Below are 57671 nucleotides of genomic sequence, written 5' to 3'. Positions count from 1 at the left end.
TAAATTTTATTAATTATTAGATAATGAGGATAAAAGTACAAAATAGCTATGCGAAAAGGATTTTCTATTAAAAGAAAATCAACACATCACATAAATAGCTATTTTTGTACCATGGAAACAAACAGACAGAAAAAAATAGGAGGCGTATTGCAACGTGATGTGGCAGATGTAATACAGCTTGCTTTGCGTGAAGCTGGAGTACAAGGGATTTTGGTTTCTGTTACTAAGGTAAGTGTTACTACAGATCTATCCATTGCTAAAGTATATATGAGTGTATTCCCTCATAATGAAGGAGAAAAAGTATTACAAGAAGTAAATGCGGTAAAATCTCAAATTAAACATCAGGTGGCGCAGCGTACAAAAAATCAATTACGTCGTATGCCCGAGTTATCCTATTTTATTGATGATTCATTGGAGTATATAGATAATATCGAGAAAGCAATTAAGGGAGAAGACAATCCTTTAGAGAATCCTGATTTATTGCCAAAACGCAAGAAAAAGTAATTATTTAAGTTAATTTAAATAAAATCGGTCATAACAACATATTCTATTATCTTTATTAAAAAATAGTTGATTAAGATTTTGTACTAAAAATTTGAAGTTTCCTTTTTACATAGCAAAACGTTATTTGTTTTCTCCTGGTAGTAGTAATGCAATTAATATTATTACTGGGATTGCAGCAGCGGGTGTGGTTATAGGAGCTATGTCGTTGTTTCTGGTATTGTGCGGCTTTGCTGGGCTTAAGGATTTTAGCTTGCAATTTTCTTCTTATTTTGATCCAGATTTGAAGTTGTTTCCTTCTAATGGAAAGACATTTACATTTACAGAAGATCACAAAAAGAAATTATCTGATCTAGAAGGTGTTCTAAGTTTTTCGGAAGTTATAGAAGAGCGTGTTCTCTTAGAATTTAAAGACAAACAAAAAACAGGTTTTATAAAAGGTGTAGATGCTAATTATAAAGAAGTCATTGCGACAGATAGTATTATGGCATACGGCGAATGGTTAAGTGGAAACGATGCTCAAGTAGTTTCAGGCTATGGAATAGGAAAAGAGCTAGGAATGGGAGTGGAGCAGATTTATACAAACTTTCTAAACATATATGTTCCTAAACCGGGAAAAGGTATTCCGAAAGATCCTTCTAAAGCGTTTAGAAAAAAAGCTGTAGTAAATACTGGAATTTATACGGTAAATGAAGACCTCGATAAGAAGTATGTTTTTGCTACTATTGGTCTAACAAGAGAGTTGCTAAACTTGCCAAAAGATCGAGTGACTAATATAGAATTGAAATTATCTCCGGAAGCTGATGAAGATACCGTTCGGGAACAAATGATTGCACTTTTTGAAGATAAGGTTGTCGTAAAAAACCGGATTCAATTAAACGACACTTTATACAGAATGCTAAATACGGAGAATTTAGCGTCTTATTTAGTAATCACCTTAATAGCAATCATAGCTTTATTTAATGTAGCAGGAGCGATTATTATGATGATCATCGATAAGAAGATGAATATACAAACCTTATATAATTTAGGAGCAACTTTACCTAAAATCCGACAAGTATTTCTGTTTCAAGGTTCTTTAATGACAATTTTAGGAGCATTATTGGGTCTGCTTTTAGGCTTTATCATTATTATTTGTCAACAGCAGTTTGGGTTATTGATGATTACTCCTTCTCTTCCGTATCCTACTAAAATTACAGTTATGAGCTTTATTATAGTCTTTCTTACCATTACTGTAATAGGTATAGTAGCATCGTTATTAGCTTCTAGTAGAATCAACCAACGTTTAGTGAGTTTCTAATAAGAATTTCATTTACGCAAACTGGAATCCTGCAAATTTTTCCTGTACTTCATCAAAAGCAGCAAATACATCTTTGGAATCATCGCTGGTTACCATTTTAGTGCGATATTCTTTGAAATGTGGAATGCCTTTAAAGTAATTGGTGTAATGTCTTCTTGTTTCAAAAACTCCAAGTTTTTCACCTTTCCAATCGATCGACATTTGCAAGTGTCTGCGTGCTGCAATTACACGTTCTTCTATAGTCGGAGGTGGCAGATGTTCTCCTGTTTTGAAGTAATGTTTTACTTCTTTGAAGAACCATGGATATCCGATACTGGCACGACCAATCATTGCGCCATCCAGTCCATATTGATCACGCATTTCTACTGCTCTTTCAGGGCTATCTACATCTCCATTTCCGAAAACAGGAATATGCATTCTAGGATTGTTCTTTACTTCGGCGATAGGTTTCCAATCTGCATTTCCTTTATACATCTGCGCTCTTGTACGTCCGTGAATGGAAATGGCCTTACAGCCTACGTCTTGCAAGCGTTCGGCTACTTCGACAATTTTTATCGAGTTATGATCCCAACCTAATCTCGTTTTTACGGTTACAGGCAGTTTGGTATGCTCAACCATGGCCTTGGTTAGAGAAACCATTAGATCGATATCTTTTAAGATACCAGCGCCAGCTCCTTTGCTTACCACTTTTTTTACAGGACATCCAAAGTTAATATCTATGATATCTGGTCCTGATGCTTCTACAATCTCAACGGATTTAAGCATAGAATCTAAGTTGGCTCCAAAAATTTGAATACCAACCGGACGTTCTTTTTCATATATATCCAACTTCATTACACTCTTTGCTGCATCTCGAATTAATCCTTCACTAGATATAAATTCGGTATATACAACATCTGCTCCTTGTTCTTTACATAACGCTCTAAATGGTGGATCACTCACGTCCTCCATCGGTGCTAATAGTAAAGGAAATTCTCCTACATCAATGTCCCCTATCTTTGCCAAAACCTTTGTTTGATAAATATTAAACGTAATTCTTTGCAAAAGTACGAATTCTAACGAATCTTCATTGTAAGATTGAATCTGAGGTTAGAATCATTTAAAAATCAAGTATTGATGACATAAACCTTCTAAAATCGATTATATTTGCAAACTCAATGATTTATTCACATTATGGAGTTTAATTTTCTGTAAATTGAACGGATATTGTACTTATAAAGCATTGAATGTATTCGGGCAGGGATAGAAGTGACATCCTTTTTTGTTTTGAAGAGAAATAAGTGATGGGAAACAAAAAAGATATAACGGATAGCCCGTTTTAGCCCGCCAAAAAAAAGAATGATGAAGAACATAAGAAATTTTTGCATTATTGCGCATATTGATCATGGTAAGAGTACGCTTGCTGATCGATTGTTGGATTATACAGGTTCTGTTACCGCTAGAGAAGCTCAGAATCAGTTGTTGGACAATATGGATTTGGAACGTGAGCGTGGAATTACGATTAAGAGTCATGCAATTCAGATGGAGTATACCTACAAAGGTGAACAGTATATTCTAAACCTCATTGATACTCCTGGACACGTAGATTTTTCTTATGAAGTTTCTAGGTCTATCGCGGCCTGCGAAGGTGCTTTGCTTATTGTAGATGCTGCGCAAAGTATACAAGCACAAACGATATCCAATTTGTACCTTGCACTGGATAATGATTTAGAAATTATTCCTGTTTTAAATAAAATTGATTTACCAAGTGCAAATCCAGAAGAAGTTACTGATGATATTGTAGATCTATTGGGTTGTGATCCTGAGGAGGTGATACCTGCCAGTGCTAAAACTGGAATTGGAATCGAAGAAATTCTAGAAGCCATTATCGAGCGTGTTCCAGCACCAGAAGGAAATCCAAATGAACCATTACAAGCATTGATTTTCGATTCTGTATATAATCCTTTTAGAGGAGTAGAAACATACTTTAGAGTAGTTAATGGTGAAATTAAGAAAGGGCAACAGATTAAGTTTGTAGCTACTAATAAAAACTATTTTGCGGACGAAATAGGAACTTTGAAATTAAATCAAGTTCCAAAACAAATTATTAAAACAGGAGATGTTGGATATCTGATCACAGGTATTAAAGATGCTCGTGAAGTGAAGGTAGGAGATACGGTTACGGATGCTAAAACTCCTACTCAGAATGCGATTGAAGGTTTTGAGGATGTAAAACCAATGGTATTTGCGGGTATTTATCCAGTAGACACAGAGGACTATGAAGAACTTCGTGCGTCTATGGAAAAATTACAGTTAAATGATGCTTCTTTGGTGTTTACACCAGAAAGTTCTGCTGCATTAGGTTTTGGATTTAGATGTGGATTCTTGGGAATGTTACATATGGAGATTATTCAGGAACGTTTGGAGAGAGAGTTTAATATGACTGTAATTACTACAGTACCTAACGTATCTTACCACGCGTTTACCAATAAAGAACCTGATGAGGTTATTATTGTAAATAATCCTTCGGATCTTCCTGATCCTTCAAAAATGAATAGGGTGGAAGAACCTTATATCAAAGCATCGATTATCACCAAAGCTGATTTTGTAGGACCTGTGATGTCTTTATGTATAGAAAAACGAGGTGAAATCACAAATCAAACCTATTTAACCACAGAGAGAGTAGAGCTTACTTTTGACATGCCACTTGCCGAGATTGTATTTGATTTTTATGATCGATTAAAAACAGTGTCTAAAGGATATGCTTCTTTTGATTATGCGCCTATTGGAATGCGAGCTTCTAAACTAGTAAAAGTAGATGTGTTATTAAATGCGAATACGGTTGATGCTTTATCTGCTTTATTACATCAGGATAATGCATATGATATTGGTAAAAAGATGTGCGAGAAATTAAAAGAATTAATACCGAGACAGCAATTTGATATACCAATTCAGGCTGCTATAGGTGCTAAAATTATTGCTAGAGAAACGGTAAAAGCCCTTCGTAAAGATGTAACAGCAAAATGTTATGGAGGTGATATTTCTCGTAAGCGTAAGTTATTAGAAAAGCAGAAAAAAGGTAAGAAGCGTATGAGAGCTGTAGGTAACGTGGAAATACCGCAAGAAGCGTTCATGGCAGTTTTAAAACTGAACGATTAAATCAGGAAAAGTAAGAAAAAGACTTCTTTTTAAGAATAAAAAATATCGACAAAACGCATTTTTTTAAGCCAAAATGCGTTTTTTTGTTTTCTTTTTATATCTTTGTCGACGAATATGGATTACTAATATGTCTCTATATTCATTAAAACTTAATTAATATAACCCCTATTATTATGCAGAAGTTTTTAGCAAAACAACCGATATACGTCTACTTCTTTATTATATCTATTGTATTAGCTTGCATATCCTAAGATCGATTATACCAGATAATCTTATCAAAATCTATTTTGTAGTGTAGTTTATTTTTTAGCTTCTATCATTTTAGAGAGCATATATTCTACGCCGTTCTCATCGTTACTTTTAGTCATGTAATTCGCCACTTCCTTTACATTTGGATGAGCATTTTGCATAGCGAAACTATATTTGGCTCTAGACATCATTTCTAAGTCGTTATTGTAATCTCCAAAAACCATAGTTTCATCTGTAGAGATGTCTAAGCTTTTTTGAACATTCTTTAATGCGTGTCCCTTATTCGCGTCGTTATGGGATAAGTCCAGCCATACTTTACCAGATACTTTTACTTTTAATCTGTTTTCTAGATGTTTTAAAGCAGGATATAAATATTGTTCAGAACCTTTTTCATTACAAATGGCAATTTTTAAGTATTGATCATCAATAACTTCAGACAGATCTTTTACAATCTCATATTTGCCGTAAAATTCATTGAGCATATTTTCAAAAGGTTTTCCATAATCTTCGATATAAGCTTTTTTACGACCACATAATATTACCTGTGATCCTTCTAGTTTTTGGGTGATTTCTAATAGTTCTAAATAGGTGTCTCTATCAATTTCGGTTGTTTGTAATTCCTGATCTCTATGCATTGTCAAAGCACCATTTTCTGCAATAACAATCATGTCATCTTTGATTGCGTTTAATTTATGCAGAATACTATAATATTGTCTCCCGCTGGCAGCAACGAAGGTAACACCTAGTTCTTTTAATTCATCAAATAGATAAAAGAAAGATTGGCTTACTTCTCCTCTTGAGTTAAGAAGCGTACCATCCATATCTGTAGCTACTAATTTTATTTTAGATAAGTCCATACAAGATTTTTAAACTACGTAAAGGTATTAGAGTTTGCAATAAGGCGTTCGATTATTACTGTAAAATTTGTATTAAATTGCTTTTTTAATGATTAACCTATGAAATTCTTTCAAAAAGAAATTAGTCTGAAGCCTTATCCAAGAGGTTTTCATTTAATTACAGAAAAAGTGCTTTCGGAAATTCCTGAGATTCGTAAAATAGCTATTGGACAATTACAGGTTTTTATTAAACATACTTCTGCTAGTCTTACCATTAATGAAAATGCAGACCCAACAGTTCGACAGGATTTTGAAAGTCATATGAATAAAATGGTTCCAGAAAATGCACCCTACTATATACACACCTATGAGGGAGCAGATGATATGCCTGCACATATCAAAGCCTCGTTAATGGGAACTTCTGTACAGTTACCAATAACGGCAGGCAAACCAAATCTAGGAATATGGCAAGGAATCTACCTTTGCGAACACAGAGATTATGGTGGCTCCAGAAAATTAGTGCTTACCGCTTTTGGTTCTTAGAACCAATTTGCCCAAGGAATTCTTGATAGCATTAATATCCAGGCTATTGTGTAGAAAATAGCTAACATTTTAAGCTTTGGCGTAGAGGTTAGTTTCTTTTTATGTTTGGAATAACCAACCGTAATAAATACAACTGTTAAAATCATTACCGTAGGATGTTCTACATTATACAAACGAACCAAAGGGTCTTCCATAATATCTTTTACAGGAACATCTTTAAACCACATAATAGTAGGAGAAACAAAAAATATAACAATTCCTATTAATAACTGTATGTGTGTAACGATTAAAGCAAAAAGAGATATTCTAAAGTCTTTTGGTGCATATTCTCTTTTGGTAAAAAAACCAACTAAGGCATTAAAAGTTGCTAAGGTTACAACAAGAACGACTAGATAAGCCCAATAGGAGTGAACGATTTGTATTGCTTCGTACATAATGATATGTTTAGTTTATCCAAAGGTAAACATTATGTATAAAAAAACCTCGCTCAATTCGAGCGAGGTTTTTATTATGGTATTTAAAAATTAGTTAAAGATATATCTTAAACCAACTTGCATTTGCCATCTTGATGATTGTAATCCACTATCATCTAATTGTTCAATTCCATCTTCGAAAGAAGCAGGGTTGAAACTAAACTCAGGATTTGGTCCTGCTTGCTCAGTTTCGATCAATCCAATATTACTTGGAATGAATTTTCTTTGACCCCAATCTTTGTTAAGAAGATTTGTAAAATTGAAAATATCAAGAGAAAGCTGAAGCGTGTTCTTATGATCTCCAGTATTGATGTAAAAATCCTGTAAGAATTTTAAATCCACTGTGTGACTCCAAGGACCTCTATCTCCATTTCTTTCTGCATACTGTCCTCTTCTGCTTCTTAAGTAATCGTTTCCTTCGATAAAAGCATCTAAAGCATCCCACTGTTGCTGAGAGCTAAGTCCGTTTTCTCCATCAACTAATACAATTTCGCTTTGGTTTGCAGGAATATAAATTAACGCGTTGTCTCTAGAATCATCATTAAGAAGATCCGCTCCCTCTCTATATACGAAAGAGTGAGGAGCTCCTTGATTACCTTCGTAGAAAAGAGCAATAGTAGATTTCATAAATCCTAAATACTCTTTTTCATAGCTTACATTAGCAGTAAAACGAGATCCCTGAGAGAAATCAGATCTTCCTAAAGGTATATCTGAATTTTTACCGTTTACTGTTTGTATATTTCTCCATTGAGAACTATTCTGAGAAGAGGTTCCGTCAAAAATTGATTCAGCTTCTCCATAAGAATAAGAAACACTTCCTTGGAAACCGTTAGAAAATGGCTTTCTTAAGGTAACAGAAGCGTTATATGAAAAACCTTCACCTGTATTAGTTCCTAATGTAATTCTTCCGTAAGTGTTGTCAATAAGATCACCAAAGCTATCACTATAGAAAGGTCTGTTGTCAGCACCGTTTAAGAAACCTTCTGCTTCTGCAATGTTTAAGTTTTCATAATAGATATTAGTAATTACATCAGTATATAAGAAATCTGCACTTGCAATTAATCCCCAGAAAGGAAGTTTTTGGTCAATTGCAATGTTGTACTTCATGAACTGAGGTAATCGAAGATCTGGTGTAAAGATATCAATATTACCAGCTAAACCACCAGTTCCAGGCTCAACAGCTACTGGTTGTTGATTAATATCAGGATTAAAAGTAATTGTAGAGGGATCTAAATTAAATCCAGCTGTAAAACCACCAGTAATACCATTATTGTTATAAGATCCTCCAGGCCATACTAATGGAATTCTTGAGGTAAACATTCCTAAACCACCACGTACTTGAGTAGACCTATTGTTTTTAACATCCCAGTTAAAACCAATTCTTGGAGATAGATGTGCTTTAGGATTAATCGCTTTACCAACTCTAGCACCTTGAAGATCTTTTCCTGCAGCTTCTAAGATTGGAATTGTTCTATTATTAAAGTCATCATTAACAGGTCCATCTTCGAAAATAGGAACATCTACTCTTAAACCAGCTGTGAATTTAAAGTTTTCAGCAATACTCACTTCATCTTGTATATATACACTTGGTTGGTATAATTTAAATTCTGAAGCTCCATCAGATTCATCACCTACAGCAGTACCACCTACTAGAGAGTAACCTCTTTGGTATTCATCAATAATTCCAGCATAGAAATCATTAACACTATTGAAAGTGTAATCTCCATAGTTAAATGCAAAAAATAGGTTCTTGATTTTAGAAAATTCATGTTGCGTACCAATCGTTATAGTGTGTTTACCACTATAGATTTCAAAATTGTCTGCAATATTTAAAATATCTTGATCTAATAAGTTAGCAGTAGAAAAAGGTTCTGCACCAAAAGTAATTGTACCGTTACCATCTCTAATATCTACAGAAGGAAATGGATCACCAGATGGATCTCTATCATCTCTTACTGTTTTATAACCTACTAAAAGGCTATTTGATGCCCAGCTACCAAAAGAAGAGTTAAGCTCTAAAGTCGTTTCGTTCTTTACACTTTCAAACAGCTCTGAACCATTGATAAAACCAATTCTAGTATTGCTACTATTTCTTGCTTCTAGATTATCCGCGCTAACATAATTATGTTTTACACTTAATTGGTTATTTTCATTAATATTCCAATCTAATCTTACAGTAAATTTGTTACTTTCTAATGTTCTTGTATTGTTGTCAAAGCCACCTGGATTAAATCCGTAAGTAGTTTGTAAGAAGTTCGAAAGATCTTGAATTTCAGTTAAATTAGAATCTCCTTGGTAATTACTAAAATTAAATGGTTGAGGAGTTTCAGTTTCTTCTCTTTCGTAATTTACAAAGTAAAATAATTTGTCTTTTACAATTGGACCACCAACTCTAACCCCATAGATATTAGATGAAAAATCTGCTAGTTTTTCTCTAGACTCTCCATCACCTACAAGACTAGGAGGAGTTTTTCCAGCTAGATCTTGATTTCGGAAATATGTGTAAGCCGATCCTTCAATCTTGTTTGTCCCTGATCTGGTAATAGCGTTAATTGCACCTCCCGCAAAACCAGATTGTCTTACATCAAAAGGAGCAATGTTAATCTGGAACGTTTCGATTGCATCGATAGAGAAAGGATTTACTCCTGTTTGTCCACCATCAGTACCAGAACCAGCTAAACCAAATACATCATTACTTACACCACCATCGATGTATAATGCATTATATCTGTTGTTTTGTCCAGCTAAAGAAACTGAGAATCCGTCATCTCCTTCAGAAATCTGTGCCTGTGGTGTAATTCTTACGAAATCTGCAACGGATCTTGAAACCGATGGTAAAGAGTTAATCTGTCTTTCTGTTACTGTAGTTTCGGTTCCCGTTTTTCCAGAATCAAATACACCGTTATTGGTAGCGGTAATTACAACTTCTTCAAGAGCATTAGCTTCTTCTTTCATTTGAGTGTTAATGCTTTTAGAATCTCCTAACTGAAGGTATACATCGTCTTTAACGAAACCTAGAAATCCTACATAAGAGATTGTTACTCTATAAGGACCTCCGGTTCTCATGTTAGCAATCCTGTAATAACCGTCGAAATCAGTAATTGCTCCATACTTTGTCCCCGATGGTGTATGAATTGCAACTACATTGGCACCCGGCAGTGGTGCCCCAGTATTATCTGTCACTTTTCCATTCATGGAAGATTTTGTAACCCCTTGTGCAAAAGTTTCTGCAACTGTTGCCAAAAGAATTACAACAAATAAAAATGTAATCTTTTTCATTATAATGAATTAAGTTAATTGTTGGCGCAAAAGAACGAATCTTTGTGCAATCTAAGTTTATCTAAACGTTAAAATTTTTACATAAAGTTTTAACGGTTTTAAGGTAACTCAAATTTTTACATCATTGGTTTTCAAGTGGTTGAAAATATTAAAAAGTTGTTAACCGGAAAATATCTAGCTTAGGTACTTTTTAATTAACATTTTCGTAGACGAATCATGGTCAGAAATCTGCGAATTATCGATTTCATCTAAAATTTTTGTAGCTAATTGCTTACCTAATTCTACACCCCATTGATCATAACTAAAAATATTCCAAACAACTCCCTGAACAAAAATTCGCTGTTCATACATAGAAATAAGAGCTCCCAAACTTTTTGGAGTAAGTTTGTCAATTAGAACTGTAGTTGTAGGTTTGTTCCCAGAGAAAACTTTGAATGTAACAAGTTGTCTTAATTTTTCTTCAGTAAGATTTTTAGATTGTAGCTCTTCTAAGACTTCTTCTTTACTTTTTCCGTTCATAAGAGCTTCTGTTTGAGCAAAGAAATTGGCCATTAATTTATCCTGATGACTTTTGTCACCAAACAGAGGGTTTTTAAACCCGATAAACTCAGCAGGAATCAATTTAGTACCTTGATGAATAAGTTGGAAAAATGCGTGTTGGGCATTGGTTCCCGGTTCTCCCCAAATAATGGTTCCTGTTTGGTAATTGATAGGGTTTCCTGCACGATCCACACTTTTACCATTACTTTCCATGATTCCTTGTTGCAGATACGCTGGTAATCTATGAAGATATTGAGAATAAGGGATTATTGCTTCGCTTTCTGCTTCAAAGAAATTGTTGTACCATATACTTAATAGTCCTAGAATAACAGGAATGTTTTCTTCGAAATTTGTTGTTCTGAAGTGTTCGTCCATTTGGTGAGCACCTTCTAGTAAGGAGTCGAAATTTTCATATCCTATGGATAAACTTATAGATAGTCCAACGGCACTCCATAAAGAGAAACGACCACCTACCCAATCCCAAAGAGGAAAAATGTTAGTTTCCTCTATTCCAAAATCTACAACTTTTTGCACATTACTAGAAACAGCGACAAAGTGCTTACCAACCGCAGATGAAGAAGCCTGGTTTATAAACCAGTTTCTTGCTGTAATGGCATTCGATAATGTTTCCTGCGTTCCAAAACTTTTAGATACTACAACAAACAAAGTGGTTTCTGGATCTAATCCTTTTAGTCTCTGATGTACATGATCACCATCTACATTAGAGATAAAATGTAGGTTTAAATGGTTTTTATAGTATTCTAAAGACTCTGTAATCATAGCAGGGCCAAGATCGGATCCTCCAATACCTATATTAACAATATCTGTAAAAGGTTTATCGGTATATCCTTTTAGATCTCCGCTTATAACTTGATCACAAAATTCTTTGATTTTGTTCTTTACTTCTGATACTTCGTTTACAACGTTTTTGCCAGCTACTTCAACAACTTGATCAGAAGGAACGCGAAGTGCAGTATGTAGAACGGCTCTTTCTTCGGTTTCGTTAATAATTTCACCTCCAAAATAACTTTGTATAGCTTTGTCAAGTTGTACTTCTTTTGCAAGATCTATTAATAATTTTTTAGTTGTTTCATCCATTCGATTTTTAGAATAATCTATATAAAAATCATTCCATTCTATCGAAAGCACATCAGCTCTATTAGGAGCTTTTTCAAAAAGATCTTTTAGATGAGTGTCTTTAATTGTCTCATAATGGTTTTTAAGTGCTTCCCAGGCTTTTGTGGTGGTGGGATTAATAGTTGGTAATGCCATGTGGTTACAATATTTCTTGTTTTGGTTTAAAAATGATACTATCTAATTTTGTTTTCATCGGTTCTATATGCTTAAAAAAAGCAGGTTTTAGACTGTCTTGTAGGGGTTTAGAAGCTGGTAGATCCTCTCTAAACGGATCTACTTCTCTACCATTTTTCCAGAAACGATAACATACGTGAGGACCACTGGTATTACCTGTCATACCTATAAACCCAATCACTTCTCCTTGTCGGACAAATTCACCTACTTTTACAGCTCTTTTGCTCATATGAAGGTATTGTGTTTCATAAGTAGCGTTATGTCTTATTTTTACATATTTACCATTTCCTCCTCTACGTTCAGATTTAGTAACAGTCCCATCAGCAGTGGCCAAAATCGGTGTTCCTATAGGCGCGGCAAAGTCAGTTCCTCTGTGTGGTCTAATCTTATTTCCGTAATATTTTATTCTACGCTTAAGGTTGTATCTAGAAGAGATTCTACTAAATTGAACGGGTGCTCTTAAAAAAGCTCTTCTTAAGTTATTAGCTTCCTGATCAAAATAATCCGATGAGTTATTGATGGTATCATCTTTAAATCGAAATGCATAAAGGGGTTTGCTCCGATGCTCAAAGTAAGAAGCTTTGATCTCTCCAATTCCTGCAGGGATGGTGTCATTGATATACTTTTCTGTATAGATAACTTTAAATCGATCTCCTGCTTGTAATCTGGTAAAATCTATGGTCCAGGCATAAATGTCAGCCATTTTATAGGCAACGAGAAAGCTTAAATCCATATCATCAAAAGTTTGAGAGAGGTTGCTCTCAATAGTCCCAGAGGCTATTCTTTCAACGATTTTAACAGGTTTGGCACTTTTCCTAGCAATAATACTATCTCTAAAATCTACAACCGTATAATCTATTAACCCATTTTGATACACAAATACTTGTGCTTGTTCTGCGGTATCTTTTGATTTTAGAACGGTATAGGCTTTACCTGCGGTAATTCTTGCAACGTTAAAAGTATCTTTTATTTTATTTGAAATTTCAAAAACCTTAGCTCTAGAAATTCCATGACTGTCTAAAATAGCTCCAAAACTATCTCCTGGGCGAACGGTATCTCTAACAACGGTAAAGTCGTTTAGATTATATCCAAATTCTTTGATGATAGGAGGTTCTACTATTTCTTTACTTGTTTCTGGAACAACAACTACGGGTTCTTTCTTTTCTTTTTGGCATGAAATAAATACTACCAAAATAAGTAGTATACAACCTAAATTCTTCAACTCTGACTTTATTTTGTGGTATTAAATTGATGGGTAACCCATTGCTGACCCCAATTTTCTTTTTCCTCTGTACTCCATAGATTAGGAAAAAACATAATTCTTTGAAAACTTGGGGGTAGAAACTTTTTCCAGTTAGTTCCTCCTGTAGCCAATACCTCACCTTTATCTCTGTTAAGATACCTGTAGGCGGCTCCCATATGCATCAATAACCAATTAATATTTACATTGGTGTCAAAAGTACGCAATGCATTAATAAGGTGCACATTATTTTGCTCTTTTTCTGGAAGTTCCAGATATCTATGATAAATTGTACTCTGTTTTACTTGATGCGCTATTCGCATCATTCTTGGAGTATAACGATATTCAAATTGTTTGAGCGTTAAGGTCTTTTCGCCTGTTTTTATGTCTGTTGCTCCGGATTTCCAATATAAATGTTCGTAAACATCTTCTAAGGGATCGTCTTCAGAAAACTGTGCTCTTTCTTTGGCATTTACAAGATTTACCAAAGGAGTTGCGTATATTTCAATCATTCTAAATTGAACCGACTGAAATCCACTAGCTGGTAATAAAGACATTCGATACTTTAGGAATTGATCCTTATCCATTCCTTTAATCATCACATCAAAAGAGTCGATCAATACTCTAAAATACCTGTTGATTCGGTCTAATTTCTTGGTAAAAAACTCAGCTGTTTGTAATTTGTCATCAATGATCTGTTTTAGTTCATGTATAATCAACTTAAAATACAATTCAGTGATCTGATGATACATGATGAAGATTTCTTCATCAGGAAAGTGAGTTCGAGGTATTTGTAAACTTAGTAAGGTATCTAAATGGATATAATCCCAATACGTGAGGTATCGATCATGTAAAAGACCATCTAGATAAGATCCTAAATCTTGACCAGAGTTTTTAAATTTCTTTTCGAGTTGCTTTATTTTTTCAGCAATTTCTGGTTGTATGGATTCGTCCATTAATCTATAACAATTTTAAGAGGATGTTTCAATCCTTTATACGCTATCAAATCTGCATTAATAGATCCTACCAGAATGTCTGCTTTTATTCGAATTGGCATACGATTATCGTCATCACTTACCCATACCGTTAGACTTTCTTCTTCTTTAAAAACTCGTTCTGCCTGAACTATTGGACGAAATTTTAAACAGCGTATTTTGTTACCATTCATTTTTACTGTTTCTCTTCCTAAAAAGCGTAGCTTGAACAAGTAGTTTTCATTATCGAAAAACATATTTACAAATTGTTCATCGCCAACTTTAAGCGAAGATACGTCAATATTATTTCTTAAGTAATAAAAGGAAGACATCATATCCTGTATGTTGTCTTTAATGGTAAACGTATTTTTGGTATTATACTTTTTGTTAAAAACTAAAGCTTTTTTGCTTTCGTGATCAAAGTCAATTTCTATGTCTTTGATATGTCCTCCCTCATTTATTTTACGAATAAAACGATAAGGTTTTACTTCATTTCTGTCTATATAAGTTTCATAGTAATCTTCTACTTTAAAAAACACACTTAAAAGTCCAGATGATTTTCCGGTACCAACAATATGATGTACTGGCTTTCCTTTAAACATTTCATTCTTTACTTCTAAGGTTGCATAGCTGGCTGTAAAGACTCCATATCTGATTTTAAATTTAAACCATTCTCCATCATCAAAAGACTTATGACTATCCTGAGCGTTTAAGATACATGTCGATAAGACAACCAATAAAAGAATATATCTTTTCATAACTAATTTTTGGGTGTTGTTTAATTGCATATAGGCACTACTAATGAGACTTTTACAATATCCGTTCCAAAAGTACTACATAATATAAACAGATAAAAGCAAGGAGTATTACTAAATATTGAAAAAAAAGTAATAAAAAAGAGAGCCACCACAGCTCTCTTTTACTTTTATTAACCAACTAAAAACTTAAATTATGAGAATAATTATTGTTTTTGGTATAAGCGGTAACCACTCCGCTTATGATACAAACATCCGCTTTTTTTGCATAATTATCAAACGAAAACGTTTTTTTATTATGATATTTAACAAAAATTTAGGCAGAAATCCATTATTTTTCAATAATCTCAATTTATTAACATAGCTTAACTAAAATGTTCAAAGGAAATTGACGAAAAATCTGAATTTATAAAGTACCTCTTTGTTCTTGCTCTCTTTCGATAGCCTCGAACAATGCTTTAAAGTTTCCTTTTCCAAAAGATTGAGCTCCTTTTCGTTGAATAATTTCGAAAAACATTGTTGGACGATCAAGAACAGGTTTGGTAAAAATCTGTAATAAATACCCTTCATCATCACGGTCTATTAAAATACCTAGTTCCTTTAAAGGTTCTAGATCTTCATCAATTTCGCCAACTCTATCCAAAACGGTCTCATAATAGGTAGCAGGTACTGTTAAAAACTCTACACCTCTATCCCGAAGAGAAGATACTGTTTCAATGATGTTATCAGTGGCCAAAGCCATATGTTGTACACCTGCACCGTTATAGAAATCGATATATTCTTCTATCTGAGATTTTTTTCTTCCTTCAGCGGGTTCGTTAATCGGAAATTTAATTCTTCCATTTCCATTACTCATTACTTTACTCATCAAAGCTGTGTATTCTGTAGAAATATCTTTATCATCAAAAGATACTAATTGTGCAAACCCCATAACTTTTGCATAAAACTCACACCACTTATTCATTTCGTTCCATCCTACATTTCCAACCATATGGTCAATATATTTCAGACCAGTATCTTTGGTATTGTAAGGTTTGTCCCAAGCTTTATATCCTGGAAGAAAAGCTCCGTTGTAATTTTTGCGTTCCACAAATATGTGAACAGTTTCTCCATAAGTGTGTATACCAGAAAAGACAACAGTACCATCTTTATCTTCTTTAGTAGTAGGTTTCATGTAAGATTCTGCTCCTCTTTTGGTGGTTTCTTCGTAGCTTTTTGTAGCATCATCAACCCAAAGTGCAACTACTTTTACACCATCTCCATGAGCATTGATATGTTTGTTGATTTCTCCATCTGGTTGTAATGGTGAAGTGAGAACAAGGGTGATTTTATCTTGTCTTAGAACATATGAAACGCGATCCTTTAAACCTGTTTCCAATCCTGCATATGCAATAGGTTGAAAACCCCAAGCAGTTTGATAGTAATAAGCAGCTTGCTTGGCATTACCTACATAAAGCTCTACATAATCAGTACCTAAAAGTGGTAAGAAGTCTTCTGCGTCTGGGATTATTTTTTCTAAATTTTGTGAGGTTATATTTGTTGACATAATATTGTTTTAAATTTTAATTAGAAATTTTTGGGTGTACCTTCTTTGATTCAGATTTTTTGATTTCCAAATACTTTTTACACTACCACATTGCCCTTAGATGGGCAGAAATATCTATTCTATAATTCAACATAAAGACCTAAACATAAATTATTCTAACCAAGATTTATGATAATCTTCGTCGGCTATTTTCATTGCTTCTTTAGTAACCATAAGAGGTTTAAAAGTGTCTACCATAACAGCTAGTTCATCTGTTTTGGTTTTTCCAATACTTCTTTCTACCGCTCCAGGATGTGGTCCGTGCGGAATTCCTGCAGGATGTAAAGAAATATGTCCTGCTGCAATATCGTTTCTACTCATAAAATCACCATCTACATAGTATAAAACTTCATCACTATCTATGTTACTATGGTTATAGGGGGCAGGAATACTTTCTGGATGGTAATCGTACAATCTCGGAACAAACGAACACACTACAAAGGCATCTGTTTCGAACGTTTGGTGTACTGGTGGTGGTTGATGAATTCTTCCGGTAATTGGTTCGAAATCATGAATAGAAAATGCATACGGGAAATTAAATCCGTCATATCCTACGACATCAAAAGGATGTGTAGCATAAATCATATCAAAAATTTCGTCTTGCTTTTTTACTTTGATCAGAAAATCACCTTTTTCATCATTACTTTCTAGTTCATAAGGAGCACGAAGATCACGCTCGCAAAAAGGAGAATGTTCTAATAATTGCCCAAACCAATTTCTATATCTCTTTGGAGTGTAAATAGGTCTTCTGGATTCAACAATAAATAAACGATTGTCCGAGGTGTCAAAATCTAATTTGTAAATCGTTCCTCTCGGTATTAGGATATAATCTCCATACTTAAAATCAATATTTCCAAGATGACTTCTAAATTTACCAGTTCCTCTATGAACAAAAATTAATTCATCTGCATCCGTGTTTTTATAAAAGTACTCAGAGGTAGATTCTTGTGGAGAAGACAGAATAATACTTACATCGCTATTAGTAAGTACATTTTTTCTACTTTCTAAATAATCTTTTTCTGGATGTACTTTAAACCCGTGTAATCGATATGATTTGATGTTATTCCGAATAGCAATTTCGGGAGCTACGCTATAGCTTCCTTTAATTTCTTTTACTTGAGTAGGTCGATGATGATGATATAGATTGGTAGACATTCCATCAAATCCAATAGTTCCGAATAATTGTTCGTAATAAAGATTTCCATCTGGTTTTCTAAAGATGGTATGTCTTTTAGGTGGTATAGTACCCAAAGAGTGATAAAAAGGCATGATTTTTAAGATTATATTGTTAACTAATAAGTTTGAAAAAGTAATGCAATAGTAATCTGATACCTTATTCCGGATTACGTTTAATAAGGTAGTGTAAAAGCAATAATAAATCCTGCCAATACAAAGTCATAGTATTACAAATATCGTAAATATTTATTTTCTTTTATGGTAATTCTTACTAAAACCAGAAACCAATACTAAAATACCATTCTCCTTCTTTTTGTTCTGGAGAATATGAATATTTAACTTGGATAGGACCTGCAAAAGTTTCTAAGCCATAGCCTAAGGCATATCCAGAATATTCTGGAGATTCAAACCAACCTCCATTATCAAATAACCTTGTCCCCACATTGGCATAATTTGCTGCTATATTGAGATGATTTTTTGGAAATATTTCATAATCCAGGGACATATTTGCTTTAATAAAGCTATCTCCAACAATACTTAAGAAATCATAACCATAAAATGGGATATTATTGTTAATCATTCTTGCACCAAAACCTCCAACAAAAAAGTTAAGACTTCTGATGTTTTGTTCCTCCCAGCGATTACCAGCACTTAACCCAAGGTTAACCGAAGTTTTATTAAGAAGTTTAAAGGCATAACCAAAATCAGCTTTGGCAATTACAAAATTACTATCCTGACTATTTGGGTTATCATCAATCAAATAATAATTAATATTTCCATCAAAGAAAAAACCCGAAGAAGGAAAATACTTGTTGTCGTAACTGTCAAATTTTAAATAGGACAAAACACTCCAATAATTACTATTGTCAAAAACGACTCGTGGTAGTTGATCTTCATCCTCTCCAATAGTTTCTGAAATAAGCCTAAACCTTCTATATTCTGCACCAAGACCTAAAGAAAAGGTCTGGTTTAGAAGTGTTTCAGCATAAACTTGTGTTTTGAAATCTAAATAATCTAAGTTGATTTTATTTACTTCGATATCTGGTAAATTAAAATCTTCTCTTACCAATTCGTATGCTACGTTTCTATTAAACCTATTGAGACTGTTTTTGACACCAATACTCCAATAAAAACCTTTGTCTATATAATAATCTAGGTTGTATCTTATATTGTCTCCTAATGCAACATCTAATGAAAGAACATCATTGTTAAATAGTAGACTTTTTTTAGTAAAGTTTACCAAGGCTGCGGTTTGATATAAATCATCATAATGTAGCGCGAACCTCAATAGCATAGTGTTATCTGATTCTTTCACGTTAAGAACTAGTTCTTTACCGTCTTCTTTGTCTATTAAACGATGACTGACTCTATCAAAATTTCCTGTAGCAGATAGGTTATTGATGCCTTCATACAACTTTTGATAAGTGGTAAGTTTGGGGTTTTTTAGTTTTAGTTTAAGCTTCCCTTTTATATAGGATCTGGTATAGCGTTCGTTTCCATAAATTACCAAGCTATTTATAAGAAGTGTGTCTGAGTTTTTAGGAATTACAGTTCTGGGTTTTGATGATTTCTGCAGTCTTTTTATAGCTCTTAATTTTTCGTAATTCTCAAATGCCGCTTTTTCTCCATTGGCAATAATTTTATCAGCTTGGTCAAATGATATTAAGTTAAAATCTGTAATAGAAGGTTTTACATACACATCCGTTTCGGGTTTTTTAGTTTTCATGGCATTGATCGTCCTGAAATTACTGATTTGTAACATGATGTTCGTAACCGAGGTAAGTTGATTACGTGGGATAAGACTATCCTGTACATCTATACCAATTACAATATCAGCTCCTTTTGCGCGGATTTCTTTAATAGGATAGTTATTAGAAACTCCACCATCGGTCATTAAAACTCCATCTAATTCTATGGGACTAAAAATAGAAGGTAATGCGCCACTTGCTGAAACTGCTTCGGGTAGATAACCTTTGTCTAATAAAATTTGCTCTCCAGTAGCAATATTTGTAGACATACAGAAAAAAGGAATAGGAAGTTTACTAAAGTCATCTATTTCATGGACATGAGATGTTAATCGAGCAAATTCATTAAAAAAATTCTGTCCTTTGGATAACCCTTGCGGCAATCCAATTTTAAAATCATCAAATGGTAATGTTAATGCATATTTTTCAGAATCTTCGCGTTCATAGAAGGTTTTTGCTTTTCTTGGTAAATCATCCTGAATTAATACATTAAAATCAACTGTTTTAAAAATAGAGTCTAATTCTTTGGCATTATATCCAGAGGCGTATAAAGACCCTATAATGGCACCCATGCTTGTTCCTCCGATATAATCTATTCTTATTCCGGCTTCTTCGATTACTTTTAAAGCTCCGATATGAGCAAGTCCTTTGGCACCACCTCCACTTAGTACTAATCCAACTTTAACATCTTGATCTTCCTTAATATTAGAAACAATAGAATCATTTACTTCTTGCGAGGATATATTTTTGGAAGCAAAAAGTAGAGTAATCAGCAATGATATGTTTAGGATCTTATTTGAGGTACTCCAGATCAAAGGTTTATTCTTTTTTAGAAAGATAGTAATTATACACTTTGGTTGCGCGAGAATTACCAACTACTTCTACAAGTTCTTTTTTTGTGGCTTCGCGTATTCGTTTTACTGATCTAAAATGTTTCAGTAATTCTACAACAGTTTTTTCTCCAATTCCTGGGATGGTATCAAGTTCTGTGTCTAAAGCAGCTTTACTTCTTTTTTGTCTGTGAAAAGTAATTCCAAAACGGTGCGCCTCATTTCTGAGATGCTGAATAATTTTTAAAGATTCTGATTTCTTATCTAGATATAATGGTATCGAATCACCAGGATAATAGATCTCTTCTAATCTTTTAGCAATTCCAATAATGGTTATTTTTCCTCTTAGATCTAAACTTTCCAAAGCTTTTAATCCAGAAGACAATTGCCCTTTTCCACCATCTACAATCACAAGTTGTGGTAATGGTTGCTCTTCATCTAGCAGTCTTTTATATCTTCGGTAAACTACTTCTTCCATAGAAGCAAAATCATTAGGTCCTTCTACTGTTTTGATATTAAATTTTCGATATTCTTTTTTGCTAGGCTTCCCATTTTTAAAGACTACACAAGCTGCGACTGGATTGGTTCCTTGGATGTTAGAATTGTCAAAACATTCGATATGTACTGGTTCTTCGGGTAATCGAAGATCTTTTTTCATTTGAGCCATTAATCGTTTTACATGTCGATCTGGATCTATGATTTTAATTTGTTTAAATCGCTCTTGTCTATAATATTTGGCATTACGTAATGATAAGTCTACAATTTTCTTTTTATCTCCAAGCTGAGGAATTGTAATTTTTAGATCTTCGCCCAAATCCACATCAATGGGTACAAATATTTCTTTAGATCTCGAATTAAATCGTTGTCTTAATTCGATGATAGCAAGTTCTAGTAGTTCTTTGTCAGTTTCTTCTAACTTCTTCTTAATTTCGGTAGTATGAGATCTTATGATAGAACCATAGGATAATTGAAGAAAATTGACATAGCCGTAGGATTCGTCAGAAATAATAGAAAACACATCTACATTGCTAATTTTTGGATTCACCACAGTAGATTTCGCTTGGTATTTTTCTAAAACTTCAATTTTTTCTTTTATCCGTTGTGCATCTTCAAACTCCATTTTTTCGGCATGCATCACCATTTGTTTACGAAACCTATTCAGTGAATCTTTAAAATTACCTTTTACAATTTGTCTGATGGCCTCAATATTTTCATGATACTCTTTTTCATCTTGTAATCCTTCACAAGGTCCTTTACAATTTCCTAAATGATATTCGAGACATACTTTATATTTACCATTTTCAATTTTTTGCTGTGATAGATCATAATTACAAGTTCTTAGTTGATAGAGCCCTTTTATAAGATCTAATAAGGTGTTTACTGTTTTAAAATTTGTGTAAGGTCCAAAATACTCAGAACCATCTTTTATAAGGGTTCGAGTAGGAAATACTCTTGGAAAACGTTCTTTTTTAATGCAAATCCAAGGATACGTTTTGTCATCTTTGAGCATTACATTAAAACGAGGTTGATGTTTTTTAATGAGATTGTTTTCTAAGAGTAACGCATCAGTCTCCGTTTCTACAACAATATGACGTATGGTACAGATCTTTTTAACCAATACCTTTGTCTTATAATTATCGTGATTTTTGGTAAAGTAAGAGGTAACTCTTTTTTTAAGATTTTTTGCTTTTCCAACATATAATAAGGTGTCATCTTTATCATAATATTGATAAACTCCTGGTCCTGTTGGTAAAGTTTTAAGTTGTATTTCTAATGAAGGTAGTTGCATATTCCAAATGTAAATTTAATGCTTTGTTAGCATTAATAAATACGGTTCATAATATTATTATGTTAAAAACAAGAAATGAATTTAAGTATTAAAAGTGTTATCCTATAAAATGAATCTGGTTTTTTATTACTTTAGTATTTATATTGTTTTAAAGATACTTTTTTGAAAGATCAGAAAAAAATAATTGGAAGAACAGATAAGGTGGATTTTCCGCTTTTAGATTTGTGCGACATTGATGTAAAAGTTGATACTGGTGCGTACACTTCATCTATTCATTGCAAAGAGATTAAAGAAGTCGGTCAAATTTTAGAATGTCGCTTTTTGGATCCTACTCATCCAGAGTATAATGGTAAAAAATTCACTTTTAAGAATTATGACATTACTGCTGTAAAAAGTAGCAATGGAAAAGTAGAAGTGAGGTATGCTATTAGAACTAAAATCACATTATTTAATAATACAAACCCTATAACACTAACATTATCTTCTCGAGACGATATGCGTTTTCCAGTTTTAATTGGACGTAAATTTCTTAGTGGAAAATTTTTGGTAGATCCGCAATTAGAAGATCAGTCTTATAATCTAAAATCCAAATGAATATAAAAATTTTATCCCGCAGCGCTAGTTTGTATTCTACCGATGCATTAGTTCAGGCGGCGATTAAGCGAAAGCATAATGTACAAGTCATTGATCCTTTAAATTGTGATATCATCATAGAGAAGAAAAAGCCTGAGATTTATTATCGAGGTAAAAAACTGGATCATGTAGATGCAGTAATTCCACGAATTGGAGCTTCTATTACTTTTTACGGTACAGCAGTAGTGAGGCAATTCGAAATGATGAATGTTTTTACTACCGTACAATCACAAGCTCTTGTAAATTCCAGAGATAAATTACGAAGTCTTCAGATTCTATCTAAAGCTGGTTTGGGATTACCAAAAACCGTATTTACGAATTACTCCAAAGATGTTTCGGAAGTGATCTCCCATGTGGGAGGAGCACCGTTAATTATAAAATTGCTTGAGGGTACACAAGGTCTAGGGGTTGTTTTGGCAGAAACCAAAACGGCAGCAGAATCGGTACTGGAAGCTTTTAATGGTTTGCAGGCAAGAGTAATTGTTCAGGAATATATCAAGGAAGCTAAAGGAGCAGATATTCGGGTATTGGTAGTAGATGGTCAGGTAGTAGGGGCGATGAAAAGACAAGGTAAAGAAGGTGAGTTCCGATCTAACCTTCACAGAGGAGGAAGTGCGAAGATTATTGAATTGTCTGATGATGAAGAAAACGCAGCTATAAAAGCCGCGAAAGCTTTAAAACTTGGTGTAGCAGGAGTAGATATGCTTCAGAGTGAAAGAGGTCCTTTAATTTTAGAAGTGAATTCCTCTCCAGGACTAGAAGGAATCCAAACAGCTACTGGGAAAGATATTGCGAAATCAATTATTCGGTTTATAGAACGAAGTGTTTAGAATTATATGAAAACAAATGAAGAAAATGACCTTCTGAGTATTTTAGGAGAAGACATTCCACTAGGCACTAGTAAGACAATTAACTTTAATATAGCTAAACTTTATACATCTACTAAAGTAGAAATACCGATAATAATAGAGCGTTCTAAATATTCAGGTCCTACCGTTTTGATTACAGCAGGAATTCATGGAGATGAAATTAATGGTGTAGAGATCGTAAGACAAATTATTTCTAAAAAAATCAATAAACCAGTTAAAGGAACTATCATTTGTATTCCTCTGCTTAATGTTTTTGGTTTTTTAAGTATGAATCGTTTTTTTCCAGATGGAAGAGATCTTAATCGAGTATTCCCTGGTACCAAGAATGGTTCTTTGGCAAGTCGTTTTGCATATCAGTTTGTTAACGAGATTTTACCAGTAGCAGATTTTTGTTTGGATTTTCATACTGGTGGTGGCAGTAGGTTTAACGCTCCCCATATAAGAGTAGATGGAAAAAATGAAAGATTAATGGACTTGGCAAAAGTCTTTAATGCACCTTTTACTTTATTATCCAAAAATTTGGAGGGATCGTATCGTGGAACTTGCGCAAAAAAAGGAGTTGATATTTTACTATTCGAAGGAGGGAAATCCCAAAATAGTAATAGAGATATTGCCAAAGAAGGGGTTTTAGGAGTGCTTAGAATACTTAATCATTTAGAAATGTTGAAACCTTCTGTGGAGCTATCTTACCCAGATAAAAAAGATACAATTATTGTAGAAAAAAGTTCCTGGATGCGAGCAAAATATAGCGGATTACTACATATTAAAATACCTTATGGGAAATTAGTCGAAAAAGGAGAGCATCTTGCTACAATCACAGATCCTTATGGTAAAATGAGACATGTCGTTAAGGCACCAAATCAGGGTTATATTATTAATGTGAATGAAGCTCCTATTGTATATAAAGGAGATGCTATTTTTAGAATTACGACACAATTAGCTTCTTAGAAAGGATGAATAAAAATGAATTGAGAGCAAAATATAAAGCGCTGAGGTCTAAGTTAGAAAATGATCAGATAGATGACCTTAGTTTAGATATTTCGAATCATTTACTACAGTTAGATATATGGGAAAAATCATTTTACCATATTTTTCTTTCCATTCAAAAACAGAAGGAAATTAAGACAGAATTTATATTACATATTCTTCAGGGAAAGGATAAGAATATTGTGGTTTCCAAAAGTAATTTTAAGGATAATAGTTTGGAGCATATGTTGCTCACGGATAATACTATTCTAAAAGTAAATGATTGGGGGATTCCAGAACCTGTAGATGGTATTCCTATTCCAGAATCTAAGATTGATGTAGTTTTTGTGCCTCTTTTGGCTTTTGATCAGCTAGGAAATAGAGTTGGTTATGGTAAAGGGTTTTATGATAAGTTTTTATCTAAATGTAGTCCTAAAACTATCAAAATAGGGCTTTCCTTTTTTTCTGCTGAAGAACTAATAGAAAATGTGTTGCCAACTGACATATCATTAGATTTTTGTGTTACACCACAAAAAATTTATGACTTCAATGAAAAATGAGAACACTAATATGTAACTGATGGAATGAAGCTAAAATGAATTTTAAGCTTCTTCTTTCTTTGGGAAAGCTTTCTTGTTAAAGACTAGTAATAAGAAAACACCAATGCTAATTGCTGAATCTGCTATGTTAAAAACAGGATCGAAAAATGAAAAGTGCTTTCCTCCCCAAAAAGGAATCCATTCAGGTAGGATATCATCATAAAACGTAAATTGTATCATATCTACGACTTTACCATAAAAAACACTTTCATAGCCGCCACCTTCGGGCATGAATTGTGCTATTTGTGTGGTGGTACTTTCGTTAAAAATAATACCGTAAAATATAGAATCAATAATATTTCCGAATGCTCCAGCAAATATTAAAGCGATGCAAAAGGTTAAAATTTTAGGGCTGTTCTTACGAACGGAATCATAAAGCCAATATCCAATACCGGTAATTGCCACTAATCTAAATAAAGTAAGTACGAGCTTACCATAATTACCTGGAAGTTCAAACCCCCAAGCCATACCTTTGTTTTCTACAAATACAATTCGAAACCAACTAAAAACAGGGACTTCTTCATGTAATGAAAAGTTAGTTTTGATATATATTTTGGAAATCTGATCAATTAGCAGAACCACGATAATGACTAAAATAGATTTCTTTAAAGACATAAATTTCTTTGATTTCGGAATAGTGACGGACAAAAATAGTGTTTTATTTTGTTTTGTAGACACTTATATTTCCTGTTATGGATTTTAGCTCAATTTGATGCTTTCCAGAAATTTTATCCGAGGAAATTATACCGGATTTTGTTACCGCTTTGACCTTTGCATTTTTTGTGTGGAGTTCGATATTTCCTGCCAAGGTGTTGATTACAGCATTTCCTGTAAAATTTTGTACTAAACAATCTCCAGAACTTAGTTCTACAAATAATGATTTTAATGAACCATTTAAGTCTAAAGACGCCAGTTTTGAGGTAATAGTAGTATCTAAATGACGAGGCAACTGTATTTTAACTTTTAAGGCTATTACCTTATGTGCGCTTAATTTGTCATTGTGTTTTTCGGAAAATGGTTGGATATCATCCTCTATAAACAAGGTGTTCTGAGTGCGTTTTACATTGATTAGTACATTGTTTTGATATTCACCTTCTGAAATGGCACTAACGATAACTTTATTTTCGGAGGTATTAATAACTTCTATCTGAAAAGTATTGTCCAAGACAATAAAGATTTCAGATATATCTGTTACATCAATTGTTTTATCAAAGGTGGATTGGGATAATCCTGTTATCCAAAATAATTGTAGTACAAAAAAAGAAAAAAGCCGCCTCATACATTTCTAAGGTAGCTTTTTTCTTGATGCAATCAGTATTGCTAAACTTTAATTTTTGATGTTTTATTGTGTTGTTTTGTAAGTATCTTACAATCAGTGTTCTTACAAAGAAAATCGATTATTGCTTTCGTATAAAAATATCACCACTTACAGTTTTGAGTTCCAATTCACTTTTAATATCTCCAAAAGTTCCGGTTACTTTACTGCCCACAACTCGATTTTTTCCTCGATCAAACTCTAGATCTTTATCTGAATAGATCATTCCTGTAACAGTTTCTGCTCTAAGTCTCGACTTGGCAATGTGCACATCGATAGTACCACTGATTGTTTTAAGAGTTAAATCTCCTTGATACTTTTTGATATCTATATTTCCACTAATGATATCTATCTCCAATTCTCCGTTGTAGTTTTCTGAGGCTACACTTCCTGAGATACTTTTAACACGTAAACTCATATTCTCTGGGATATACAGTGTATAGTTGGCATCCATCTCTAAGTTGTTGCAAGGTCCCCAATTACCTTTTTTGTTTTTATTCCATTTTTTGAATAAATCACCATAACTAGATTCGATATTTAAAACTGAAGAGGAGTTGTCTATAGTAAGTTCGAAATAATCATTAAACTCTCCATCGTTAATGTCTACTTCTGCTTTTACATATACGTTGCTTTTATCCCAAGTTTTAATGATGATATCATCAGCGAACTTGAATTCTATACGAATTTGGTCAGAAGATGTTGTTATTTCTTTTTCAATTACTTTTTGTGCATTTGTTTGAATAGCTATGAAACAAAATGCGATAAGGATTACTAAATTTTTCATGATTATTGATTTTTTGATTGATGTTTGACCTCTTTATTGTTTTCTTAGGTAAATATTTCCGGTGGAAGATCTAAGGCTAATTTCTACACCACCATTGTTAAGTTCAGTTTTTATTGTTCTTTTACCGCTAACTAGTTTCATATCGCTTTCTGGAACTGGAAATTTTATATCGAAATCTGTAAAAATTTCTCCCATAGTTGTTTTGAGTTCCAAATTTGCTGCTGTATTGGATGGAAGGCTAACATCAATGGCACCCGTAGCAGAAACTAATGAAATAGGAGAACTTTGGCTCACTTTGTCAAATACAATATTAATTTCTCCAGTGGCCGTTTTGGCTACGATAGGACCCGTTACATTTTTGAATGTAATGTTACCTACATTTGTTAAAGCTTCTATTTCCGAAGAAAATCCTTCTGCTACAATCCGTCCAAGATTGCTTTTTTCTATTTTAATATTGATACTTTTTGGAAGAAAGATTTCTAAAATACCAGTATAAGCACTTTTAAGATTTCTGATCACTAAGGTGCCTCCTTCTTTTTGTACATATACTCCATACCCAGTATTATCACTTCCTCCAGCATAAACAGCTTTTAAGCCTCTAGCTTTTTCTGGCATCTTTCTTCCCTCTCCAACGATAATAAGTTCGTTTTTGTCGTGTGATTTGATGATCACACCTGATGCCGAACCAATAACAGCTGTTTTTACTCCTTGTAAAGATTGAGTATAGTTTTCTTGTGCTTTTAATTGTCCGATAGTAATAAAAAGTACTATTGCGATTGCTATATGTTTCATCTGTTCTTTTTTAATGTCTTTTGATTGAAATTTTAAATTAAATTAGGAAGACCAATGGTTACTTGATCTTTTACATAACTTGGTGTTTCTTCATTTTGAAGTAACTTTTCCATAGAAGGAACTGCGCGTTTTTCCTGAATGGAAACTAATATTTGAATTAATTCAATTTGCATGCCTGGATCTTTTTCAATCTCCAAAGCGTCTATAAATGATTTACGAACCATTTCTGAGTCTGAGAACTTAGCCAGTGCTTCTGCTGCAGCCAGTCGCACATTGATATGATCGTCATAAAACATTTTATTTATTAAAGCTTTTAATATATCATTACTAGGTTTTTCGAATTCTTCAGCATAGTTAACAGCTTGTAAACGCTTACTCGCAGATTCATTTTCGATAAGTGATATAGTCACTTCTTGTTTTAGTTGTTTTTTTTCTTTTTGCAACACCGCCATTTCCTCATAAAATGATTCCTGATTTTGTTGTTTTCCGAAGAAGTATGCAGAAACTACTAATGCAATTGTAGCTGCAATCTGAATAACCGCTTTCCAATTCGATATAGAAGGTTGATGTAATGAAACTACTTTTGGCTCTTGTAATAAAGCTTTTTCGGTAAGTAGCATTTCTTCAAAACTGGTTTTAAGGTTTTGATCAGGTATTTCTTCTTTTTCACTTTCAATTCCCTTAAAAATTTGTTCTAATTCATTTAGGGATTCTTCGCAGTCAGGGCAAGAAGAAAGATGTGCTGTAATGGTATCATACTCTTTTAGATCTAGATTCTTATCGATATAATCGATCAACTTTTCTTCTATTTGTTTACAGTCCATATTCATGGTGTTATATATTTTGTAGGTAATGATCTTTTAGTTTATGAATCGCACGATGTACTTTGGTTTTTACTGCTCCAGTTGTAGAACCTGTTATTTCTGCAATCTCCTGATACTTGATTCCTTGATAACGATTCATGATCACTAATTCTCTATCACTCTTATTTAATTTTTTTAAAGCCTGGTTTAGTTGTTCTTTAATTTCGTCTTTTTCGATTCCGTTAGATCCTTCTTGTTCTGTTTTATATTCAATTTCATCCAATCGTTGATCCTTATTCTTTTTACTTTGATAATGATCAGAAAAAATATTTCTGGCGATCGTATAAATCCAAGATGAAAACTTTCCTTTATTGTAAGACTTTCTATACTTGATTACTTTATAAAAAACCTCTTGAGCAATATCCTGACTGGCATCTCTATCGTTCGTCATTTTTAGTAAAAAATTAAAGATTCTAATATGGTATCGTTCGAACAGGATACGCATCATATCTAAATTGTCTTCAGATACCAGAATCATCAATTCTTCGTCAGTTAAATTTTTCAAGATGTTACTCTTTTTGGTTAGCTTCTATTATTAATACCCGTCTTTTTTAAAAAGGTTACATTAGGACATAAAAAAAATGCTTTCCAATTTGGAAAGCATTTTAAATGTACAATATTTTGATATTTATTTCTGCATATTCTTAGCTTCGATACTAAGTGTAGCATGCGGAACAAGCTTTAATCTTTCTGGATTGATTAATTTCCCTGTTACTCTACAAATACCATATGTTTTGTTTTCAATACGTAGTAATGCGTTTTTTAAATCACGCACAAATTTCTCTTGTCTAATAGCCAACTGCGTATTTGCTTCTTTAGACATAGTCTCGCTTCCTTCTTCAAAAGCCTTGAATGTTGGAGAGGTATCATCTGTACCGTTGTTACCATCATTCTTGTAAGCGCTTCGAAGTAATTCTAAATCTTTCTTAGCTTTCTCCATCTTTTCCACAATGATTTCTTTAAACATTGCTAGATCGGAGTCACTGTACCTTACTTTTACATCTTCTGCCATACAATTACTGTTTTTTTATTACCAATTGGGTTGCAATGTCGTCAAACGCAATTTCTGTACCATTTATTACATCTGTTGCAAACTCAATTGTATCGGTTAAGGTTTCATTCTTGATGTAGGTCTCATTGGTCGCTACGGCTTCTTGTATAGATTTATTTTCCTTAATTATAATTTCTATACGATCAGTCACCTCTAATCCGCTATCCTTACGGATATTTTGAATTCTGTTTACAAGCTCTCTTGCGATTCCTTCTTTTTTAAGTTCTGGAGTAATGGTAATATCCAAAGCAACGGTAAGGGATCCAGAATTTGCAACCAACCAACCCTCAATATCCTGGGAACTGATTTCTACATCATCGGTACCTAAAGTAATAATTTTATCATTAATTTCTAAGTCAAAACTACCAGTTTGTTCAAGAATTTTAATGGCTTCCTGATCAAAAGACTGTATCTTACTGGCTATCAACTTCATATCTTTACCGAAACGAGGGCCTAAATTTTTGAAATTTGGCTTAATTTGTTTCACTAATATACCAGAAGCATCGTCTAATAACTCTATCTGCTTTACATTTACCTCGCTTTTAATCAAACCGGCTATGTCATTGATCTCCGCTTTATCTGCATCATTTAGAACAGGAATCATAATTCGCTGTAATGGTTGACGCACTTTGATTTTTTCTTTCTGACGTAACGAAAGAACCAAAGAGCAGATAGACTGTGCCTTTTGCATTTTATGTTCTAAAGCCTTGTCTACGTAGTTAGCATCAAATGTTGGGAAATTTGATAAATGTACACTCTCAAAAGATTCTTGTGCGCAATTAGCAACAAGGTCTTTATATAAGCGATCCATAAAAAATGGTGCTACTGGCGCTCCCAGTTTTGCAACTGTTAGCATACAAGTGTATAATGTTTGATATGCTGAGATTTTATCTTGTTCGTAATCACCTTTCCAATATCTCCTTCTACTTAAACGTACAAACCAGTTACTTAAGTTTTCTTGCACAAAATCTGAAATAGCTCTTGTTGCTTTTGTAGGTTCGTAATCATTATAGTATTCATCGACACTTTGGATTAGTGTATGCAATTCGCTTAAAATCCAGCGATCTATTTCCGGACGATCTGCTAATGGTATTTCTGGTTCGGAATAATTGAAATTATCAATATTCGCGTATAGTGTAAAGAACGAATAGGTATTATATAGGGTTCCGAAGAATTTTCTGCGCACTTCACCAATTCCTTCAGAATCAAATTTAAGATTATCCCAAGGATTTGCATTGCTAATCATATACCATCTGGTAGCATCCGGACCATAGGTTTTTAATGTTTCGAAAGGATCAACAGCATTACCAAGTCTTTTGGACATTTTTTGTCCATTTTTATCCAATACTAAACCATTAGAAACAACATTTTTATATGCGATATCATCAAAAATCATTGTTCCTATTGCATGTAGTGTATAGAACCATCCACGAGTTTGGTCCACACCTTCTGCAATGAAATCAGCTTTTCGCTCTCCAGCTTCTACTTTTTCCTTATTCTCAAAAGGATAGTGCCATTGTGCATAGGGCATAGAACCAGAATCAAACCACACATCGATAAGATCGCTTTCGCGTTTCATTGGTTTTCCGGATGGAGACACTAAAATAATTTTGTCTACAACATTTTTGTGAAGATCTATTTTATCATAGTTTTCTTCACTCATATCACCAACAATGAAATCTTCGAAGATATCTGCTGTCATGAAACCAGCATTTACTGCTTTCTGCATCTCAGATTTTAATTCCTCAACAGATCCTATTACCATTTCTTCTTTGCGATCTTCCGTTCTCCATATTGGTAATGGAATACCCCAAAAACGAGATCTGGATAAGTTCCAGTCGTTTGCATTTGCTAACCAGTTTCCGAAACGTCCTTCTCCTGTCGCTTTTGGTTTCCAGTTAATTCCCAGATTTAGTTCATGCATGCGATCTTTAAAATCTGTTACTTTGATGAACCAAGAATCTAAAGGATAATATAAAATAGGTTTGTCTGTGCGCCAGCAGTTTGGATAACTGTGTACATATTTTTCTACCTTAAATGCTTTATTTTCTGTTTTTAATTTGATAGCAATTTCGACATCTACTGATTTTTCAGGAGCTTCGCCATCATTATAATATTCGTTCTTTACATATTTCCCACCTAGTTCACCCACATGTTTGGTAAACTTACCTTGTAAATCAACTAAAGGAACTAAATTATCGTTGTCATCCTTTACCAATAAAGGTGGAATTTCTGGAGTTGCTTGTTTAGATACTAAGGCATCATCTGCTCCAAATGTTGGTGCAGTATGTACAATACCCGTACCATCTTCGGTAGTTACGAAATCACCTGATATTACTCTAAAAGCATTTTCAGGATTGTTATACGGAAGAGCGTAATTCAACAATTGTTCATATCGGATTTCAACAAGGTCTGTTCCTTTGAATTCCTTTAATATGTAATAAGGGATTTTTTTATCTCCTTGTTTAAAGTTGTTTACTTCTTCTTGGTTTTCTGCTAGAACAAACTTTCCACTAAACTGCTTTCCTACCAGATTTTTGGCAAGGATCACATGGCTTGGCTCAAATGTATATTGATTGAATGTTTTTACTAAAACATAGTCAATTTTTGGCCCTACTGTTAATGCAGTATTAGACGGTAATGTCCAAGGTGTGGTCGTCCAGGCTAAGAAATAAATATCCTCTTCAATATCCGTTAAAAATGAAGGTAGTGTTTCTTTTTTAGCTTTAAACTGGGCAACTACAGTAGTATCCGTTACATCCTGATAGGTTCCAGGTTGATTTAATTCGTGAGAACTTAAACCTGTTCCTGCTTTTGGAGAGTAAGGCTGTATAGTATATCCTTTATAAAGTAAGCCTTTCTTGTAGATTTCGGAAAGTAACCACCATACCGTTTCCATATATTTGGATTTGTAGGTGATATAAGGATCTTCCATGTCTACCCAATACCCGATTTTCTCTGTAAGATCATTCCAAATATCAGTGTAGCGCATTACAGCTTTTTTACAAGCTTCGTTATATTCTTCTACTGTGATCTTTTTACCAATGTCTTCTTTAGTAATTCCAAGTTCTTTTTCTACACCCAATTCTACAGGAAGTCCATGCGTATCCCATCCAGCTTTTCGTTGTACCTGAAAACCTTTTTGTGTTTTATAACGACAAAAAATATCCTTAATAGCACGTGCCATTACGTGATGAATTCCCGGTAATCCATTTGCAGATGGAGGTCCTTCAAAAAATACAAAAGGAGTCGCATCTTCACGCTCGGAAATACTCTTTTCAAAAATATTATTCTGTTGCCAGAATTCTAGTATATCGTCTGCCACTTTTGGCAAGTCAAGTCCTTTATATTCAGGAAACTTCGTGCTCATTTGATCGTTCTTTCTATTAAGTCTGCGAAAATAACGATTTTCTCGAAAAATGACGAGTGTAAATCGTTCAAATATTGTGTATGATTATTAGGTGAAATTTCGGATATCAAAACTACAATAGCTTTTGTTTTGCACTTTTTTGATCATGAAGGCAAAAAGTAATTGTGATAGATGATCTATTCTCATATGAAAAGTTATTTTTGAAGTATAAATCACAACTATGAGTTTAAAACGTTCCATTCTGAAAGTGCAGGCAGCTCTAGGTAATATTAGAGCGATGGAGAAATTGCATGTGGATACCCATACAGAAAATATAATTATACAGGTAAACGGAACCAAATTTGCACAATCTTCATCGAATGAGATTTATATGGATATTGTGGAATTGGCGGGGTATTATTATGTGAAAACGATTATTATTGGGAGTTTTCATATAAAAACCTGGAAAGGTGCTGAACTGTTAATTTTAGGAAAGGATTTTGAATTAAATTTAGCTTCTGATATGCAGGAAATAGAATCTGATTTTTCTAACGTATCCAACAAGAGTATTACTCAAGTAGATTTTGTTATAGAAGAACAAGACATCCACAAAATTGATAGATCGGTAATCGAAAAGATTACAGTTTCTTCAAAAAAGAAGACTGCCCATTTTGAGATAATGGCATATGAAGAAGAAGAGTAAGGAAGTTGATGTTGTATATTTTTAAGTTTAATTGTCTTTAGGCTATGAGTGCTATTTTACAAATTGCGTTAATTCAATCTCATTTAGCATGGGAAAATCCAATCCAGAATAGAGCGGTATTTGAACAAAAAATCAAAGCCGTGAAACCCAAAACAGATCTAATTATCCTTCCGGAGATGTTTACCACAGGTTTTACAATGAATGCTGCGGAAGTTGCAGAAACTATGAATGGAGAAACGATAAAGTGGCTTCAGGAACTAGCTAAAGAAAAAGAATGTGCCATCGTTGGGAGTATTATCATACAAGATGATGGCGCTTATTACAATCGTTTTTTGTTTGTAGAACCCAATGGAACTATTCAGAAGTATGATAAACATCAATTATTCACTTTGGCAAAAGAAGATGAGGTGTTTTCAGCAGGTAATGAAGAGGTTATAGTTGTATATAAAAATTGGAAAATTAAACCACAGATTTGCTATGATCTTCGATTTCCTGTTTGGGCAAGAAACACGGTTGAATATGATTTACTGTTGTATGTAGCTAGTTGGCCCAAACCTCGTATAAATGCGTGGGATGTCCTTTTGCAAGCCAGAGCTATTGAAAATATGTCCTATTGTGTGGGTGTAAATCGTGTCGGTCTAGATGGAAAAGGCTATGAGTACAATGGCCATTCTGCGGTATATGATGTGCTCGGTAATTCTGTTTTAGAAGAAAATCCTGTAGAAAAAGAAGTTGTTTTATATGCAACCTTAGATAAAGAGCATATCGAAAAAACTCGTAAAAAACTACCTTTCTTGCAGGATGCAGATCCTTTTAGAATTATTCCAAAATAAACGTTTGTTTGAGTTCCCAGTTTGCCCGAACTTCTAGGACTTCTGGGAAGTAGATTACTTTTTCTGCTTGTAGGCCTTTTAGGAAATTACCAGTGTCCCATTTCCCGTTTTTATTGTTATCAAGGATTACACGTAAATTGTATTTTCCTGGATCGAGATTATCAAAAACAGCAGTTTCTTGTTTTGTGACAATTTTTTCATCAATAAACTTTCCTTTTTCGTCAGTAGCTTGAATGATAACAGGATATTGTTTTACATTCTCTAAAGTAAAAAAGATGGTACCGTAATCTGCTAATTTTTTGGTTCTAAAATTAATACTAATACTATCATTCACATTTCCAATAAAATCGGTCACCGCTTCTGGTAACAACTCTAGTTTGTATGCATTACTTTCAGTTCTTTCAAAAGTAAATTTAGCTTCATTCTTAGTTGTATTTAACGCAACAGAAAAAGGAACTTCTAGTGTGTCTTTATCTACTAATTTAATAAGCTTGTCATCAATTTTCTCCAGTGGTGTATTAGAATAAAGTGTAAAATCTTCATCAAATGCCAAACTTTCTTTAGCATTACTACTTAATTTGATAGAATCTTTATACTGGTCTTTGAACCTGGCAACTAACGTATCTCTAAAATTTTTAGTGTTTGCAACCTCAAAAATTAAGGAATCTGCTTCAAAGAAAGGTTTAAACCAATAATGTAATGTGTCTTTTTCTCTATCTGGAAAGATGCGAGTTTCAAAGTTTTCTGGAGTATTGCTAAGTAACTTTATTTTCATTGAATCTAGTTCCCCTTCATATCCAAAAACGAAAGAGTTTTTAGAAAGCTGTTTTGGTTTAAGTGCTTTAAAATCTAGTACTTCTTTGAATAAATTGATGGTAAATACCTTTGCGGTGTCTTCCGGTAGTGTTACTATTTCTTCGTAAAAACCAATTTTATCTTGCTTCGGTTGATAAGTATAATTAGAAGAAGCGTCTTTTAGAGCAATAAGTTTATATTTCCCTTCTTTTAAATTATCAAGGTCAAAATTTATACTGTCTAAAGTGCTGGTAACATATCTTGGTACTTCATTAAAAACAAGAGAGTCGGAATAATTTTCATTGATTTCATATAAGGCAACGCTTATAAACGGATCTGGCTTTTTTTCAAGAGCGTCTGCCACTACACCTTGTATTCTTAGTGAATCTAATGAATCTCCCGTAGAAAAAACGTATCTAAAAAAAGGATTAGGATTTCCTTCATTATTGTCTACAATACTTTGTCCAAAATTTATACTGTATGTTGTATTTTCTAATAAAGTGTCTAAAAATTTAATCTTGATGTATTTATTGGCAGCACCTAATGGAGTAATTTCGGGTTTAGGATCCATCGGTGGAGATATAATAATCTGTTTTTGAGCGTCTTCTAGCTTCACATATTCATCAAAATAAATTCGAATTTCTTTTCTATTGAAATTTGTAGAATAATTAGGAGGAGTAGCTTTGATAAATTTTGGAGGAATTTCATCTTTTTCACCACCAGTTATTGTACCTTTTTTTGCACAACTGATAATTAATAATAAAGAGAAAATAGTAAATAGTACTGTATAGGATCTTTTATACATAGCTCCGTTACGATTTTTAAAGACACAAAGAAACGACTATTTATAACAAACAAAAAATCTATACGGTGATCGCCATAGTGGCAATACTTATTTTAATACCTGGTATGGATTTCAAAACTTGAATACAAGCTTCTAGTGTTGCTCCTGTAGTTACAATATCGTCTACAATTAATATATGTTTATCTATTAATAGAGACTCATTTTCGATTGCGAATGTTTCAGAAGTATTTGACCAACGAGAAAAACGATTTTTCTTTGATTGTTTCTCGTTGTAAGAATTTTTTTTCAAAACAAAATCGATATAATCCGCCTGTAATTGGGTGGCAATTTCTCTTCCAAATTTCTCCACCTGATTATAACCTCGCTCTCGTAATCTTTTAGGATGTAAAGGCACTGGTATGATTGCGTTAATATTCTGATATGCATATGATTGCAGTAGTTCGTGGCCTAGCCATATCCCTAGCTCTTTTCCAATTTCTTGTTGTCCTCGATACTTTAAATTATGCATAAGATTTTGCACCAAACTATCTTTTTCAAACACAAACAAAGAGGTCGCATTTTCTATTTTAGCACGCCCATAAAATACTTTTTCGATCTTTTTAGCGTTAACCTTATGGAAATTACCCAACGGAAGCTTGTGTCTGCAAGAGGAACATAAGACCTTTTCGTTTTTATATAATGGACTGTCGCAAGCAGCACAATATATAGGGAAAAATAAATAAGCTAAGTCGCTTAACATATTAGGTGAATTAACATTAATTATTATATTTAACTAAATTTACTATATAACGTAACCATCAAAAATTAGAAATTTATTATGACAACTCAAAACAATAACTTGACCCTTAAGATACTAATCGGTGTTCTGGGAGCTCTTTTATTAATTCTGGGGATCTTCACGTATAAGTTTTACAACGAAGAAAAGAGAGAAAAAGCAATTTTGCAACAAGAAAAAGATTTAATTGAAAGCGAATTAGGAGAATTAATAACAAAATATGATAATGCTATTGCTCTTAATGAAGTGATGGACGATCATTTATTAAAAGAAAAACAACGTGTTGTTGTTTTATTAGATAGCTTAAAAGATTATGAAGCTAATGTTGCATTAATCGCACGTTACAGAAGAGAAGTTAGTAAGTTGAAGAAAGAACGTGAAAGATTATTCAAATTAGCGGATAGTTTAACGACTGCAAATGCTCAGCTAGCAACAGATCTTGATAGTACCTCTACAGCACTTTCTGAAAGAATCGTATTCTCAGATTCTCTTGCAAATCAGAATAGTAAACTTGCTGAAATCGTAGAAAGAGGTTCTGCATTACAAGCTTCTGGTATTAAAGCAGAAGGAGTAAGAGTTCGTAATAGCGGTAAAATAGTTACAACTTCTAGATCTAGTAGAGCAGAAAAAGTGAGAGTATGTTTTACATTATCACCTAACAAGTTAACAGAAAAAGGTGATAAGGAATTATTCGTTCAGGTAATTAATCCTGAAAACAATCTTATTGGAGATAAAATCTCAGTAAACTTTGATGATGCTGTATTAACATATAGTGGTCGTAATAAAGTGTTCTATGAGAATGATGCGCTAGACGTTTGTGTATTAGTGGATGCTGAAGAAGGAGAGTTGATGAAAGGAAATTATGTAGTGAATTTATTCTCTGGACCAAGAATGATTTCTAACACTCAATTTGAATTAAAGTAAATAGTTCTTATTACATATATAACCACCATATTTTGAGTAATATGGTGGTTTTTTTATGTTTTTGTGAGAAATTACTTTGTAAGCACATTAATTGAATAAATTCGTTTTCAATTGTGGTAAATTCAATTATTTTTGCGCCATGGCAAATCAAGAAGATAAATTTAAGAAGGTAATAGCCCATGCCAAGGAGTATGGGTATATTTTTGGTTCTAGTGAAATCTATGATGGATTGAGTGCTGTATATGATTACGGACAAAATGGGGCTGAACTGAAGAAAAATATTAGAGAATATTGGTGGAAAAGTATGGTTTATATGCATCAAAATATTGTCGGTTTAGATGCAGCAATATTTATGCACCCTACTACTTGGAAAGCATCAGGCCATGTAGATGCGTTTAATGATCCATTAATTGATAACAAAGACTCTAAAAAAAGATATAGAGCAGATGTATTGTTGGAAGACTATGCTGAAAAACAATATCAGAAAGCTCAGAAAGAAATTACAAAAGCGAAAAAGCGTTTTGGAGATGCTTTTGATGAAGAGCAATTTGTTACTACAAATCCAAGAGTTGTAAAATATCTTTCAGAACAAAAAAGAGTACTTCAACGAATGGCGAAATCTTTGGAGAATGAAGATTTAGCTGATGTAAAAGCATTAATTGAAGAACTAGGTATCGCTGATCCAGAAACAGGCTCTAAAAATTGGACAGACGTTAGACAGTTTAATTTGATGTTCGGAACAAAACTGGGCGCTTCTGCAGAATCAGCTACTGATTTATACTTAAGACCAGAAACGGCTCAGGGAATCTTTGTGAACTTTCTTAATGTTCAGAAAACAGGTAGAATGAAAATACCTTTTGGTATTGCACAAACGGGTAAAGCATTTAGAAACGAAATCGTAGCGAGACAGTTTATTTTCAGAATGCGTGAGTTTGAACAAATGGAAATGCAATTTTTTGTAAGACCAGGCGAAGAAATGAAGTGGTATGAATACTGGAAAGAAACCCGTTTAAACTGGCATTTATCATTAGGATTAGGGAAAGAAAACTATCGTTTTCATGATCACGATAAATTAGCACATTATGCGAATGCTGCTGCTGATATAGAATTTAATTTTCCTTTCGGATTTAAAGAATTAGAAGGGATTCATTCTAGAACAGATTTTGATCTTAAAGCGCATGAAGAATATTCTGGTAAGAAACTTCAATTCTTTGATCCAGAATTAAAAGAAAGCTATGTTCCTTATGTGGTGGAAACATCAGTAGGATTGGATCGAATGTTCTTAGCGGTATTTTCTACGGCTTTACAGGATGAGGTATTAGAAGATGGTTCCAGTAGAGTAGTATTAAAACTTCCTGCGGTTGTAGCACCTGTAAAAGCTGCGATATTACCATTAGTGAAAAAAGATGGTTTGCCGGAAGTGGCCGAAAAGATTGTAGAAGATCTAAAATGGAAATTCAATGTAGCTTACGATGAGAAAGATGCAATTGGAAGACGTTATAGAAGACAAGATGCTGCAGGAACTCCAATCTGTATTACGGTAGATCACGATACGCTAACTGATCAAACGGTTACCATAAGAGATAGAGATACCATGGAACAAAAACGAGTTGCTATCTCTGAATTAAAGTCTATTATTTCAGAAAAAGTAGATGCAGAAAATTGGTTGAAATAAAAATTGTGATTTCGTACAAGATTTAATGCAATTAATTTCTTATTTCAAATAGAATAAAACAAAAAGAGGTCTAAAAATTTAGACCTCTTTTTTTATGTAACATTTGTTTATCGAACAATAAATCTTTTGATTTTAGATTTATTCTGCTTGTCTTTGATTCGAACTAAATATACCCCAGCAGAGGCGTAAGACATATCAAGATTATAGACATAGCCAATATTATTTATTTTGTCTAATCTATAGCTTAATAGTCTTTGACCACTAAGGTTGAAAATATCCATATCTAATTGATCCGTAACAGTTTCAGATTCAAATCGAATTTCGAATTGATTATTTTCTCCATAAATAATTTGTAAATCTTTGTCTGGGTCAAGATTTTCATTAACTCCTAATGTAACCTCTTCAACTTCACAGAATTCAATTGACCAATTTATTAATTGACCTCCATCTTGGTTAGCCCCATCTGATATAGTAAGTGTCCAAGTTCCTGTAGAAGATAATCCGTTGAAATCTGCTAGACTTCCTTCTGGTTGAAAAGTTCCAGTAAATGGTCCTGTTCCACCAGTAATTGGATTAGCGGCAGCATCATCAAAAATGGTATTAGTATAGTTGTCACTATTTCCTCCGTTTACACTTGTTAGCTCAACAACAGTAGTATTATCTGGTGCTGTTAACGTGATTGTTAGATCTTCATTCCAAGTATGTTCAATGTTAAGTAATACATTTAAGTCTAAAACAATCACATTCTCTGTAATTTCTATCTCAGATGTTATGGTAGGTGTACCATTTTCACTAATTGCAACTGGAGTAGTGTTTTCAGCAGTATTACAAGTCACATTTTCTACAGTAGTAATAAAACTATTATTACTTGCATTTGCATCATTTGATAAAAGTGTAGTTACCACAATTTCATAAGAACCTGATTGTGATAAATCTGCAGTCTGTGTAAATGTGTAATCTAAAGTACTATTAGCAGCAAGTGGTCCAGTTACTGTTTCTGTAACTGCAGTTCCTCCATTGATACTATAAGAAACATCAAAGTTTGATTGTTCTTGTGTACCGAAATTTTCAATAGTTATGGTTATTAGTTCATTTCCTAAACTATCATCAGTTACTGGAGAAGTAACCGCTACAACTCCTATATCATTTGGAGCTAAATGAGTAACCATAGTAGAAATCTGATCATTTGTGTTCAGTTCATCATTGGTTAAATTTGTAGATGCTGTGATCGTATATGTTCGACCTTCTACAGATAAATCTGCTGTTTGTGTAAATGTATAAGAGGCAATGTTAGCAGATTCGATAGTGCCAGTAAATGTTTCTGTAATGAAAGCACCACCGTCTACCTGATAGCTTACTTCAAAATTAGATGCAGGAGCACTTCCGAAATTACGAATATCTATTGTAATATCTTCAGCATTAGTAAAAGCTCCTTCTTCTGGAAGATCAATTGAAATTACACCAACATCATTGGTATTGCTAGGAGCAATTTGAAATACACCTGCAACATTCGCTCTATTACCTCCAGTATTTACATATTCAGTGATATACCAGAATTTTTCTCCGTTTGAAGGATCAATGTCTATTTTACTGTAATCTCCATATCTTAATGAAGGGATGTCACCACCACCTGAGGCAATTAATGTTTCGTCTATGGTCATTGTTCCTAGAGGATCATTTGCAAACCTTCCTGTATAGTATGAACTTACAAAAGTATCAGTAGTACCACCCATACCAGTGTACCCCATTCCTATATTTCCATTATCATCCATAATTAAACTGGCATTCCATGCATTTTTACCATCTGGAGAAGTGTAAGTTCCTTCTTGATAAATTGTCCATGGTTGTCCGTCAGCAGATTGGCGTAATTCAATCCATCGTATTCCTGCTATCTCTCCAGGTCCACCATCAGTGTCTACCACAAAATTAAATAAGGCTGAGTTATGTGTAGGAAATTTTCGGAATTGTGCTTGATTCATGATTGTATTTTGTAAAGCATCAATATCTGGACCACCTCCTGGTTGTGCAAGATTTGAAAAAGAACCTCCGTCAAAAGCTCCAATAAAAGGAGTTGTGGTTAGTTCTGTAGGTTGAGAAATTGTAGAATTGCCTGGTGTTGTAAAATCCACATTAATCGTCCATATTTTGATATGATCTTCTGTAATTCCACTAAATGCGTCGTCTTGCATATATACAATAGGAGCATTTCCTATTGCTGGTAAGTTATCATTACTAACATTGAAAGCTTGTGGAGCGTAAAAACCGTCGGTAGCAATGCCTGGTAAAGGAAAAGCAATGATCTGAGCAGTAGCTGCTCCTGCTAACATAGCATCTCTTTCTAAAGTAAAAACCGCATCTGCAGTAGCTGCTGTGGCAGAGTTAACATTCGCAGTCATATAATACCCATCTGACCATACTGATACTTTTTGATAATCTTCAATATTTGCAAATGAATACACAGACCAAGCATCATTAATTGGATCAGGTCCTTGGGATACTGCAACTTCTACGTTACCATTAAAAAATAAAATAGACATAACCCATCTGTCGGCAGCATTGTCATATGAAACTGTTAGATCGCAACAAACATTTGCAGCTGTAAAAATATTATCAGAAGATAAATCACCAGTAAGGGCATTACCATCTTTTCCAAAAATGCGGTAACCTGTATTAAATACAGCAATTACATGATCAGGACCAACGGCTAAAGAAGGATCTGTAGGTTGGCTATTTTGTTCCGTAGTATCAAAAACAATTTCTGGATCTAATCCAGGAACACGTTTTGAATATGATTTTTGTGCTTTCGCCAAAATATCATCTCCTTTAGATCCTTTACCGATAATGATTTTACCTTTAGAGGATCTATTATCTTCTGAATATCTACCATCTCTTATTTCTTGATCCGAGCTTTTAGCTGGTATGAGTGTTTTTTTGGAACTAATAGGAGGTGCTACTCTCATCGAAGTAGACTTAGAGTAAAAGTTAGGTTTTGCACTGGGTTTTGTTTGTGCAAAAGTTCCCAAACTTACTAATAACAGTAATGGGATTAATAAAAGTGAATTTTTAAACATAATTATTGATTTGTTTGATTTGTTATTTAATAAACATACTAAGTGTTAATATCCCTACCCCTAATATGGAGTTTTTCTTAAAAATCTTACTGTTATTACTTTTTTAGAAGAAAGTTTTGTCAATTTCTTAAAAACTTAAGATACTCCAGTGAGAATGAATTTTGACATTTTACATATATTCAAATCCAATTAGTTCGTTTAGTAGGGTTTTATGGAGTTGACTTGTTTATTATTTAGAATAAACTTGATAAAACTATTTAAATAATTTTATCAAATTAACGTTACACTATAGTATAAGGAGATTTCATTTGTAAGAAATCTCCTTTGTTTTCTGTAGAAATGATAGATTAAGTGCTTAGTTTTTACTATTTTTTGAAGTTTAATTGTATTTTAGACCAAAAAACGAAAACAAACTCATCTTAAAACTCTCTGATTAAGTTATGAAAAGGATTCTTTTCTTTTCTTTTATGTTGTATTGTATAGCTGGTTTTACTCAAAATAAAAAAACCAGTAATGCGACCTTGGTTACTTCTTCCAGCTATATGAAAGAGGTGGGTCCTTTAATAGGTAAAAAGTTAATACCAGAAGGGCCTAGAGAGGGTGAAGTAAATCCAAAAAGAACAGATGCTAATAAAATAGTGCCTGGCAAAGGTTTACCAAGACAACAGGATGCGTTAATTGCACAACAAAAGAGAGCAGGAGCTTTTAGAAATAGTAAAACACCTTCTTTAGTATTTGAGACTAATTCTAGCACAGTTTCACCCTCGGACCCATCGGGTGCGATAGGGCCTAATCACTTTGTAAGCGCCAAGAACTCGGCATTTGCTATTCATGATAGAAATGGAAATGTACTTGTGCCATCAACTTCATTGGCTAATATTTTTCCAGGTGAAACCTTAGGAGATCCCATCGTTTTTTATGATAGTTTTGCAGATAGATTTGTGATTACGCAATTTAGCGATACTCCGAACGGGTTTTTAGTGGCTGTCTGTAGAGGTTCTGATCCAGTGAATGATGGATGGTTTACATATAGATTTAATACAGGTAGTTTTCCAGATTATACAAAATTCTCTATTTGGTCAGACGGTTATTACGTAACAGCCAATAAAGATCAAGGACAACAAATGACAAGTGAAGTTATTTTTGTTATTGATAGAGAGCAAATGCTTGCTGGAGCTAATACTGCACAAATGATTGGTTTTCCTTTACCAGGAGCAAGAATAGGTGGTTTTTATAGTCCAGCGTCTTTTAATGCGATAGGAAATGCTTTACCGCCAGAAGGAGATGCTAAAATAATTTATTTTCAGGATGATGATTGGGAGGGAGTGAGTGAAGATGCCTTAAAATTATGGACCATCAATGTGGATTGGGTGAATCCTGACCTGTCAACAATTATGGAGGCAGAAGAATTAACAGTTAGTAATGGAAATATTACCCCTTTTGATTCTACTTTTGATGGAGGTTCTTTTGCGAATTTACCTCAACCTGGAACTGGTGGTCAAGACATAGATGTTTTACAAGGAACAGTAATGTATGCCACCAATTATAGAAGATTTTGTGATTATAATTCGGTGGTACTTAATTTTCCTGTAGACATAGATACCCGGCAAAATTCTGATAATATTTCCGCTATAAGATGGTATGAACTTCGACAAAATGGAGATGGTCAATCATGGTCTGTTTATCAGGAAGGAACATATACTTCACCAGATGGTAAAAGCGCATGGTGTGGTAGTATGGCAATGGATGTCTTTGGTAATATAGGAATGGGGTATACTACTATGGGTACAGTTGCAGATGGGGCAAATCAGGATAGTTTTGCTTCAATAAGGTATACTGGACGATTAGCAGATGATCCTTTAGGAACCATGACGTTTGTAGAAGAAACTATCGCTGTTGGTACAGATGTAGATCAAACGACTCGAAATCGTTACGGGGATTATGCTCAGATAACAGTAGACCCAAGAGATGATCAAACTTTTTGGCATATTGCTGAATATTTTGAGAATTCTGGTAATAATGCGAGAAATATTGTAGGGGTATTTAAAATTGCTGAAAATGTTAGTAATGATGTAGGAGTTATTCGCATTGACGCTCCAGAAGATGCAACGTTTACCACTTCTGAGACAATTACAGTAACCCTTAAGAATTTCGGGACTACTACCCAAAGTAATATTCCTGTTAGCTATTCTATAAACGGAGGAGCTTCAGTAAATGAAATTTTTACAGGAACTATATCTCCAGGACAAACAGCATCGTTTACATTTAATGCTACCGCAGATCTAACTAGTGGAACAGTTTCTACTATTGAAGCGGAGACTAATTTAGTTGGGGATATAACTCCAGAAAATAATTGTGCGAATAGAGAAGCTAATAATTTATTTCTTAATGATGTTGGAGTGATTAGTTTAGTATCACCTGTTTCTGGAGGTGGAATTTCTTCGGCTGAAACAATTACCATACTCATTAGAAATTATGGAGGTTCTGTTCAATCTAATATTCCAGTATTTTATGCTATAGACGGAGGAGATGTGATTAGCGAAACTTTTACTGGATCTATTCCTGTTGGAGAGTCTGCAGAATATACTTTTACTACTACAGCCGATTTATCTGCTTTTGACAGTTATAACTTTCAGATAGGTACTTCGTTAACTTCTGACCAAGATACGGCTAATGATGTTATTTCCAGAGTGGTTGTGCATCAACTTTGCGCGCCAACATCCGATTGTTTGAGATTTGGAGATGGATTATCTTCCTTTGTACTTTCTAATATTTCAAATAGAGACATTCAATGTGGTAACGGTTATGAAGATTTTACAGATCTGGTAATTAATCTAGATAGATCTTTAGGTGTTTATTCGCTTACAGTTCAGGCTGGTTTTGCTGAAGGTGATGCAGAACAGCTTTCTTTGTGGATAGATCTGGATGATGATGCAGTTTTTGAAGATGAAGAGTTAATCATAAGTAATGAAGTAATATCTCAAGAGAATGTGGATCAAACATTTCTTTTCTCCTTGCCAAGTGATGCTCCGTTGGGCACACATATTTTAAGGGTAAGAGCTGGTGATACTAATACAAACAATGGAGCAAGGCTTAACGAGCCTTGTGGGTCAATGCAATTTGGAACTACGCATGATTATACTGTAGAAATTGGAGAAAATACCAATCCAAATTCAGACCTTACAGTTTTGAGCCAACCGAATAACCAGTTTTTGATTACTATGAGCGATAGTAATGCAGATGATAGACTTAGGTTGAGTATTTACAGTATTACAGGTAAAACAATTGTTTCTAATTTTGTAGATAAAGATGCTAATAGCAGATTTACCTATTTGTTAGATATGTCTTTTGCCAGCACAGGTATTTATTTTGTTAGATTAGGAAGTGGTAAAACAGGAAAGTCTGCAAAATTCTCAGTAAACTAATCTGTACGCTTACTAATTTCTATGATGGTTACAGGTCTAGCTTCTATACATCTGTTTCGCATTCTTAAATTACCATATTTTACCCATACTTTTTCTGGAACCTCGTTTTCAAAAAAGTCTAAAAGATTTATAGGATCTAATTGATCTTTAGCATCATCTACCGTAAGTATATATGGACAATCTTTCGATTTAGAAGTCTTTAAGGTTGCTTTTTTAAGTCCTTTTTCTAGCATATCTGTTGCACTGATGTTTTGAGTACTTTCTTTTCCATTCTGGCCATCTTTTCCGTCTGCAGCTTTAGTAGTAATGCAGCTATAAAAAGAAATGAAAAGAATAAACAGGCAAATTTTTAAGGTATTTTTCATGGTAATTAAAGAATTAAGAGATTTGTATTTGTAAAGATGAGAAAAATATTAGAAATAGGCTCTTAGTTGAATACTTCCTGTATGAATGGTATCATTATTTTCGCTATTTCTTCCTAAATAAGAGACGTTTAGATCTAAATATTTGGTTAGTTTTTTTTGGGCTAAAAGAGACCAGGTGTAATTATCTCCAGGCTGTAAACCACTTAGTAATTGATAACCTACTGGAGAAAATGCATTTCCAGTAAAATCATTTTTGAAATAGTTAAATTCTCCACTTATAGATATCTGTTGTTTATTGGCATACATAAAAGAAACTCCTAGTTTTTGTTGAGTCAGTATTTCTTCTCCAGAAATGTTTTCCTGATCATTTAACAAATAAAATATACTAAATTGTGTTTGCGGTGATAGCAAATAAGAAAGTTTAGGTTCAATCTTATAACCTTCTAAGACATAGTTTCTATTGGTAAAGTTTTCTGAAATACTTTCTGTTGTGATCAGTTCATTTTTTAGGTCAAAAAGCCATGTTTTGGCCATTTTATGAGCAAATGTTAGTTGATGGCTATCGATACTATTTTCCTGAAGTCCAGTTACCTGTAAGTTTGTGTTTGTGGAGGACAGAAATGTGTATGATGTGGTATAGCGTTGTTTTCCACGATTAAAAAATAATGTATTTCTAAAACTTAAATTTAGTGCCAGCTCATTCTCATCTTTACGGAATGGATTGATGTCAAAGGAATTATTATCTCTCAAATTTTTACGATCTACGATATAAGAAGTTTGATTGTAGAAATGAGATAATAGTTTTTTAGTTTTATTTTCAGATCCTGACCAGGAAAGAGGGTTTAGAGTAATAATCTGACTAAGTCGATTTTGATGTGTTTTTACAAAAACCTGATTAGGGAGTAAAACCCTAAGGTAGATAGCTTCATCTGTAAACTGAGCAATTTCGAATTCTTCTAGTTCTTGCACACCGTTACTATTATAATCATTCCAGGTATGAGTTCCTTGTCCTGGATCTACTTGGATATAAGTAAATTCCTGCTGTGGTAATGTTCCGCTATTGGTTTCTAAAACAGTGTTCCAATTGATTTTACTTCCAAAAAATCGCTGATTATAAAGCAATCGAGAGTTTAGTGACTGCTCATCTTGTCGGTTTTGATCTTCATTATCTAAGGTTCTGTAATTAACAAATAACGAAAGTTGCGTGTTTTTTGTGTTCAATAAGTTGGACTTTAAAAAGTAGGTGTTAGAGGTGCTCACTTTGTCCAGTCTATTGTTTCTTACACTGTCATTTATACGATGTCGATATCCTATTTCTGCATAAATTTTGGTGCTATCACCTACTCCACTATATATTTCGTAGGATTTAAATCGTTGGGTATTTAGAGTATATGTCTGATCTCCGACATTAATTTCTTTGTTCTCTTCAGTAGCCATTTTAGCACCTATCCAGTTTTTGGGAAAGCTATAGGTAATGTTGCTGTACATTCTAAAGAAGCGTGAGTCTAAAGTCTCATTTTTACTATTTAGTAAACTAGAAAACATACCAACTGCCAGTTTGTTAAGCCGTAGCTCTGTGTTTAAAAGATGTCTATTTCCGTTATAATTTTCGGAAAAATTTAGGTGTTGAAAAGAGTATCTTGTGTATCCTTTTTTGGGATGTAGTAGTTCTAAACCAGCGGTAAAAAATTGTTGATCCCCAAGAGGATTGTTCAAGTTCCAATCTCTATTAAACTCTACATTATAGATTCTTTCAATGCTTTTAAATTCTTTCTGGATGTAATCACCATTAGCAAAAGCATTCATGGTCCAGCTACTATCTCTGGAGAAAATATTTTGTTGTATCTGCAGTCTTCCAGCTACGCCATCATTATTATCATCATCAATATCCGAAAATAAGTTGAGGTCATTTTTACTACCAGAAATTTCAAATGATACTGCTGTTTTTTTTGTTAGTACATAAGAACCTTGTACCACAGCAGTTTGTAGTTTGGTAGGCGCTACAAGTTGTACAACAGGTGCATAATTACCTTGCGGAATACCATTAACAGGTGGTACATATTCAAAAATTCGACTTATTGTATTTACATCACCAACGATATAGTCTCCTTGATTGTCACCTACCAACGAAAAACGTACATTAAATAATTCATCTTCTGGATTATTTGAAAATATAAATACTTCTTGTCCATTGATTGTTTCTCTTCTATAAAGGATTTTGTTTTCACTAAAAATATCAGGTACAGCTGATGGAGATATCATTTGAGTAGGATCATCACCAGCGTTGGATAGAATTTCTTTTTGAGGATCACTTAAGTTTTGTTGTAAAGGTTGATTTTTTGCATCATTTTCAGAATATACAAAAGCACCAATTTTTAGTTTGTCACTTGTGTGTTCTCCGCCACCATAGACTATTATTCTAGAATAATTTCGTTCTGTAGTTTGGTATTCTATAGATATCCGCATATCCGAAGTAATGGGATAAGTTGGATTAAAACGTACTTCTCCTGCATTATAATCGATAATATAGTCTTTGTTCTCTCCCCGTTCTAGTAATAAACCATTTACATATACGCGCTCGCTACCAGATACAATAAGAATAAAGAGTTCACCATTAGGACCTGTTAATTTATATGGACCTTGATTACCTTCTTGTCCGGTAAATTGACTACGGGTAAAAACACCTCTGACCAATGCTCCAGATGCGAATAAATTCGTGTTTGATTCTGGATGGTTCAAAGTTCCGTTAATGGATATACCTTGCACATTTTTGGTAAATCTGTTAAAATAACTAGTATTGTTTTGTAGTTGTACATCGCCTGCTCTTACATTCCAGTTTTTACTGTAGAGTTCAATAAATACTTGATCAAATTCATCTAGATTTTGCGAATATCCACTTTGTTGTACTGGCACATTGGCATCCTGAATAGAAGCTCTAAGCGAAATGTTATCACTAATCTTACCTGAGATTTGTAAATCTAGTTCAGAGTTTAATACCGTATTTTGGTTGCTGCCTACAGTAACACCTCTAGAGATACTACCATTAGTGGTAAGCCCATCAAAAGGAGTGAATTCTTTTTTGCTATTAGCTTCGGATAAGCTGTATAGCTTTTGTAGATTTCCATTTTCCTTTACGATTAGGGATGGATCAAACTCAAAATACTTTTTGGTTAGAAAATCAGGATATCGATAATATTGTAATGTAATCGAATCATTTTGTGCTTGAATCTCTGGAGATAGAATTAAAGATGCATTTTCAAAATTAACCTTGTAAAAAGTACTGTCGATAGCATTTCCTTGTTTTGAAAGCAATTTAAATTTAAAAGGATTGATGCTCACAGAATCAATGCGTATGGTATCGGTAACGGGTACTTTTTTACTTCTGAAATTTCCAGAAATATCCTGCCCGTATATAGTATAGGTGCTAAGAAGTAATAAAAAACCTAAAACCGTAAAAATACGCATCGATATAAAACTAAAGTTTTTCAGAAACAGAGGCACTCCAAGCCCTTAAATTACTATGATTTGTGCAACAATTATTGATTGGATAGGTTTTTATAATAGCGATAACGATAAATATAGTGGTATGTTTTGTGATTTCGCATTTATTTAAGCAAAAATTTATGACGGATTATTTAGACAATAAAAGTTGGTGGCGCAAGAGTAGAAGTTGGATTCTAGGTTTTTTCGCATTGATAAGTGGATTTGTACTTACAATGTTGGTACTGCTTGGTAAGCCAATAGGCGATTTTACAAAAGCAATGGTAGATCCGACGGTATATACGACTGCTTTCGAAATGGTGGAAGATGATCAACGTGTTATAGCACTCTTAGGCGAAGTAAAGCCTATTAGCGTTTTTGAATTGTTAGAAGGTGAAGTTCGGTATGAGGAAAAAAGTAAAGCTATTATGACTGTCGGAATCAAAGGTTCTAAGCAAAAGGGGAAATTAGACATTATAGCGAATAAATGGAATAATACTTGGCGTTATGAATTGGTACGAGTACGAACTAAAAAACCCAAAAAAATAATTGAAGTCTTGGGGAGTGAGTAGTGTTATCTATTTTGTTTGGATATAATTATCATAAGAAAGAATTTTAAAATATCTTAGTAATACCCTTATAAACCAAACCCCATGAAACTACTAAAAACTATCGTCATTTTTGTATTGTCTACACACGTTATTTTTTCTCAAAATACAATTAGACAAGATACATTACTAGCGGCTCAATATTATAAAAAGGCGGATTCTTTATTAGAAGATAGAAAGTTAGATAGTTCCATCATATATTTTGAAAAAGCATTACCACTATACAAAAAAGCAAAAGCTTGGGAGCGAGTTGCAGGTTGTTATAATGGGATTTCCGAAAGTTATTTCGAATATTCAAAATATGAAGAGTCATTGAAATCTGCTAAGGTAGCATTAAATATTTGCAATACTTATTTAGATGCATATAGCCTTCAAAAAGCAAAATCTTGCGAAAATATAGGGCAATATCATTTAAAGAAAACTGATTTAAAAAGAGCAAAAAACTATTTTGAAAAAGCTCAAGAGATATTTGCTTCTAAAAATAATAGTTCAGGAATTATTAAATCATATAATAATCTAGGTCAAGTTTACTTGGCAGAGAATGATTTTACTTCAGCGGAAAAGGAATTTAAAAAAGCTATCCGTGTAGATAAAAATGAAGACAATCCTTTTCTCGCGTTTTCATATAACAATCTAGCTAGGATTTATTATATAAAAGCAAAGTATGAGGTTTCTATAGAATTTATGAGTAAGGCAATATTGTTGGAAAAAAAGAGATTAGGAGAAGATCACCCACAAATTTCTAGATATTACAATAATATTGGAACCATTTATGAAAGATTAGGAGAAGATAATGAAGCTTTATCTAATTATAAAAAAGCCTTAACTATTCAATTGCAAGTTTCTGGAGAAAATCATGGCAGTGTAGCTTCTTTCTATAATAATATTGCTAATATTCTATATTACAAAGGAGATATCGATAACGCTATAAAATATATGAAGAAGGCTATAAAAATTGGGAATCGAATTTATGGAAAAAATAGCCTAAAACTTGTGAACTATTATATGAATGTTTCTGCCAAATATGTCTATAAAGGTAAGTTTGAGAAGGCTCTTTTTTATAATAAAAAGGCTCTCGAAATTTCCCTTAAGTATAAAGAAACAAGCAGTATTGAAATTGCAAATTCCTATAAAAAAATGGCTGCTATTTATTTTGCTTTGAGTAATTACGAGAAGGTGTTATTTTACTCAAATAAGTCTATAAATATTCTGGAAAAGTTATTTGGAAAAGATCATCTTAGTACAGCTGAACCATATATGTTTTTGGCTGAGATCAGTTTCTTAAAAAATGATTTTGAACAAGCTCTGTTTTATTATAAGAAGTCAGAAAAAATAAGAGTTTTAACTCTCGGAAAAGATCATAAGGATCTTTATCTAAACTACATCAAAATTGGAGAGTTATATTTAAAAAGTAAACAATATGATTCAGCTTTGTACTATCACAAAAAAGCATTAAATATACGTAAAACTACAATGTCAGAAGAAGAATATTGGGCTGTAAGAATAAATAAAGGGATTGGTAAAATTTATAGGAAAAAGAAGGAATATAAAAAAGCAATTTCTTATTATCAAAAGGCTATGAATATCAATAATAATAGATCTTTATCAGAGTTAATTGAAAATACTAATTTTAGTCAATTACAAGGAATTTTGTTCGCTTACATGGGCAATGCAGGTGTTAATAAGGACCTGTATCTTCAGGAAAAGGATATTTTTTATCTTAATGAAAGTGTCAAGAATTATAAGGAAGCAAGTATTATGTTGACTACACTAAGTACATTTTTATTAAATTATGAGGAGAAGCTACTCATTTCTGATATAGGTAAAATGCTATACAAGGAAGCAATACAAGCTAATTTACTTTTATACCAAGTTAAAAAAGGTCCAAATTTATTACAAAATGCCTACCACTACTCTGAAAAAAGTAGATCGGGTGTTTTAAAAGATTTGTTACAAGATTCCAATGCTAAAGGTTTTTCCGGATTATCATCGGACGTTATTGAATTGGAAAAAAAATTAAAAATTGACGAAGCTTATTATCAATCTAAAGTAAATGATGAATTATCTAATAGGGAAATAGATTCTTCCAGACTTTCAAGGTATGAAAGTAAACTCTTTCATGTCTCTCATAAGCAGGATTCTTTAACAGAAATATTAGAAAAAAACTATCCTAAATACTATCAGCTTAAATATGATAATGAAGTAATTTCTGTAGCCGAGGTACAGCAGAGATTAGATGACAAAATGACTTTATTAGAGTTTTTTACTGCAGATAGTACTACGTATGCTTTTACCGTTTCAAAAAACAATATTGCTGTAAAAGAACTATCAACTCCAAAATTAGAAGAGCAGGTTAAAGAATTTCAAGGAGCTATTACCAAAGATTATGAAGCATATAAGGGTATTTCATATAATCTATATCAAACCCTAGTAGAACCGATTAACAAAGAATTAGTAGGTAATCAGTTAATTATTGTACCAGATGGTCCGCTTTGGCATCTTAATTTTGATTTACTATTAACTCAAGAAGATCCTTCTAATAATCCTAAGAATTGGCCATATTTGCTTAAGGATTATGCTATATCCTATGCCAATTCTGCCACCTTATTATTTAGAGATAGTTTAGAGCAAGAATCTGAGACTAATCCTTTGCAAGAATGCTTGGCATTTTCTTTTTCAGGAGAAGAAAATACAGAGACAGCCTCTACCAAAGTACGTTTAAGAAGTTTACGAAGTGTAGGTGTAGATTTACCAGGAACGCGAGAAGAAATCGGTGCGATAGCAAATATTGTAGATGGCCAATATTTCTATGGTTCAGAAGCAACAGAACAAAATTTTAAAAAACACGCAAAAGGGTATAATATTTTACACCTTGCTCTGCACGGAGATGTTGATAATGAGCGTCCAGAAAATTCAAAATTATATTTCACCAAAAGTAAGGATACCCTAGAAGATAATTATCTGTATAGTCATGAACTGTTTGCGTTAGATATTCCAGCAGAACTTACTGTTTTGAGTGCATGTAATACAGGAACTGGTAAAATTGCCAAAGGCGAAGGCATTATGAGCTTAGGAAATGCTTTTCAGTATGCTGGAACCAAAAGTTTACTATTAACCAACTGGGAAGTTTCTGATGAAACCACCCCTAAAATTATGGAGTATTTTTATCGAAACTTAAAAGACGGTAAAAACAAAGCAGAGGCACTACAGCAAGCAAAATTGCAATTTCTTAACACTACCAATGAAGAAACGAATCATCCCTATTATTGGGGTGGATTTTACCTATTAGGAGATACAGCTGTTATAGAGTTGAAAAATGACAGTTCAAAATATTGGTGGATTGGGTTTGGTGTTTTAGCACTGATCTTAGTAAGTTTGTTTTGGTACAGAAAAAAGAATGCTTTGATCAGTGGTCAGGCATAATCATGAATTAAAATAGAGATACGTGAAAATAATATCATATAATGTAAACGGAATTCGTGCAGCCTTAAAAAAAGGTTTTATAGAATGGTTACAACAAGCAGATCCTGATGTGATTTGCTTACAGGAAATCAAAGCCAATAAGGAACAGCTAGAACTCGATGTTTTTGCCGAAGCAGGATATTCCTATAATTATTGGTTTAGTGCACAGAAAAAAGGATATAGTGGTGTTGCTATCTTATCCAAAACAGAACCAAACCACATAGAATATGGCACTGGAATCGACTATATGGATCATGAAGGGCGTAACCTGCGAGCTGATTTTGATGGAGTATCTATCATGAGTATGTACCTGCCAAGTGGAACTAATTTAGATCGATTAGAACATAAATTAAAATATATGGCAGATCTACAAGAATATGTTGATGAACTTAAAAAAACGTATCCTAATTTGGTTATTCTAGGAGATTACAATATCTGTCATCAGGCAATTGATATTCATGATCCTGTTCGTAATAAAAACGTATCAGGATTTTTACCAGTAGAAAGAGAATGGATCGGTAATTTTATAGAGAGTGGATTTATTGATTCCTTTAGGCATTTTAATTCAGAACCTCATAATTACTCTTGGTGGAGCTATAGAGCAAATGCCAGAGCTAATAACAAAGGTTGGCGATTGGATTATGGAATGGTAGCAGAACCTTTAAGAGATAAATTAGAACGAGCTATCATTTTATCCGAAGCAAAACATAGTGATCACTGCCCAATCATGGTAGAGTTAGACGTATAAAAAACTTAGAATTGACATACCAAATTGTCACACTGAGCTTGTCGAATTGTTATATTAGTATAATGAGATCTTATCAGTCTTCGACTTGCTTAAACTAACAGAAAAAACAAAAATATGATACAAAGAATTTTAATAATCATTTTTATTGGAGCTTTTGCCACTTCTTGTGTTTCTTCTAAAGTACATAAAGAACTAGAAGGAAAATATGCACGATTAAAACGAGAAAATCGTTCACTACAAGATAAATATAAGGCATTACAAAAGGAAAGCGATGCTGATAAATTAGCTCTGGATAAGTTAAATGAAGCATATGATAAAACAAAGACAGAGAGAGACGAGTTACGAACTAAATATGATGCGCTTTCTTCAAACTATGAAAATCTAAAGAATTCCTATGATGCCTTAGGAAAAAATAGTGCAGAGGCTTTGAATGCAAATAACAAGAGAAATCGAGAATTGTTATCTCAATTAGAAGAAAAGGAAAGAACCTTAGCAGCTGAGCGTAATCGATTAGAAAAACTACAGAGAGATTTGGATAGCCGTTCTAAACGTGTAGATGAGTTAGAAGGGCTAATTGCTGCTAAAGATGCTAAGATGCAAGCGTTAAAATCTGCTATTTCTAAAGCACTAAGAAATTTTGAAGGAAAAGGACTAACCGTAGAAGAAAGAAATGGAAAGGTGTATATCTCTATGGAAAATAAATTGTTGTTTGATTCTGGTAGTTGGGCTGTAGGTACCCAAGGAAGACAAGCAGTAAAACAGTTAGGATCTGTTCTTGGAGAAAATTCAGATATTGCTGTGTTGATAGAAGGGCATACTGATAATGTGCCTTATACTGGTAATGGACAGTTAAAAGGAAACTGGGATCTTTCTACCAAAAGAGCGACAGCTATTGTAGATTTATTACTAAAAAATCCACAAATAGATGCGCAAAACCTTACTGCTGCAGGAAGAGGAGAATACTCACCAGTAGCATCTAACGAAACATCTGCTGGTAAAGCTAAAAACAGAAGAATAGAAGTAATTCTAACACCTAAGCTAGATGAAATTTCTAAGTTATTAAATGATATATAATTTAATTTATCTCCATAAAAAAAGCGCTCGAATAGAGCGCTTTTTTTATTATGTTGAATTAATACTTTAGTTAAACAAAGAATCTAAAATATCTCCAACTTCTTTATCATGATTCTGTCTCATTTGTTCCTTTACATTTAAAAGTTTTCTGTGAAAACCTTCAATTACCTCTTCAGAGTTTTTTAAGTCTAAAGGAATCATTTTTCCAGCTGAAGTAAGTAAATTATATTTATAAGCCTTTAAATCTGCAGGCTTTGATTTGTCTAAAACTTGTTCAACAGATATAGTTCCTTTACCAGTTACAACTGAAACTACGCTTCCTTGTGCGGTAACCTTATCAGTTTCTTTATTTAAATCAGTAGCTAAACTGTACAATTGAGTAAACGATTCAGCTCTTTGAGCCCACGTATCCTGTTGTGCTTGAGTGGTTAATCCAGCGCCTACTAAGAATAAAAGTAGCATTAGTTTTTTCATAATATTTGGGTGTTATAAATTTAGTATCAAAACTACGTATTTGATTTCACGTATTCCTAACGGAATAATTATAATTTTATTATTAAAGTTATCTTAAAAACTTGGTTTAAAATAACCAATTTAATTTGAAGTTTCCAAAAAGTGTGCCACGAATTTAGCAAACAAAAAATAAAATTCTTAAATATGCATAGAAGTGCTGTAAATTTTCATAACAAATTGAAAAAGTTTACATTGCTTCCTATTATAAAAGCGTAAAATCCAGTAAAACAGATAACAAAACAGCTGTATCAGACGTTTATAATACCCAAATCAAATAAAAACTATGAATAAAATGAAGCAGTTACCTATTTTTATACTACTACTATTTTTTGTGTGTAAAGGAGTAAGTCAGGAAAGTGAGGAGGAGTACTATGAGGAAGAAGGAACAGAAAGTGATGAGTACTCGGAAGATGGAGAAGAGCAGAAAGAAGATCAAGGGAGTTACTTCGATTTTTATCAATATTTCGATTTTACTAATGATGAGTACTCTAACGTATTGGATAAAGTAAATGATATGGAATCCGAAGACGAAAACTTATTGTACAAGTTTATCGTGGAGGTGCAGCAAGATAGAGTGCTCAAAGGGCGTTTATTTAATGAGTTGGTTACCAAGCCAAAGAAAAAAAGCCGTTATAAAGGAAAGGATAGTCCTGGTTTCCCTTGTATTTTAAGAGGACTTATAGAAAATAAATCGGTGTACGATGCCATCATGAAAGATGGTCGTACTTCTGAAAGTCATGCAAGAAACGCCGCAACACTTTCAGAAAGAATTGTTCGCAGAAAATGTGGGGTTACCAAAAAAGCGAATAAACGAAGAGATGAACAACAAGATAAACAGGATGATTATCAAGAGGATTATGATGATGAAGATGACTATGATGAAGAAAATGACTATGATGAAGATGACCAGTAGTATTCTTGTCTAATCTA

General features: G+C 33.4%; 44 protein-coding genes. 18 read left to right on the top strand and 26 right to left on the bottom strand.

What is annotated here, in order from left to right:
* The first annotated feature begins 111 nt into the window (after nt 1-111).
* Entirely contained in the window at nt 112-504 is a 393-nt protein-coding gene (gene rbfA / locus ACWNT5_RS05840; RefSeq protein ID WP_299604782.1) for a 30S ribosome-binding factor RbfA, read from the top strand.
* Nucleotides 505-595: 91 nt separating this feature from the next.
* Entirely contained in the window at nt 596-1801 is a 1206-nt protein-coding gene (locus ACWNT5_RS05835; RefSeq protein ID WP_456516871.1) for an ABC transporter permease, read from the top strand.
* 12 nt (nt 1802-1813) lie between these two features.
* Here the strand turns inward: ACWNT5_RS05835 and dusB are convergent, their stop codons facing one another.
* Nucleotides 1814-2806, bottom strand: coding sequence for a tRNA dihydrouridine synthase DusB (gene dusB / locus ACWNT5_RS05830; RefSeq protein WP_299604786.1), 993 nt, complete (start codon nt 2804-2806; stop codon nt 1814-1816).
* A gap of 336 nt (nt 2807-3142) precedes the next feature.
* Between dusB and lepA the strand changes: the two genes are divergently transcribed.
* On the top strand, nt 3143-4939 hold the full coding sequence (gene lepA, locus ACWNT5_RS05825) for a translation elongation factor 4 (RefSeq protein ID WP_299604788.1): 1797 nt from the start codon (nt 3143-3145) through the stop codon (nt 4937-4939).
* A gap of 299 nt (nt 4940-5238) precedes the next feature.
* Here lepA and ACWNT5_RS05820 read toward each other — a convergent pair whose 3' ends face one another.
* Nucleotides 5239-6045 (bottom strand): HAD family hydrolase, encoded by an 807-nt coding sequence (locus ACWNT5_RS05820; RefSeq protein ID WP_299604791.1) that lies wholly within the window; start codon nt 6043-6045, stop codon nt 5239-5241.
* Between the two features lie 99 nt (nt 6046-6144).
* Between ACWNT5_RS05820 and ACWNT5_RS05815 the strand changes: the two genes are divergently transcribed.
* A complete protein-coding gene (locus ACWNT5_RS05815) occupies nt 6145-6567 on the top strand; it encodes a secondary thiamine-phosphate synthase enzyme YjbQ (protein ID WP_299604794.1) in 423 nt (140 codons plus the stop codon).
* On the opposite strand, the gene ACWNT5_RS05810 is transcribed toward ACWNT5_RS05815, so the two are convergent.
* The 10 genes from ACWNT5_RS05810 to uvrC form a co-directional block, all read right to left on the bottom strand.
* Nucleotides 6564-7001 carry a hypothetical protein gene (locus ACWNT5_RS05810; protein WP_299604796.1) on the bottom strand — a complete coding sequence of 146 codons (438 nt, stop codon included), beginning with the start codon at nt 6999-7001 and terminating at the stop codon, nt 6564-6566. The genes ACWNT5_RS05815 and ACWNT5_RS05810 overlap by 4 nt on opposite strands.
* Before the next feature lie 90 nt (nt 7002-7091).
* A complete protein-coding gene (locus tag ACWNT5_RS05805) occupies nt 7092-10319 on the bottom strand; it encodes a TonB-dependent receptor (RefSeq protein ID WP_299604798.1) in 3228 nt (1075 codons plus the stop codon).
* Between the two features lie 174 nt (nt 10320-10493).
* Nucleotides 10494-12131 (bottom strand): glucose-6-phosphate isomerase, encoded by a 1638-nt coding sequence (gene pgi, locus ACWNT5_RS05800; protein ID WP_456516870.1) that lies wholly within the window; start codon nt 12129-12131, stop codon nt 10494-10496.
* A 4-nt stretch (nt 12132-12135) separates the two neighbouring features.
* A complete protein-coding gene (locus tag ACWNT5_RS05795) occupies nt 12136-13392 on the bottom strand; it encodes a peptidoglycan DD-metalloendopeptidase family protein (protein WP_299902395.1) in 1257 nt (418 codons plus the stop codon).
* Nucleotides 13393-13400: 8 nt separating this feature from the next.
* Nucleotides 13401-14366, bottom strand: coding sequence for a tryptophan 2,3-dioxygenase family protein (locus tag ACWNT5_RS05790; RefSeq protein ID WP_299604805.1), 966 nt, complete (start codon nt 14364-14366; stop codon nt 13401-13403).
* Nucleotides 14366-15142 carry a DUF3108 domain-containing protein gene (locus tag ACWNT5_RS05785; protein WP_299604807.1) on the bottom strand — a complete coding sequence of 259 codons (777 nt, stop codon included), beginning with the start codon at nt 15140-15142 and terminating at the stop codon, nt 14366-14368. Before ACWNT5_RS05785 ends, ACWNT5_RS05790 begins: the two co-directional genes overlap by 1 nt.
* A gap of 403 nt (nt 15143-15545) precedes the next feature.
* Nucleotides 15546-16685, bottom strand: a complete 1140-nt coding sequence (gene hppD, locus ACWNT5_RS05780; RefSeq protein ID WP_299604809.1) for a 4-hydroxyphenylpyruvate dioxygenase — start codon at nt 16683-16685, stop codon at nt 15546-15548.
* Between the two features lie 150 nt (nt 16686-16835).
* Nucleotides 16836-17993: a homogentisate 1,2-dioxygenase gene (locus ACWNT5_RS05775; protein ID WP_456516869.1), complete on the bottom strand. Its 1158-nt coding sequence runs from the start codon at nt 17991-17993 to the stop codon at nt 16836-16838.
* Nucleotides 17994-18171: 178 nt separating this feature from the next.
* Entirely contained in the window at nt 18172-20421 is a 2250-nt protein-coding gene (locus tag ACWNT5_RS05770; RefSeq protein ID WP_299902404.1) for a patatin-like phospholipase family protein, read from the bottom strand.
* A 43-nt stretch (nt 20422-20464) separates the two neighbouring features.
* Nucleotides 20465-22264, bottom strand: coding sequence for an excinuclease ABC subunit UvrC (gene uvrC, locus ACWNT5_RS05765; protein ID WP_456516868.1), 1800 nt, complete (start codon nt 22262-22264; stop codon nt 20465-20467).
* Nucleotides 22265-22426: 162 nt separating this feature from the next.
* Between uvrC and ACWNT5_RS05760 the strand changes: the two genes are divergently transcribed.
* From ACWNT5_RS05760 to ACWNT5_RS05745, 4 genes are read left to right on the top strand one after another with little or no spacing between them, the layout of a single operon-like run.
* Nucleotides 22427-22858: an ATP-dependent zinc protease family protein gene (locus ACWNT5_RS05760; protein WP_299604819.1), complete on the top strand. Its 432-nt coding sequence runs from the start codon at nt 22427-22429 to the stop codon at nt 22856-22858.
* Nucleotides 22855-23727, top strand: a complete 873-nt coding sequence (rimK, locus tag ACWNT5_RS05755; RefSeq protein ID WP_456516867.1) for a 30S ribosomal protein S6--L-glutamate ligase — start codon at nt 22855-22857, stop codon at nt 23725-23727. Before ACWNT5_RS05760 ends, rimK begins: the two co-directional genes overlap by 4 nt.
* A 6-nt stretch (nt 23728-23733) precedes the next feature.
* Nucleotides 23734-24714 (top strand): succinylglutamate desuccinylase/aspartoacylase family protein, encoded by a 981-nt coding sequence (locus tag ACWNT5_RS05750; protein WP_456516866.1) that lies wholly within the window; start codon nt 23734-23736, stop codon nt 24712-24714.
* Between the two features lie 5 nt (nt 24715-24719).
* Nucleotides 24720-25292: a 5-formyltetrahydrofolate cyclo-ligase gene (locus tag ACWNT5_RS05745; RefSeq protein ID WP_456516865.1), complete on the top strand. Its 573-nt coding sequence runs from the start codon at nt 24720-24722 to the stop codon at nt 25290-25292.
* Between the two features lie 42 nt (nt 25293-25334).
* On the opposite strand, the gene ACWNT5_RS05740 is transcribed toward ACWNT5_RS05745, so the two are convergent.
* The 8 genes from ACWNT5_RS05740 to ileS all read right to left on the bottom strand — a co-directional run bounded on the left by ACWNT5_RS05740 (nt 25335) and on the right by ileS (nt 33506).
* The gene (locus tag ACWNT5_RS05740) at nt 25335-25946 is read right to left on the bottom strand and encodes a lipoprotein signal peptidase (RefSeq protein ID WP_299902419.1); all 612 of its coding nucleotides are present in this window, start codon (nt 25944-25946) and stop codon (nt 25335-25337) included.
* Between the two features lie 43 nt (nt 25947-25989).
* Nucleotides 25990-26610: a hypothetical protein gene (locus ACWNT5_RS05735; protein WP_456516864.1), complete on the bottom strand. Its 621-nt coding sequence runs from the start codon at nt 26608-26610 to the stop codon at nt 25990-25992.
* A gap of 118 nt (nt 26611-26728) precedes the next feature.
* On the bottom strand, nt 26729-27430 hold the full coding sequence (locus ACWNT5_RS05730) for a hypothetical protein (protein WP_456516863.1): 702 nt from the start codon (nt 27428-27430) through the stop codon (nt 26729-26731).
* Nucleotides 27431-27463: 33 nt separating this feature from the next.
* Nucleotides 27464-28222, bottom strand: a complete 759-nt coding sequence (locus ACWNT5_RS05725; protein WP_299604837.1) for a DUF4097 family beta strand repeat-containing protein — start codon at nt 28220-28222, stop codon at nt 27464-27466.
* 32 nt (nt 28223-28254) lie between these two features.
* Complete coding sequence (locus ACWNT5_RS05720) at nt 28255-29046, bottom strand: HEAT repeat domain-containing protein (protein WP_456516862.1); 792 nt, start codon at nt 29044-29046, stop codon at nt 28255-28257.
* 10 nt (nt 29047-29056) lie between these two features.
* Nucleotides 29057-29590, bottom strand: coding sequence for an RNA polymerase sigma factor (locus ACWNT5_RS05715; RefSeq protein WP_456516861.1), 534 nt, complete (start codon nt 29588-29590; stop codon nt 29057-29059).
* A gap of 123 nt (nt 29591-29713) precedes the next feature.
* Entirely contained in the window at nt 29714-30097 is a 384-nt protein-coding gene (locus ACWNT5_RS05710) for a TraR/DksA family transcriptional regulator (protein WP_299604843.1), read from the bottom strand.
* A gap of 4 nt (nt 30098-30101) precedes the next feature.
* Nucleotides 30102-33506 (bottom strand): isoleucine--tRNA ligase, encoded by a 3405-nt coding sequence (ileS, locus tag ACWNT5_RS05705; RefSeq protein WP_456516860.1) that lies wholly within the window; start codon nt 33504-33506, stop codon nt 30102-30104.
* Nucleotides 33507-33726: 220 nt separating this feature from the next.
* On the opposite strand from ileS, the gene ACWNT5_RS05700 reads away from it, so the two are divergent.
* Nucleotides 33727-34188, top strand: a complete 462-nt coding sequence (locus tag ACWNT5_RS05700; RefSeq protein WP_456516859.1) for a hypothetical protein — start codon at nt 33727-33729, stop codon at nt 34186-34188.
* Between the two features lie 44 nt (nt 34189-34232).
* The gene (locus ACWNT5_RS05695; protein WP_456516858.1) at nt 34233-35021 is read left to right on the top strand and encodes an amidohydrolase; all 789 of its coding nucleotides are present in this window, start codon (nt 34233-34235) and stop codon (nt 35019-35021) included.
* Here ACWNT5_RS05695 and ACWNT5_RS05690 read toward each other — a convergent pair.
* Nucleotides 35008-36621: an Ig-like domain-containing protein gene (locus ACWNT5_RS05690; RefSeq protein WP_456516857.1), complete on the bottom strand. Its 1614-nt coding sequence runs from the start codon at nt 36619-36621 to the stop codon at nt 35008-35010. The two genes, ACWNT5_RS05695 and ACWNT5_RS05690, sit on opposite strands and share 14 nt — an antisense overlap.
* 58 nt (nt 36622-36679) lie before the next feature.
* The gene (locus tag ACWNT5_RS05685; RefSeq protein ID WP_456516856.1) at nt 36680-37360 is read right to left on the bottom strand and encodes a ComF family protein; all 681 of its coding nucleotides are present in this window, start codon (nt 37358-37360) and stop codon (nt 36680-36682) included.
* Nucleotides 37361-37438: 78 nt separating this feature from the next.
* Between ACWNT5_RS05685 and ACWNT5_RS05680 the strand changes: the two genes are divergently transcribed.
* Both ACWNT5_RS05680 and ACWNT5_RS05675 read left to right on the top strand, forming a co-directional pair.
* Nucleotides 37439-38320: a hypothetical protein gene (locus ACWNT5_RS05680; RefSeq protein WP_299604856.1), complete on the top strand. Its 882-nt coding sequence runs from the start codon at nt 37439-37441 to the stop codon at nt 38318-38320.
* A 139-nt stretch (nt 38321-38459) separates the two neighbouring features.
* Nucleotides 38460-39995: a glycine--tRNA ligase gene (locus ACWNT5_RS05675; RefSeq protein ID WP_456516855.1), complete on the top strand. Its 1536-nt coding sequence runs from the start codon at nt 38460-38462 to the stop codon at nt 39993-39995.
* 107 nt (nt 39996-40102) lie between these two features.
* Here the strand turns inward: ACWNT5_RS05675 and ACWNT5_RS05670 are convergent, their stop codons facing one another.
* Entirely contained in the window at nt 40103-43066 is a 2964-nt protein-coding gene (locus ACWNT5_RS05670; RefSeq protein ID WP_456516854.1) for a proprotein convertase P-domain-containing protein, read from the bottom strand.
* Between the two features lie 440 nt (nt 43067-43506).
* On the opposite strand from ACWNT5_RS05670, the gene ACWNT5_RS05665 reads away from it, so the two are divergent.
* On the top strand, nt 43507-46491 hold the full coding sequence (locus ACWNT5_RS05665) for a GEVED domain-containing protein (RefSeq protein ID WP_456516853.1): 2985 nt from the start codon (nt 43507-43509) through the stop codon (nt 46489-46491).
* On the opposite strand, the gene ACWNT5_RS05660 is transcribed toward ACWNT5_RS05665, so the two are convergent.
* Both ACWNT5_RS05660 and ACWNT5_RS05655 read right to left on the bottom strand, forming a co-directional pair.
* Nucleotides 46488-46856: a hypothetical protein gene (locus ACWNT5_RS05660; RefSeq protein WP_456516852.1), complete on the bottom strand. Its 369-nt coding sequence runs from the start codon at nt 46854-46856 to the stop codon at nt 46488-46490. The two genes, ACWNT5_RS05665 and ACWNT5_RS05660, sit on opposite strands and share 4 nt — an antisense overlap.
* A 48-nt stretch (nt 46857-46904) precedes the next feature.
* Nucleotides 46905-50321 carry a hypothetical protein gene (locus ACWNT5_RS05655; protein ID WP_456516851.1) on the bottom strand — a complete coding sequence of 1139 codons (3417 nt, stop codon included), beginning with the start codon at nt 50319-50321 and terminating at the stop codon, nt 46905-46907.
* A gap of 158 nt (nt 50322-50479) precedes the next feature.
* On the opposite strand from ACWNT5_RS05655, the gene ACWNT5_RS05650 reads away from it, so the two are divergent.
* The 4 genes from ACWNT5_RS05650 to ACWNT5_RS05635 all read left to right on the top strand — a co-directional run bounded on the left by ACWNT5_RS05650 (nt 50480) and on the right by ACWNT5_RS05635 (nt 56228).
* Nucleotides 50480-50908: a cytochrome c oxidase assembly factor Coa1 family protein gene (locus tag ACWNT5_RS05650; RefSeq protein ID WP_456516850.1), complete on the top strand. Its 429-nt coding sequence runs from the start codon at nt 50480-50482 to the stop codon at nt 50906-50908.
* Nucleotides 50909-50989: 81 nt separating this feature from the next.
* Entirely contained in the window at nt 50990-54367 is a 3378-nt protein-coding gene (locus tag ACWNT5_RS05645) for a CHAT domain-containing protein (RefSeq protein ID WP_456516849.1), read from the top strand.
* 22 nt (nt 54368-54389) lie between these two features.
* Nucleotides 54390-55154 (top strand): exodeoxyribonuclease III, encoded by a 765-nt coding sequence (locus tag ACWNT5_RS05640; RefSeq protein WP_299604871.1) that lies wholly within the window; start codon nt 54390-54392, stop codon nt 55152-55154.
* Between the two features lie 114 nt (nt 55155-55268).
* Nucleotides 55269-56228 carry an OmpA family protein gene (locus tag ACWNT5_RS05635; protein WP_456516848.1) on the top strand — a complete coding sequence of 320 codons (960 nt, stop codon included), beginning with the start codon at nt 55269-55271 and terminating at the stop codon, nt 56226-56228.
* Nucleotides 56229-56294: 66 nt separating this feature from the next.
* Here ACWNT5_RS05635 and ACWNT5_RS05630 read toward each other — a convergent pair whose 3' ends face one another.
* Nucleotides 56295-56702: a hypothetical protein gene (locus ACWNT5_RS05630; RefSeq protein ID WP_299604875.1), complete on the bottom strand. Its 408-nt coding sequence runs from the start codon at nt 56700-56702 to the stop codon at nt 56295-56297.
* A gap of 331 nt (nt 56703-57033) precedes the next feature.
* Here ACWNT5_RS05630 and ACWNT5_RS05625 point away from each other — a divergent pair, with 331 nt between their 5' ends.
* Nucleotides 57034-57654, top strand: a complete 621-nt coding sequence (locus ACWNT5_RS05625; RefSeq protein ID WP_299604877.1) for a hypothetical protein — start codon at nt 57034-57036, stop codon at nt 57652-57654.
* Nucleotides 57655-57671: the final 17 nt, after the last annotated feature.

The sequence above is a fragment of the Aquimarina sp. 433 genome, assembly GCF_054054605.1.
This window is presented reverse-complemented; position numbering and strand designations above follow the sequence as displayed.

Excerpts from the sequence above, each read along its gene's own strand:
- rbfA (WP_299604782.1), top strand. The coding sequence starts at position 112 with ATGGAAACAAACAGACAGAAAAAAATAGGAGGCGTATTGCAACGTGAT.
- lepA (WP_299604788.1), top strand. The coding sequence starts at position 3,143 with ATGAAGAACATAAGAAATTTTTGCATTATTGCGCATATTGATCATGGT.
- ACWNT5_RS05820 (WP_299604791.1), bottom strand. The coding sequence starts at position 6,045 with ATGGACTTATCTAAAATAAAATTAGTAGCTACAGATATGGATGGTACG.
- ACWNT5_RS05815 (WP_299604794.1), top strand. The coding sequence starts at position 6,145 with ATGAAATTCTTTCAAAAAGAAATTAGTCTGAAGCCTTATCCAAGAGGT.
- ACWNT5_RS05810 (WP_299604796.1), bottom strand. The coding sequence starts at position 7,001 with ATGTACGAAGCAATACAAATCGTTCACTCCTATTGGGCTTATCTAGTC.
- ACWNT5_RS05805 (WP_299604798.1), bottom strand. The coding sequence starts at position 10,319 with ATGAAAAAGATTACATTTTTATTTGTTGTAATTCTTTTGGCAACAGTT.
- pgi (WP_456516870.1), bottom strand. The coding sequence starts at position 12,131 with ATGGCATTACCAACTATTAATCCCACCACCACAAAAGCCTGGGAAGCA.
- ACWNT5_RS05790 (WP_299604805.1), bottom strand. The coding sequence starts at position 14,366 with ATGGACGAATCCATACAACCAGAAATTGCTGAAAAAATAAAGCAACTC.
- ACWNT5_RS05785 (WP_299604807.1), bottom strand. The coding sequence starts at position 15,142 with ATGAAAAGATATATTCTTTTATTGGTTGTCTTATCGACATGTATCTTA.
- hppD (WP_299604809.1), bottom strand. The coding sequence starts at position 16,685 with ATGTCAACAAATATAACCTCACAAAATTTAGAAAAAATAATCCCAGAC.
- ACWNT5_RS05775 (WP_456516869.1), bottom strand. The coding sequence starts at position 17,993 with ATGCCTTTTTATCACTCTTTGGGTACTATACCACCTAAAAGACATACC.
- uvrC (WP_456516868.1), bottom strand. The coding sequence starts at position 22,264 with ATGCAACTACCTTCATTAGAAATACAACTTAAAACTTTACCAACAGGA.
- rimK (WP_456516867.1), top strand. The coding sequence starts at position 22,855 with ATGAATATAAAAATTTTATCCCGCAGCGCTAGTTTGTATTCTACCGAT.
- ACWNT5_RS05750 (WP_456516866.1), top strand. The coding sequence starts at position 23,734 with ATGAAAACAAATGAAGAAAATGACCTTCTGAGTATTTTAGGAGAAGAC.
- ACWNT5_RS05745 (WP_456516865.1), top strand. The coding sequence starts at position 24,720 with ATGAATAAAAATGAATTGAGAGCAAAATATAAAGCGCTGAGGTCTAAG.
- ACWNT5_RS05740 (WP_299902419.1), bottom strand. The coding sequence starts at position 25,946 with ATGTCTTTAAAGAAATCTATTTTAGTCATTATCGTGGTTCTGCTAATT.
- ACWNT5_RS05735 (WP_456516864.1), bottom strand. The coding sequence starts at position 26,610 with ATGAGGCGGCTTTTTTCTTTTTTTGTACTACAATTATTTTGGATAACA.
- ACWNT5_RS05730 (WP_456516863.1), bottom strand. The coding sequence starts at position 27,430 with ATGAAAAATTTAGTAATCCTTATCGCATTTTGTTTCATAGCTATTCAA.
- ACWNT5_RS05725 (WP_299604837.1), bottom strand. The coding sequence starts at position 28,222 with ATGAAACATATAGCAATCGCAATAGTACTTTTTATTACTATCGGACAA.
- ACWNT5_RS05720 (WP_456516862.1), bottom strand. The coding sequence starts at position 29,046 with ATGGACTGTAAACAAATAGAAGAAAAGTTGATCGATTATATCGATAAG.
- ACWNT5_RS05710 (WP_299604843.1), bottom strand. The coding sequence starts at position 30,097 with ATGGCAGAAGATGTAAAAGTAAGGTACAGTGACTCCGATCTAGCAATG.
- ileS (WP_456516860.1), bottom strand. The coding sequence starts at position 33,506 with ATGAGCACGAAGTTTCCTGAATATAAAGGACTTGACTTGCCAAAAGTG.
- ACWNT5_RS05700 (WP_456516859.1), top strand. The coding sequence starts at position 33,727 with ATGAGTTTAAAACGTTCCATTCTGAAAGTGCAGGCAGCTCTAGGTAAT.
- ACWNT5_RS05695 (WP_456516858.1), top strand. The coding sequence starts at position 34,233 with ATGAGTGCTATTTTACAAATTGCGTTAATTCAATCTCATTTAGCATGG.
- ACWNT5_RS05690 (WP_456516857.1), bottom strand. The coding sequence starts at position 36,621 with ATGTATAAAAGATCCTATACAGTACTATTTACTATTTTCTCTTTATTA.
- ACWNT5_RS05685 (WP_456516856.1), bottom strand. The coding sequence starts at position 37,360 with ATGTTAAGCGACTTAGCTTATTTATTTTTCCCTATATATTGTGCTGCT.
- ACWNT5_RS05680 (WP_299604856.1), top strand. The coding sequence starts at position 37,439 with ATGACAACTCAAAACAATAACTTGACCCTTAAGATACTAATCGGTGTT.
- ACWNT5_RS05675 (WP_456516855.1), top strand. The coding sequence starts at position 38,460 with ATGGCAAATCAAGAAGATAAATTTAAGAAGGTAATAGCCCATGCCAAG.
- ACWNT5_RS05670 (WP_456516854.1), bottom strand. The coding sequence starts at position 43,066 with ATGTTTAAAAATTCACTTTTATTAATCCCATTACTGTTATTAGTAAGT.
- ACWNT5_RS05665 (WP_456516853.1), top strand. The coding sequence starts at position 43,507 with ATGAAAAGGATTCTTTTCTTTTCTTTTATGTTGTATTGTATAGCTGGT.
- ACWNT5_RS05660 (WP_456516852.1), bottom strand. The coding sequence starts at position 46,856 with ATGAAAAATACCTTAAAAATTTGCCTGTTTATTCTTTTCATTTCTTTT.
- ACWNT5_RS05655 (WP_456516851.1), bottom strand. The coding sequence starts at position 50,321 with ATGCGTATTTTTACGGTTTTAGGTTTTTTATTACTTCTTAGCACCTAT.
- ACWNT5_RS05650 (WP_456516850.1), top strand. The coding sequence starts at position 50,480 with ATGACGGATTATTTAGACAATAAAAGTTGGTGGCGCAAGAGTAGAAGT.
- ACWNT5_RS05645 (WP_456516849.1), top strand. The coding sequence starts at position 50,990 with ATGAAACTACTAAAAACTATCGTCATTTTTGTATTGTCTACACACGTT.
- ACWNT5_RS05635 (WP_456516848.1), top strand. The coding sequence starts at position 55,269 with ATGATACAAAGAATTTTAATAATCATTTTTATTGGAGCTTTTGCCACT.
- ACWNT5_RS05630 (WP_299604875.1), bottom strand. The coding sequence starts at position 56,702 with ATGAAAAAACTAATGCTACTTTTATTCTTAGTAGGCGCTGGATTAACC.
- ACWNT5_RS05625 (WP_299604877.1), top strand. The coding sequence starts at position 57,034 with ATGAAGCAGTTACCTATTTTTATACTACTACTATTTTTTGTGTGTAAA.